The sequence below is a fragment of the Flavobacterium maritimum genome (assembly GCF_040049085.1).
In the GTDB taxonomy this organism is placed as follows: Bacteria; Bacteroidota; Bacteroidia; order Flavobacteriales; family Flavobacteriaceae; genus Flavobacterium; species Flavobacterium maritimum.
Genome location: NZ_JBDLZY010000006.1, coordinates 1 through 57,671 on the forward strand (window position 1 = coordinate 1; position 57,671 = coordinate 57,671).

Here is a 57,671-nt window from a genome sequence, read left to right on the forward strand (position 1 = left end):
AATCCCTTTATTTTATTGGCTTTTTCGACCTTTTTTATATTATGTATTTATATACTTTTGGTTATACCCCTTATACATTGGTGCAACCGGAAAAGGAACACTGGAAGCAAAAGGAGTGATGGGAAGAGTAGATATTATTACTGGTACATTAGGAAAGGCACTTGGTGGAGCGATGGGCGGATATACAACTGCCAAAAAAGAAATTATCGAAATATTGCGTCAGCGCTCCAGACCTTATTTATTTTCCAATTCTTTGGCACCTGCAATTGTAGGGGCTTCAATAAAAGTCTTTGAAATTTTAGAAAGAGATACTGTTTTAAGGGATAAATTAGAATGGAATACTAATTATTTTAAGGAAGGAATGAAAAAAGCAGGTTTTGATATCGTTGACGGGGACTCTGCAATTGTTCCTGTAATGTTATATGATGCTAAATTGTCTCAAATAATGGCGGATGAACTGCTAAAAAAAGGGATTTATGTTATAGGTTTCTTCTTTCCGGTAGTTCCAAAGGATAAAGCAAGGATTAGGGTGCAGTTGTCTGCAGCACACTCCAAAGAGCATATAGATAAGGCAATAGCAGCGTTTTTAGAGGTTGGAAAAACTTTAAAAGTGGTCTAATTTTATTTTTTATCTTTTTTTGTAGGTTTTTTTTAACATTTCATTTTGTATTTAAAAATATTGGTGTTACTTTTGTCTGTAATTAACTAAATTGTAATTAAAAAAAATAAGTATGAAACATCTTAACAAACTTTTAGTTGCTGTGATGATGGTGATGGGTTTAAGTTCTCACGCACAAGACAGTAACAATCCATGGGCTATCTCTTTTGGAGTTAATGCCGTTGACACTAAAACTAGTGCTGGTGGTGGAAACAATTGGCTAGATCAGCATTTTTCTCAATTTTTTGATGCTAAAACCAATTGGAATATTCTTCCTTCTGTGTCTTACATTGGAGTATCTAAACATGTAGGGAGTGGTTTTAGTGTTGGACTTACTGGTTCTGTAAACAAAATAGACAAAGCTGTTTATTTCAGACCAACTGATGCAGGTAACGATTCAAGAGGTTATATCGTAACCAATCCTGGCGATTTGATGTATTATGGTATCGATGCTACTGTGAAATACAGTTTTATGAACTTGATCAAATCAAAAGTTATTGATCCATCTCTATCTTTAGGCGGAGGTTATGTGTTTCTTGGAAAGGACAGTTACGGAACTGTTAATCCTGGTGCAGGTTTGACTTTGTGGTTTACTGAAGCGATCGGTTTTGAATTGGCTACGAAATACAAAACATCATTTGGTGATAGAGAAGATGAAAAAGGAGTAATTGATTCTCCTTCTCATTTTCAACATTCAGCTGGTCTTATCTTCAAATTCGGAGGAAAAGATACAGATGGTGATGGAATTTATGACAAAGACGATGCTTGTCCAGAAGTTGCTGGTTTGAAACAATTCAACGGATGTCCTGATACTGATGGAGACGGAATCGTTGATGCAAGTGACGAATGTCCAGAAGTTGCTGGTTTAGCTGCTTTGAACGGATGTCCTGATACAGACGGTGACGGAATTGCTGATGGTAAAGATGCTTGTCCAGAAGTTGCTGGTTTAGCTGCTTTAAACGGTTGTCCTGATGCTGATGGAGATGGGGTTGCTGATAAAGATGATAAATGTCCTACTGTTGCTGGTCCTAGAGAAAATGGTGGATGTCCTTATTTAGATGCTGATAAAGATGGTGTTTACGATAAAGATGATGAGTGTCCTACTGTAGCTGGTCCTGCTAGCAACAAAGGATGTCCAGAAGTAACTGCTGAGGTTTTACAAGACCTTAAAGTTCAAGCTAGATCAATCTTCTTTAATACTGGTAAATCTTCTTTCAAAGCTGGTGATGCTGCAACTATTTCTAGTTTAGATGCTATTAAGGAAATCCTTAAAAATTATCCAAATGCTAAATTTAGTATTGAAGGACACACTGATAGTACAGGTTCAGCAAAAGTTAACCAAAAACTTTCTGAAGACAGAGCTAACGCTGTTAGAAATGCTTTAATTGAAAAAGGTGTTAATGCTGATAACTTGACTGCTGTAGGTTATGGTCCATCTAAACCAGTAGCGTCTAATAAAACTGCTAAAGGTAGAGCTGAAAACAGAAGAACTGAAATTAAACACGTAGGTTCTAAATACGAAGGTAAATTGTAATTTACATTTCAAATAATTTTAAAAAGCCATTCTTAATTGAATGGCTTTTTTTATATTTATAAAATGACAAATACATCATTTCTAGATTCTATAGCATCGGTTTTAATTAGTGATTATTCTGATCAATTATCAGATACAATAGTCGTTCTGCCAAATAAGCGAGCTAAAGTGTTTTTGGTTGAAGCCCTTAAGAATCAAGTTTCAACTAATGTTTTCTCTCCTGAAATAATTAGCATTGAAGAGTTTGTTCAAGAGATTGCAGGGATTCGTTCTGTTGATCCTATTGAACTGCTTTTTGAGTTTTATGAAGTTTACTTGTCAATAACCGATAAGGCTAACCAACAAACGTTTGAACTTTTTGCAAATTGGGCAAAAACACTTTTGCAGGATTTTAATGAAATTGATCGCTACTTACTGGATCCATCACATGTTCTTTCTTATTTGAAAGATATTGAGGACATCAAAAAGTGGGGTATTGAAGTTGAAAACAAAACGCAATTACTTGAGAATTATATTGATTTTTGGAAGTTATTACCCAATTACTACCAGTCACTCTATACGCATTTATTGAACAAAGGAATAGGGTATCAGGGCTTGATTTATAGAGAAGCCGTAAATAACTTAAACCATTTTTCGAATTCTATTCCGAACAAACAATTTCTATTTGCCGGCTTTAATGCCTTGAATGCTGCAGAAGAAAAAATAATTCAACATTTAATAGCCTCCGATTGTGCTAAAATTTATTGGGATGCGGATCAAACCTTTTTGAATGATCCCTTTCATGATGCAGGATTGTTTATACGCCGTTTTGCAGGAACTTGGAAGCATTACAAATCAAACCCTTTTGAATGGATTGTGAATGATTTTTCACAAACTAAAAACATTCATGTTATCGGTACACCAAAAACTATTGGACAGGCCAAAATTGCCGGAAGTATTATTGAAAATACGATCAACGCTAATCCAAATGGTAGTTTAGATAAGGTTGCTGTCGTTCTTGGGGAAGAAAATCTTTTAGTTCCTCTGCTATATTCCTTGCCTTCGAGTGTGGGTGCCTTGAATATCACAATGGGATATTCGAGCAAGAACAATCCGGCGCAAATTTTAATTGCCAAATTGTTTAAAATGCATACGAATGCATTGTCCAGAAATAGCAAAAGCTATGTGCTGTATTATAAAGATGTATTAGATGTATTAACGCATCCTTTGGTAGAGCCTTATGCTAAAACTGGAAGTCTTGTTCATACGATAAATCAAAATAATTATACATTTATTCCTCATCAGAAATTGGTGGAATTAAATGCAATTCCAAGTGATTTGTTTTTTTTGTTGTTTCAAAAATGGGAAAAGGGCTCTATTGCAGTTTTAGAAACTATTTCTGCATTATTGTTAACTATTAAAAACAATTTAAGTAATGATAGTGAAGAGGAGAAAATCACTAAAGCATTTGTTTTTGCCATTTTTAAAGTAATTAATAAACTAATTAATTATTATTCGCAGCATCAGCATATAGATAAAATAGAGACGCTTTATGCTATTTATAAACAAGTAATTGATTTAGCTGAAGTTTCTTTTGAAGGGGAACCTTTGAGTGGTTTACAGATAATGGGTGTTCTCGAAAGTCGTGTATTGGATTTTGAAACCGTAATTGTTACCTCTATGAATGAAGGAAAATTTCCGGCAGGGAAATCCCAAAATTCATTCATTCCTTATGACGTTAAAAGGGAATTGGGATTGCCCACCTTCAAGGAAAAAGATGCCATTTATACGTATCACTTTTATCATTTGCTGCAACGTGCCACGAATATTTATTTGGTGTATAATACCGAAAGCGAAGGTTTGGATGCGGGGGAAAAAAGCCGTTTCATTACCCAATTGGAAGTTGAAAAACAAAAAAATCATACTTTGACGCATGAGATTTATAATGCCATATTACCGGAAACTGCCTATCAACCGATGGTAATTCCGAAATCTGAAAGTGTGATGTTGCGATTGAAAGAAATTGCCGAAAAAGGTTTTTCACCATCTGCTTTGACCAGTTATATCAGGAATCCGATTCAGTTTTATTTTCAAAAGATTTTGCGCATCAGTGAAGTGGAAGAGGTCGAGGAAAATATCGCCTTGAATACCTTAGGGACCATTATTCATGAAACTTTAAAAGTGTTGTACGAACCATTTATCGGTAAGTTTATTTCTGAAAGCGATATCGAAAATTGTTTCAAACAAATCGATTCTGAGGTGTTGAAGCAATTCAAATTGGTCTATAAAGAAGGAGAAATTAAAAAAGGAAGAAACCTTTTGGCTTTTGAAGTTGCTAAACGAAATGTATCTAACTTTTTAAAAGTAGAATTAGAAAGTATTAAAAATGGTGATGCTATAAAGATTTTGGCCTTGGAAGAAACTTTTGAACGCATTTTAAATCATCCCAACTTACCATTTCCAGTATTGATAAAAGGTAATGTGGATAGAATTGAAGAGCGTAACGGAATCATTCGGATTATCGATTATAAAACAGGAAAAGTTGAGAAAGGAAATGTCAGTTTGAAAACATGGAAGGGTTTGGCAGAAGATATTAAAAGCGATAAAATTATTCAGGTTTTAGCGTATGCTTTCATGTACGAACACCATGCAAAAGAAAAGCCTATCGAAGCTGGAATTATTTCGTTTAAAAACCTAAAAGCAGGTTTTTTATCCTTTAATTTTAAAGAAGAGAAAGAGGTTTTTTCGATTATAAATGGAGAGGTTTTGGGTAATTATTTGGAGCAAATGGTTTTCCTGTTGTGTGAGATTTTAGATGAAACAGTTCCATTTGAAGAGAAAGTATAAATGAATATTTCTTTGAGAAAATTGGCTAATACATTTGAGTTTTTTAAAAGTACTATTGCAATAAATCTGGCGTTTTGCGTACTTCCTTTTTTGTTTGGAGGATTGATAGCTTTCAATTACTCGTTTTTGACTGTAGGGTTATTTGTTAGCTTGGTTGTCAAAGAAATTAATTCTAAAAACGAATATTTATTTTATTTTAATAATCAGATTTCTAAAGGGCAACTTTGGTTGAGTTCTTGGATTATGAGTTTTGTTCTTTTGATAATTGCCAATATATCATTTCACTTTATCTATCGGTTATTTTGAAAAAGCATACTTTAGAAGTAGATAGCGTGCAAAAACGTTTTGATTTTAAATCTATTCTTTCTGATGTGTATTTAAAATGTCAAACGGGGGATATTATTGGTGTTTTAGGAAGGAATGGTTCTGGAAAATCGACGCTTTTAAAAATTATTTTTGGAGTTGTTCGAGCGGATTTTAAATTCGTTAGGATTGATGGTGTTGTAAAATCTAAAACCGAAGATTTGTTCAATGAAATCAGTTATTTGATACAAGATGATTTTATTCCGATGCGTTTTTCTGTAAAAAAGGCTATTTTATTATCGATCGAAAAAGAGGTGATAGATGATTTTTACAATGATGAAATGATTCAATCGATTCGAGATAAAAAAATTGCTCATTTGTCCGGAGGAGAATTACGTTATCTTGAAATTAAATTACTGCTTAGTAATTCTTCTAAATTTGTTTTGTTAGATGAGCCTTATAATGGTTTGTCGCCAATTGTAGTTGACAAGATAAATGCATTAATTGTTGAAAATTCGAAGACTAAAGGTGTAGTTATTACTGATCATAGTTATGAAAATGTAATCAAGATTTCGACGAAATTGCTGCTGATGAAAGAAGGCAAGATGCATCACTTAAATGATAAAAGTGAATTGATCGAGAAAGGATATTTGAGAGCAGGAATGCTCTAAACACTTTTGAAAAAACTCCAAAGTATTTTCGATAGTTCTTCTTGGTTTTCAATATGGCTCATGTGTCCGTCAGGAAAAGAAACGAGCTCAATATCGGTATTCTCTATTTGTTCTTTCGTTTCTTCATAATTTAAGACGGGGTCTTTCTCTCCTAGAATTAACAGTTTCGAATAACTTGTGGTGTGTAATAGAACTTCGCGGTCTTTACGTATTTTCATTCCTTCTAAAGAAGCCACAATGCCCTGAAGAGGTGTCTTCAGTGCTTCTGTTTTTACTTTTTCGATTTCTTCAATTAATTTATCGCGATTGTCTTCGCTGAATAAGTTGGCGATTGACATACGAATGAAATTGGCGTAATTTTGTTTTACTGCAACAATAGCTCTGTCTCTATTTTTTTTTCGTTCCTCGCTATCGGCTCTCGAAGTTGAATTTAGTAGAACCAATCCTTTTATATGTTCAGGAAACAATTCGGCGAAGGCCAAAGCAACATAACCACCCATAGAGTGCCCAACAAAAATAGCTTTTCGGATGCGTAATTTAGACAGTACTTCATGGACAGCATCAGCATTGTCTTCCATAGAATGGATGTAACCCAGGCATTCGGTATCGCCATGACCCAATAAGTCAACGGTAATCACACGATATTTGATGCTCAAATCAGAAACAAATTCCTTCCACATGTTTTTGTTTTCCAAGAAACCGTGAAGTAGTACAATGGCTGTTCCTTTTCCGGTATCGGAATAAGAGATGTTGGTGTTTTTAAAGAGAATTTGTTTCAAAATGGAAATTTAGTATGCAAAAATAACATTTTATTTTTTTAACCATTTAGGAAATATAAGGTCAAATAAGCAATTCAGCAATAGTTTTGTGTTAAAAATAGTATATTTGAGAAAAGCATTTTATAAAGTATGAACAGACTTGTAATTGTAGGGAACGGTTTTGATTTGGCTCATGGATTGCCAACTTCTTATAAAGATTTTATTGGGGATTATTGGGAAAAAGTTTTGAATGAACTTTTGAATAAACATATTTATAGGGATAGTCTTTGCGCCTTAGATATTTCAAGGATTACTAATGATTTTAAGGCTCAAGAAGTGTTACGAAATACTGTTAATGATTTTAAAACATTGAGTTTGTTTATTTCAAATTACCAAAAATATTGTAGCCAAGAATTTACCAATAACTTTTTTTTAATTATTAGTAATCAAATAAATATTGAAAACTGGTTAGATATAGAAAATGAATATTATAAACTTTTAAAAGAATGTGTTAAACAAAACGACAATTTTAGGATAATTAAGTTAAATAAAGAATTTGAGCAAGTTAAGGGTCTTTTAGAGAAATATTTAGTTGAAAAAGTAGAAGAAAAATATTATTTTTCGGAAGATGTAGTGAAAGAATTTATGAATATTTTTAATGTAAGTAGATGTGAGAATTTTGAATTAGATAGATTTTTCATGGAATTATCTAAACAAGCAGAAAAATTTTTAATAAAGGAGCATAAAGAATATTTGAATAAAAATAAGCCGCATAATGGTTATCTTCCTTCGGATGATATTAGTCATAAAGTTGACTTTGATTATCATTTTCTAAGCTTTAATTATACATCCACTGTTTTTAATTATATAAAAGCACTCGATATTAATTTATATAATCTTAATGAAATTCATGGAAGATTAGAAGACGAAAGAAATCTAATAAACTTTGGTTTTGGAGACGAAATGGATAAACATTATCAAGAAATTGAAGAAAAAGATGATAACGAATATTTAAAAAACATCAAGTCTTTTCAATATTTACATACGTCAAATTATAAACGTCTTTTAGATTTAATTGATAGTGATAAATTTCAAGTTTATATCATGGGACATTCTTGTGGTTTGTCAGACAGAACTTTATTAAATACTATTTTTGAGCACGAAAACTGTTGTTCTATCAAAGTATTTTATCATGAAATTCTAAATACAGATGGCGAAGTTGTTAACGATAATTATACAGAAATCACTCAAAATATTTCAAGACATTTTAATAAGAAGAGCTTAATGAGAGAAAAGATAGTAAATAAAACTCTTTGTCAGCCATTGCCACAAGTTAAACTTCCATTGTATAGAGAAAAAACGGCTCCCATTTCTGAAAGCCGTTTATAGTAATTTTTAAGAATATTAAAATCGGTTATCGCCATCAAGAAGATTTCCTAATCCTCCTAATAAGCTGCCTTCGTCACGGCTGTTTCCTCCGGATTTTGGTGCAGAAGCAATGATTCTGTCGGCAAGTCGGCTGAAAGGTAAGGATTGTATATAAACCGTTCCTGGGCCGCGTAGTGTAGCGTAAAATAGTCCTTCTCCTCCAAAGATAGAATTCTTGATGCCGCCAATGAATTCGATGTCATAATCGACCTCTTTAGTAAAGCCTACAATACAACCAGTGTCAACTTTTAGGATTTCGCCTGCGGCCAATTCTTTTTTGGCTAATGTTCCTCCGGTATGTACGAAAGCCATGCCGTCGCCTTCAATTTTTTGCATGATAAAACCTTCGCCTCCAAAAAGTCCACGGCCTAGTTTTCGAGAGAATTCAATACCCACTGAAACGCCTTTGGCAGCACATAGAAAAGAATCTTTTTGACAAATGAATTTGCCTCCAAAATGTGTTAAGTCAATCGGGATGATTTTTCCAGGATAAGGCGATGCAAAAGAAACTTTACTTTTGGTGTTGTTTTGGTTAATGAAGGCTGTCATAAATAGACTTTCTCCGGTGAGGACTCTTTTTCCTGCGTTTAAAAGTTTGCCAAATATTCCAGTTTGTTGTTCGGAACCGTCACCAAAAATAGTTTCCATTTGGATGTTGTTGTCCATCATCATGAAACTTCCGGCTTCTGCAATTACAATTTCTTGTGGATCTAATTCTATTTCTACATATTGCATTTCTTCGCCATAAATGTGATAATCTATTTCGTGTGCTTGCATGATTTCTTTAATTTAAGTTTGCGGATAAGTCGAATGAAAATCCAGAATGTTACAGTTCAATAAAGAGGATGATGTAATTGAAATATGATTGTTGTCGTGTTTCGGGAGGTCGCGCAAGGGATGGTAGTGGAAAGCCCACAGCGCCGCTTTTTTTGCGGGGCGAGGACTTATAACGGACAGCCCGACCCAGACGGAGTTTACGGAGGCAGGGTTGTGCCAAAAAAAAACGGCTACATTGCTGCAAGCCGTTCATTTTTAATAAATCAAATGAATTATTTTGTTTGTAAAAAGGTCTCTATTTCGGTAAAATACTTTTCTTCTGCGTCAAGCCATCCATAATGTTTGCAGTTTTCCAGTAAGACCATTTTTGAATTGGGGAAAGCGTTTAATGCTATTTCTCCAATTTCTTTACTGATGATGTCTTGCTTTCCTTGAATAATTAAGGCGGGCTTTTGAAATGATTTTAGTTTTTCTTTACAGTCAAAATTTATTCTTTGCATGTCCTTCCACAATAGAGAATTTATAGTTGAGTTTCCTTGTGTTAGTCTTTCTGCAATTAATGGAATGAACTTTCTGTTGTAAACATAAGCAGGTGCCAACGCTTTTGCTCTGCCTAATCTTGCGATCTGGGTAGTGTCTCCGCTTTCAATTTTATCAGTCCAATATTTTAGAGAGTCTTTTTCAACAGCACTTAAACTGGCTTCAATTCCATTTACGCCCTTCAATAAACTCAAATCTATTCCACCCGACGAGGATAGAACTAATTTGTTAATGCTGTTTGGGTATATCGTTGCATAATAAGAGGCTAACATACCTCCAAAAGAGTGACCGAGAATTGTCCATTTTTTGATTTTTAAATGTTTTCTTAGTGACTCAATATCATCTGTCATTAATTTCATTGAGACAGTTTCTGCATTTACGGCTTTGAGTGTTGATTTTCCAGTTCCTCTTTGGTCATAAATAATTGTTTGATGTTTTTTGGACAATGTTTTCGCCATGGTTTCAAAGCCATTGCTGTTCATTCCCGGACCACCATTGATGATGAGAATTGGTGAGCCTGAACCAAAAGTTTTAAAGTACGTTTGGCTGGAATCAATATTTTTAGCAAACCCTTCAGTTTGTGCAAATGATTTTCCCAAAAAGGCGAAAAATATAAAGAAAAAAAGTCTTTTCATTTTTTAAACTAAGAATTCATCAAACTTTCTATTTCATCGGCCTCAATAGGGATGTTGCGCATCAAGTTAAATGGTTCACCTGTTTCTTGTACAATCAGGTTATCCTCTAATCTGATTCCGAAACCTTCTGCAGGGATGTAAATTCCAGGTTCCACGGTGAAAACCATGTTGGCTTGCATAGGTTCAGTAAGGATTCCATAATCGTGTGTGTCCAATCCCATGTGATGCGATGTACCGTGCATGAAATATTTTTTATATGCCGGCCATTCTGGGTTTTCGTTTTGGACATCGGCTTTGTCCAAAAGACCTAAACCTAATAATTCGGAAGTCATTATTTTACCAACTTCAAAATGATATTGTTTCCAAAGTGTACCAGGAACCAGCATTTTTGTGGCTTCATTTTTGACACGTAAAACCGCATTATAAACATCTTTTTGTCTGTCGGTGAATTTTCCTGAAACAGGAATCATTCGGGTCATATCGCTGGAATAGTTGGCGTATTCAGCAGCAACGTCTAATAAAACCAAATCACCGGCTTTACATTGTTGGTTGTTTTCGATGTAATGCAAAACATTCGCGTTGTTTCCGGAAGCAATAATTGGAGTGTATGCGAAACCTTTGGAACGATTGCGAATAAATTCGTGAATTAATTCTGCTTCAATTTCGTATTCCGATACATTTGGTTTTACAAAAGATAATAATCTTCTGAATCCTTTTTCGGTGATGTTACACGCATTTTGGATTAAATCCAATTCTTCGCTTTCTTTTACAGAGCGTAGGCGTTGCAATATGGGGTTGCTTTTTGCTACAGCATGCGCCGGATATTTTTCTTTCCACCATTTTACAAAACGGGCTTCACGGGTTTCAGTTTCCACAGTGGCACGATAATGTTCGTTGGTGTTGATGTAAATAGTATCCGAATGCGTCATCATTTCGAATAATATCTTTTCAAAATCCTGCAACCAGTAGACTGTTTTAATGCCAGAAACTTCAAAAGCACGTTCTTTGGTTAGTTTTTCACCTTCCCAAATAGCGATATGTTCACTGGTTTCTTTTAGGAACAACATTTCTCTTTGATGTTCGTAAGGAGCATCTGGAAAAAGTAGTAAGATACTTTCTTCCTGATCGACACCACTTAAATAAAAAATATCACGATGTTGCGCAAAAGGCATTGTGCTATCAGCGCTGATTGGGTAGATATCATTGGAGTTGAAAACCGCAACACTTTTTGGCTTCATTTGAGCCATGAATTTTTCGCGATTTTTTATAAATAAATCCCTGTCTATTTGATGGTATTTCATAACAATTCGGTTTATATTTTTAATTACTCAAAATTAGTAAGTTTAAATCGTTTTTTGTTGTGAATCCGTCAATTTTTAAAATAAAAAAACACAAAGCATTCAAGAGTAAAATTTGTATTTTAATCTTAAACACTTTGTGTAAAAAAAAAGTAAAGCAATTTGTTTAGAACTGGGCTGTTTCAGTTGAATCTTTCATAGCAGTTGTTGAAGATTTCCCAATTGTTACAGTATTTTGTACTGCATCAAAATAGGAAGTTCCTACGAAACCTTGGTGTTTTACGGCTTTAAAACCGTGTTGCTGTAATGCAAATTCTCTTTCCTGTAATTCAGAATAGCCTGCCATTCCTCTTTCTTTGTAGGCTTTTGATAATTCGAACATGCTGGTATTCAATGCGTGGAATCCTGCTAATGTTATAAATTGAAATTTATATCCCATGGCTGCAAGGTCTTCTCTGAAGGTTTCCATTTCAGCTACAGATAATTTTGCCGCCCAGTTGAATGATGGAGAACAGTTGTAGGCCAACATTTTTCCAGGGAATTTTGCGTGAATTCCTTCTGCAAATCTTCTTGCGTGTTCAAGATCCGGATTACTGGTTTCCATCCAAATCAAGTCGGCATAGGGAGCATAGCTCAATCCTCTATCAATTCCTTGCTCCACGCCGCAGTTTACATAGAAGAAACCTTCGCCTGTTTTTTCTCCCGTGATGAATTTTGCATCCCTTGGGTCTATATCGCTGGTTAATAAATTTGCGGCATCAGCATCTGTACGGGCAACTACAATTGTTGGCGTTCCCATTACGTCTGCAGCTAAACGTGCTGCAATTAATTTATTGATTGCTTCCTGTGTTGGTACCAATACTTTTCCTCCTAAGTGGCCACATTTTTTAGCAGAACTTAATTGGTCTTCGAAGTGTACTCCGGCAGCGCCAGATTCAATCATGGATTTCATTAGTTCGAAAGCGTTTAGATTTCCACCAAAACCTGCTTCTGCATCGGCTACAATTGGTACTAAATAATCTTTTTTGTTTTCAGTTCCGTTTACAACTTGGATTTGGTCTGCTCGTAAAAGGGCGTTATTGATACGTTTTACTACCAATGGTACGCTATTGGCGGGATATAAAGATTGATCCGGGTACATTTCTCCAGCAACATTTGCATCGGCGGCAACTTGCCAACCACTTAAATAAATAGCGTCTAATCCTGCTTCAACTTCTTGAATAGCTTGGTTTCCGGTAAGTGCCCCAAGTCCTGCCACAAAATCCTGTGAATTCAATTTGTTCCATAAAGTATTTGCTCCAATTTTAGCAATACTGTGTTCTATTTGGTAAGAACCTTGCAATTTTACTACTTCTTCAGCGGTGTAAGGGCGTTCAATTCCATTCCATCTTGGGTTTGTAATCCAGTCAGTTACCAATTCTTGAATTCTTGTTTCTGTAGTTTTCATAATTTTCTGTTTTTGTGGTTTGTTTTGTGGTTTGTTTTTTAAATGTATTTGTATCCTGGAATAGTCAGAAAGTCGATAAAATTTGGATTTACGACCAATGTATCCAATAGCTGCTCAGCTAATCGGTATTTACCATCTTCGTGTTCTGTGTTTCCAACCAGTTCTCTAATCTTTTCAAATTCTTCCATTGCCAATCGCTCGTAGTATTTTTCGGTTAGCACTTTGCCGTTGTCTAATGTTACTTTGTTTTTGAGCCATTGCCATAATTGGGATCTCGAGATTTCGGCTGTTGCTGCGTCTTCCATCAAATGGTGTAAAGCTGCGGCGCCTTGTCCGTTTAGCCATGAAGCGAGGTATAGAATAGAAATGTTTATGTTTTTTCTAACGCCTTCTTCGGTAATGGTTCCTTTTGGTACTTCGAGTAAATCAGCTTCGGTAACTTTGATATCTTCTCTTTTTACGTAAATTTGATTTTTTGTCTTCATGTATTTGTCGAAAATTTCCAAGGCTATAGGAACTAAATCAGGATGCGCAACCCAGGTTCCGTCATGTCCGTTTTTAGCTTCTCTTTCTTTATCGGCTTTTACTTTGTTGAAAGCAATTGTATTTGCTTCGTCATTATTTTTTATCGGAATTTGGGCCGCCATTCCACCGATTGCATGAATATTTCGTTTGTGACATCTTTGAATAACCAATTGCGAATACGCGCTCATAAACGGAGAGGTCATTGTTACCTGATCTCTGTTGGGAACTATAAAGGCGGGATTATTTCTCAGTTTTTTGATATAAGAAAATATATAATCCCATCTTCCGCAGTTGAGTCCAACGATATGGTCTCTTAATTCGAAAATAATTTCGTCCAATTGAAAACTGGCTGTGATGGTTTCAATTAGTACAGTTGCTTTAAAAGTTCCATTTTGTTCTCCTAAATGTTCCTGAGCAAATTCAAAGACCTCGTTCCACCATCTTGCTTCTAAGTAATGTTCCAGTTTTGGAATATAAAAATAGGGTGCGGTTCCATTTTCTGTTAGTTGTTTGTGATTGTGGAAGGCGTACAGTCCAAAATCCACAAGCGAGCCTGATGTTTCCTGGTTGTTAATCAGTATATGTTTTTCGTTTAAGTGCAAACCTCTGGGACGAACTATTAAAACAGCCGTTTCGTCGTTTAGCGAATAGGTTTTGTTTTTTTTGGTGTCATCTAGAGTGATGGTTTTGTTCACTGCGTCTTTCAGATTTTGTTGTCCGGTCATCAAGTTATCCCAGGTAGGTGAGGTGCTGTCTTCAAAATCCGCCATGAACGTTTTTGCTCCTGAGTTTAATGCGTTGATTACCATTTTTCTATCGACAGGTCCGGTGATTTCTACTCTTCTGTCTAACAGGTCTGTTGGTGTTCTTGCTGCTAACCAGTTGCTTTCTCTGATGCTTTTTGTTTCAGTAGGAAAGCTTGGTAATGCTCCTTGATCAAATAAAAGTTGTTGCTTTTTTCGGTCCTCTAAAAGTTCCAATCTTCTTTCATTAAAATTTTCATGAAGTAAAGACAAAAAAGTCATGGCTTCGTCAGTTAGAATTTCTGGGTAACGCTCAGTTGTTTCTTTTGAAAAACTTAACGGTTTTGTCGGATATAATTCTTCTAAATTCATGTTTTTGTGTGTTTAGTTTAACAATTTTTGAGTTTCGTTGTGGATTTTCAATTATTCAACACTGCAATACTACAAAAAGTTTTTTATAAAACAAGCGAACGTACGCTATAAATGAAAAATATTTTTTTTGTGGATTTTATTTTTTTATTCTTATATTTGAAATCATGAATATAGAGAAGGATTATATCAAGTTAATTTTTGGGCTGAAGCTCAAGCAGGCTAGAACAAATAAGAATTTGTCGTTATTTGGTTTGGCCAAAATCACCGACCTTTCAAAATCGTATTTGAACGAAATTGAAAAAGGAAAAAAATATCCTAAAACGGATAAAATTATTCTTCTTGCTGAAAAATTAGACGTTTCGTATGATCATATGGTCTCTTTGAAGTTGGATAATAATTTGGCCCCCATCGGTGAGATCCTCAGATCTGGAATTTTGAAAGAGATTCCTTTGGATATTTTTGGTATCCAGGAAAATGATTTAATTGATATTATAGCCAATGCACCCGCTAAGGTCAATGCGTTTATAAGTACTATAATCGAAATTGCCCAGCACTATAATTTAACGCGTGAAAGCTTTTTCTTAGCATCATTGCGTTCCTATCAGGAAGCTCACAATAATTATTTTGAAGATTTGGAGGAAAAAGTGTTGCTTTTTTCTGAGGCTTTTCATGTGGATATTAAATCCAAAATTTCCTTAGACGAATTGGGTGCGATTTTGATAGAGGAATATGGATATACTATTAAAGAGATTGTTTTTTCTGAGCAAGAGGAGCTGGGAGATTTAAGATCTATTTTTATTCCTAAGAGTAAAACTTTATTGCTATCGGAAGGTATTGATGATTCGCAAAAAGCATTTATTTTGGCCAAAGAAATTACTTACAATTATCTTGAAATCACGGAGCGTTTGTATACTTTTAGCTGGATAAAATTCGATAATTTTGATCAGGTACTCAATAATTTTTATGCTTCTTATTTTGCGGGAGCGTTGTTATTGCCAAGGCAGTTATTGATTGATGAATTGGATTTGTTCTTGTCGAAAACTGATCCGAAGCCACAAGAAATGATTGAGCTGATGGGTAAGTTTAATGTTTCGCCTGAGTCTTTCTATCAAAGACTGACTAATATTCTGCCAAAGGATTTTCAATTGAAAAATCTGTTTTTTCTTAGATTGTCACATAAGATAGGAACCGATACCTACCAGATAAAAAAAGAATTGCATATCACAAATCAGCAGGAGCCTCATGCTAATGAAATGAATGAGCATTATTGTCGTAGATGGGTTTCGATAAAAACTATAGTAGAATCAATTGCCCAAAATAAATCGCACTTTTTTGATGCTCAAATTTCTCGTTATGAAAATAGTAGTAATGAATATTTAGTGTTTTCATCAGCGACTCCTGATCCGTTTAAAAAAGATTATTTACGAAGTATCTCCGTTGGGATTTTGATTACTCCGGGGATGAAGAAGAAGTTTAAATTTATCGATAACCCGTCATTAAAGAAACAGGTGGTTGGTGTGACTTGTGAAACCTGTGCGGTGAAAAATTGTCAAGAACGTGCTTCGGCTCCAATTCAGTTGGAACAAAAAATACGTAATGAAAATACCGATTCAATTGTGCAGCAATACATGGCTAAGTATAGTTAGTCAGTTATTGATTTTAAAAAAAAATGTATCGAGAACTCTATTACTAAAGTTGTTCTCGATACATTTTGTTTTTAGATGGAAAATAGTTAAATCTAATTAACCCATTTGTAATAACGGGCGCCTATTAAATTTGGAATTTCTGTTTCTATTCTGTCTAATATCCATTCGTTTTTGGGTAGTTGAATGCTTTGTTTTTGCTCTTTCTTGTGGAGTTTTTCGTAGGTTTCAAAACCAATTTCAAAGCTTTTTTCTAAAGTTTCAAATAAATTTACTGAAGCAACTGCTGTTTTCCAGTCAGGCTGTATGGTACCTTCGAAAACTTTAGATTTTGATCCGCTTCCGTAAGCAAGAAAACCAAATTTTTTGCCGGATACTTCGTTTTTGGAATCATAAAAATGCGCTAAAGTCGATAGTAGTCCCATGAAAATAGAGCCGGTGTATAGGTTTCCAATTAATGAAGAGGCGATTTCGGCCGGTTGTAGTTTTTGACTAACAAAAGTTCGGTATTCATCCGATTTGCTTACTTCCTTTAATTTGTTTTGGTAATCAGTTGGCGATTCGTTCCCTGAAATTATTTTTGTGTCAGCATCCAAAGCGTAAATCTCTGAAAGCATACGACGACCTTGGAACGAATAAGGCAAATGCATGATGATGCTTTCCCAGGAATTATAAATGGTTTCAGAAGTGTTTTTAAGTTTTTTGAACGAAAAATAGGCGTCTCTGGTTCTGTCCATGTAACACTGGTTGGAATACTGGCCGTCGAAAACAGGTTGGTCCTTATGGATTTCAATTTCGCTTTCCAGGTTGTCAAACCAATTCTGATTGTTGTCGTTTCCGATTATTTCTTTTTTAGAAAGGGTACGGTAGGGTTTGAAGAAATCAAAAACACCTTTGGTACTAGTTGCCCAATTGTTTTCAAAAGAAATTATTCTTGGATTTGATGTGACTAGCATGGCTAAAGCTCCTGCGCCTTGGGTGTATTCTCCGGTGGAGTTTAAATCGTATTTTGCAAAATCGGTAGTAACAACAATTGCTTTTTTGGTTGGATTTAAAGTTACGAAATCAATGCAGTTTTGTAAAGCATCAACACCACCGATACAAGCAAATGTGAAGTCGACTACATCACACTCGGATAAAGTATTTTCTCCAAATTTTTGTTCCATCAAGGAGACTAAAAAGGATCCGATCGGTTTTGAGTTGTCGATAGCGCTTTCGGTGCCAACATAAATTCGTGCTATTTCATCAAGATTGATTTGGTTTTCGGTAATCAATTTTGTTAGGGCATTGGCGCCAAAAACAACGGTGTCCTGGTGTGTGTCCGGTAAAGTCATTTTAATTAAACCTAAGCCTTTTTCTAATTTTTCGGGCTCTATATTTCTGGCTTTTGCCAAAGTTTTTATGGGTAAGTGTATTTTGGCAACATCAAAAGCGATGGCATCAATTCCGGTTATCATGTTTGTTTTTTTTAACCTGTAAAGTTAAAATTACGTATTGAAACTGCAATTTTTTTATATACACAAAATAGTGTTTTTTTGTATTTTTATGGATTACAAATAAATAATTGCTTAAAATTATTGATTGTATAATTATATTTTAAAAAAGGATAGTAAACTAGCTGATTTAGTAATGTGTGACTCTTGTGTTTTTTTGCTTTTGTTTAACTAATATTCAGGAAATTAATGTTTTAGGTCTTGGTTTTTAAAGATTTGTTTGTTTCTGAGCTTGAACACTTTAAAACCATTATAAATAGTCACGAAATGGTTGTAGTTTCTTTCAAATTGGTTTATTTTTGCGTAACTTTTTTATAAATTTTATACAAATTCTTATGGCAAAATCTACGTTATTAAAGTCTTCCATTGCGAAAAAAGTTGCAATGGCTCTTTCGGGACTTTTTTTGATTATGTTTCTATCATTACATTTTTTTGTTAACTTAATTTCGGTGTTTAGTGCCGATACTTACAATGAAATGTCTCATTTTATGGGTTATAATCCTTTAATCCAGTTTGTAATGCAACCAATATTAGTTGCGGGAGTTATTTTTCACTTCGTTATGGGTTTCGTATTGGAGTTGAAAAATAGAAAAGCTAGGCCTGTTGCTTATGCAAAATTTGATGGCGCTTCAAATTCTTCATGGGCGTCTAGAAACATGATTATTTCCGGTTTGGTAGTGTTGGCCTTTTTAGGCTTACATTTCTTTGATTTTTGGGTTCAAGAAATGAACTACAAGTATATAGCAGTAAATGCTATTGATGAAACAAGATATTTTCATGAAATGGTTGAGAAATTTGAGAATCCAATACGTACAGGGATTTACTCTATTTCTTTTTTATTGTTAGCGGTACATCTTTGGCATGGATTCACATCCTCTTTACAGTCAATTGGATTCGATAATAAAATTGGGAAATCATTGCATAAAATATGCTATGCTTTTGCAATTATAGTTCCTTTTGGATTTATTTTCATCGCGCTATTTCATCATTTTAATCATTAATATCAATCTATAATGAAACTAGATTCTAAAATACCAGAAGGTCACATTTCACAGAAATGGACTGATTATAAAGACCACTTAAAGTTAGTTGCTCCAAACAACCGACCAAAAATAGATATCATTGTTGTCGGAACTGGATTAGCTGGTGCATCTGCAGCAGCATCTTTTGCCGAAATGGGTTATAATGTAAAAGCATTTTGTTATCAAGATTCTCCAAGACGTGCACACTCAATTGCAGCGCAAGGAGGTATCAATGCAGCAAAAAATTATCAAAATGATGGAGATAGTACTTTCCGTCTGTTTTATGATACCATAAAAGGAGGAGATTACAGAGCGCGTGAGGCAAACGTTCACCGTTTAGCCGAAGTTTCAGGTAATATCATTGATCAATGTGTGGCACAAGGAGTTCCTTTTGCACGTGATTATGGTGGATTGTTGGATAACCGTTCTTTTGGAGGTACACAAGTGCAACGTACTTTTTACGCTGCGGGACAAACAGGTCAACAATTGTTGTTGGGTGCTTATTCTGCATTATCCAGACAAATTGGTTTAGGACGTATCGATATGTATAATCGTCACGAAATGTTAGAATTGGTGAAAGTTGATGGGAAAGCTCGTGGAATCATTGCTCGTAACTTGATTACAGGGGAGATCGAAAGACATTCTGCTCATGCTGTAATTATTGCTTCAGGTGGATACGGAAACGTTTACTTTCTTTCTACAAATGCAATGGGATCAAACGTTACTGCTAGTTGGAAAATTCACAAGCAAGGAGCTTTGTTCGCAAATCCTTGTTATGTGCAAATTCACCCAACTTGTATTCCAGTTCACGGTACCAATCAATCTAAATTAACGTTGATGTCAGAGTCATTGAGAAACTCTGGACGTATTTGGGTTCCAAAGAAGAAAGAAGATGCAGAAGCTATTCGTGCTGGTAAAATGAAGCCAACGCAAATTGCAGAAGAAGATAGAGATTACTACTTAGAAAGAAAATATCCAGCATTTGGTAACTTAGTTCCACGTGATGTTGCTTCTAGAGCAGCAAAAGAGGTTTGTGATGCTGGTCACGGAATTGAGGCTAATGATACCAATGAAGGAGTTTATTTGGATTTCTCATCAGAGATTCAAAACAAAGGGAAACAAACGGCTTATGCCAAAGGAAATCATAATCCTTCTCAAGAAGAAATTACTTCATTAGGTAAAAAATGGTTAGAGGAAAAATACGGTAACTTGTTTACTATGTATCAAAAAATCACTGACGAGAATCCTTATGAAACTCCAATGAAAATCTATCCTGCGGTTCACTATACCATGGGTGGTGTTTGGGTGGATTATAACTTACAATCTACAATTCCGGGTTGTTTCGTTGCGGGGGAAGCTAACTTCTCTGATCACGGAGCAAACCGTTTGGGAGCTTCTGCTTTGATGCAAGGTTTGGCTGATGGTTATTTCGTATTGCCTTACACTGTTTCTGATTATTTGGCAGATGATATTCGTACTGGGAAAATTTCTACTGATTTACCAGAATTTATTGAGGCTGAAAAAAATGTAAAAGATTCAATCACTAAATTCTTAACTAATAATGGAACAAAAACGGTGGATCATTTCCACAAACGTTTAGGTTTGATTATGTGGAATAAAGTTGGAATGGGGCGTAATGAGAAAGGGTTGAAAGAAGCCATTGTCGAAATTGCTGCTTTAAAAGAAGAGTTCTATAAAGATGTTTATGTTCCTGGTAGTGCAGATGAAATGAACGCGGAATTAGAAAAAGCACTTCGTGTTGCTGATTTTATTGAATTAGGACAATTAATGGCTATCGATGGATTACAACGTAAAGAATCTTGTGGAGGTCACTTCCGTGAAGAATATCAAGATGCTGAAGGAGAAACGTTGCGTGATGATGAAAACTTCAAATTTGTGGGTGCTTGGGAATACAAAGGAGACGACATCAACAAAGAAGAACTTCATAAAGAAGAATTGAAATACGAGTTTATTAAAATAGCCGCAAGAAATTACAAATAAAAATGAGACAAAAATTAGTGAAGCTATTAATAGTTAGCGTTTATTTATTCTCTTTTTTTGCAAATGCGCAAGATGCTAATCAAGAATTAAAAAAACCTAAAGAAGGAAAATCTTTAGTTTATTTTGTAAGATCCAATAGTACTGGTTTTGCGTTGAATTTCAGAGTTTATGATAAAGATAAATTTTTAGGTCAATTGGTCTATAAAGAATATGTAGTATACGAATGTGAGCCAGGACAGCATTTATTTTGGGCTGCTTCTGAGAACAGAGATTTTGTAGAAGCAGAGTTAGAGCCAAACAAAACATACGTTATTGATGTTCAGGGACAAATGGGAGCTTTCATAGTTGGAGTTTCAGTAGTTCCATTGAAACCAAATAACAAACAAGCTCAAAAAGATTTGTATAAAATTGTCAAAAATGAAAAGATGATAGTGTATAATCCTGAGGTTATAAATTCTGTTGATAAACAAGAAAATATTATGAAAGGACTAGAAAAATATAACGAGTTAAAAGAAAAAAAATCTAATAAAATTGAAGTTCTTTCAAAAGATATGAATTTTGAGAATGCGAATAAAATTTAATAGCAGCAAATAAAAAAATAAAAATTATGAGCGCAGCAAAAAATATCAATATAACCCTTAATATTTGGCGTCAAAAAAACTCCAAAGAAAAAGGGAAAATGGAAACATACAAACTAAATGATGTTTCTACAGCCAGTTCATTTCTGGAAATGTTAGACCAGTTGAACGAGCAATTAGTAAGTGAAAGAAAAGAGCCAATCGCATTCGACCATGATTGTCGTGAAGGAATTTGCGGAATGTGTTCTTTGTATATCAATGGACGTGCTCATGGACCAGATACTGGAATCACTACTTGTCAATTGCACATGAGAATGTTCAATGATGGTGATACGATTGTTGTTGAGCCATGGAGAAGTGCCGCTTTTCCAGTGATTAAAGATTTAGTTGTGGACAGAACAGCTTTTGATAGAATTCAACAAGCAGGAGGATTCGTTTCGGTGAATACTTCTGGAAATACTATCGATGCCAATACTATTCCAGTTCCTAAAGGCGATGCTGATAAGGCATTTGAAGCAGCTGCTTGTATCGGTTGCGGTGCTTGTGTGGCAACTTGTAAAAATGGTTCTGCTATGTTATTTGTTGGAGCTAAAGTTTCGCAATATGCCTTATTGCCGCAAGGGAAAGTGGAAGCTACCAATCGTGTGTTGAACATGGTTCGTCAAATGGACGAAGAAGGTTTTGGTAACTGTACTAACACAGGTGCTTGTGAAGTAGAATGTCCGAAAGGAATTTCTTTAGAAAACATCGCTCGTATGAACAGAGAATTTTTATCAGCAAGTTTGAAATAATATTTCAAAATAGTTTATATCAAAAGCGTCCCGAGAAATTGGGACGTTTTTTGTTTACAGAATAGCCATAAAATGTGTAATTTTAAATTATGAAAGTAGCTTTAATCCAATCGTCAATTATGTGGGAAAACCCAAAATTGAATCGAAAATATTTCGAGGAAGCAATTAATGGGATTGTTGGAAGGGTAGATTTAGTTGTGCTTCCGGAAATGTTTACTACAGGATTTACAATGAATCCAGAACAGCTTGCAGAGACGATGCAAGGCGAAACAATTGTTTGGTTGCAAACCTTGGCAAAAGTCCAAAAATGTGCCATTACAGGAAGTCTGATTGTAGAAGAAGATGGAGGTTTTTATAATAGATTACTTTTTGTTTTTCCTTCTGGGGAAATGCAGTATTATGATAAAAAACATTTGTTTACCCTTGCTGGAGAAGATAGGATATATAGTAGAGGTAGTCAAAAAATCATAATTGAGTATTTAGGATGGAAAATATGTCCGTTGGTATGTTATGACCTACGTTTTCCGGTTTTTTCACGAAACACAGAAGATTATGATTTGCTTTTGTATGTTGCGAGTTGGCCAAAACCGCGTATCAATGCCTGGGATGTTTTGATCAGGGCACGAGCGGTTGAAAACATGTGCTATGTTATCGGTGTGAATAGAAATGGCTTTGATAATAACAATTTGGAATACGTCGGTCATTCACAAGCAGTCGATTTTCTTGGGAATTATGTTCTTGAGCCGCAAGAAGCAGAAGATGTTTTTATTGTGGAATTGAGTAAGGAAAAGATGATTGAAGCTAGAAAGAAACTTGGTTTTCTTAACGATCGAGACTCTTTTGTATTAAAGGATTTATAGTTTATTGTTGCTCTTCTTTTTTTCTGTTTTCTTTTTTGGTTTTGGTTCCGGCATATACGGCAGACTCAGGTCAAACGGTTGTTCCACATCCCAATTGGCACGAACATCTATTTCTTTAGAAAAATAAATTACCTCTTCGGAATATCTTTTTTCTAAATAACTTCCTGGGTCATACATTTTGTTTTTGTTGTCATCATAGATAGCGCGCAGTGAAAAAACCGCAGGCTCGAGTAAATTAAAAGTAATAACAGGATTGTTTTCGCTGTACTCAGAAGTGATAACATCTCCTTTTGCATTGGTCAATTCTATAATCATGGGGAATCGTTTTGCGTTTTGTAAAGTAACAGTAAGATTTCCGTAATCAGATGGGTTTTTAGTACCTAAGCTGTAAACTAAAGTATCGTTAGATTTTTCGTAAAAATCAGTTAAGGCTCCTGGTAACAGTGTAAAAGTGTATTTTTCTGAAGCTTCTTTTTGGAAATCAAAATACAATAGTTGATTAAAATCATCATATTCCGTTTTAAATGGTACGGAAACAGAGTCTTTATTTGTCAGTTTTATTTTTGAATTATCAAAAGTTACTAATGGGGTTGCTGATTCTAAAGTGAATCGATCCCTGAAATTTAGGATTCCTTTTTGAACTGCGGTAATGTTCAAGGTGTCTTTTTTCTGATCTTTTATTTTAACGACATAATTGCTTTCGTATTTATCTCTGGTTACAGTCAAACTTAACGAATCTGCTTTTATTGGTTTATACCAAATTTGTAAAGAGTCTTTTTTGGGTAATTGGGTAACTATAGCGGGTAAAGTTTCGCTATTGTTTTTCAAGCTTACTTTTGGTAATGCATTGGGTAAGTTTGCTTTTCCTTCATAACCCATTACTAATCTGTTTCCAGATGCCTGGCTTGGTTTGTATGTTTTAAACGGAAGTGTTTCTTTGAATAATTCTAATTCAAAAACAGTATCATTCGGGATAGAGATAAATTGTTTTATAAATCCAATTTTGTCGTTTTTAGGATTAAATTTATTGTTGTTATTGTAGTCTTTCATCGCCACTAGAAGATATTTTCCTGCTTTTAAATTCTCCAATCGAAATGTTTTTAGACTGTCCAATGTGTTTGTGATATATCGAGGTGTTTCATTGTAAACCACAGAATCTTTGAAGGTGTTGTTTACTTCGTAAAGCATGACCGAAACAAATGATTCTACCTCTTTGTTGTAAGCGTCTTTCACTCGCCCCCCGATAGCCAGTGAGTCGATATAGTCTCCCGTTGAAAATATATATTTAAATTGATTGTATGGATTGCCCTCATTATTGTCGGCTATACTTTGCCCGAAATTAAAGCTGTAGGTTGTATTGGGTTGAAGCGTGTCATTTATTTTTATGGTAATAAATTTGCTGGAAGTTGTAGGCAGAATGAGAGGCTCATTTTTCATTGGCGGTGAAATGATGAGCTGCTTTTTCAGGTCTTTTAATTTAATGAATTCGTCAAAAGTCAGTTTAATTTCATTTCCTTTAAAGTTGGTGCTGAAATTCTTTGGGAAGCTTGCTTTTAGAACTGGGGCAATCGTGTCTTTCAATCCTCCTGTTATGCTTCCTCTTTTTGCGCAACCAATGACAACTAGAAGTAGAAGTGCGATACTATATTTAAAATTGTTTTTCAACATAACAGATCAAAAATTAGGTTCCACAAAATAACAATTATATTTACTGTTATCGAAACTTTTTATCGAAATATTATGGTGTAGGTAGGGATTCTCTTTTTGGATATTTGGGTTAGACGGATTTCACTACGTGAGATGTTTCAAGGATGATTCTAGTTAAGGCGGGAGTTTCGAAAAATGACATTTTTGCTTTTAATTTATTTTTTTGTAATCCATGATCTATTTGTTTTCGAATGTGCAATTTTAAATCTAATTTTATGCGATGATTAATGAGAAATGAATTTGACTTCTTGTTTAATAAATGATTTAAATGATGAAAAAAATAGAACATATTGGAATTGCGGTTAAGGATTTAGAGATTTCGAATTTGCTGTTTGAAAAACTGTTGGGTGCTCCGGCGTATAAATTTGAAGATGTGGAAAGTGAAGGGGTGACAACATCTTTTTTTAATAATGGTCCAAATAAGATTGAACTTTTGGCAGCGACTAACCCAGAAAGTCCTATTGCTAAATTTATTGAGAAAAAGGGAGAAGGAATTCATCATATTGCCTTTGATGTTGAAGACATCGTGTCGGAGATTACGCGTTTAAAAAACGAAGGATTTGTTGTTTTGAATGAGGTTCCTAAAAAAGGAGCTGATAATAAATGGGTAGCTTTTTTACATCCAAAAAGCACTAATGGAGTTTTGATTGAATTGTGTCAGGAAATAAAATAATTTATTTAAGAGAAATAGTTTGAATAGCATCTTAATAATCAGACGGTTTCTTTTTTTGATTTGTAAATAATGCAACTATATGAAAATCTAGTTCAAAAATATTTGTAGCTAATAAAAAATAGTAGTAATATTGCAAACTCTAAACCGGTCCTATAGCTCAGTTGGTTAGAGCACCTGACTCATAATCAGGTGGTCCCTGGTTCGAGCCCAGGTGGGACCACAACAACCTCTCAAAGTTATTTATTTTGAGAGGTTTTTTTTATTAGCAATAAAAACGTAGCGTTTGGTTAATAAAAACTTATTTTTATGAAGAGGTGTCTTGGTTGTCATAATAAACTGTTCTAATTTTGACAATAGATTGTATATATCTGCGTTGTGTTTTTAAAAATAATTTTTTTTAAACAATTGATTTAGTACTTTTGAGAAATATGAAAATTGTTTCAAATAAAATTAGTGTCTTAATTGCTTTCCTGTTGGGAGTAGTGTTTGATATGGCTGCAGCTCCGCCGCCGCCAAAGCCTACTGCGATGAGTGATCCGTCTCTGGCTGGGCCGCCGGGATGGCCGATAGATGAAAATATTTTCTTTTTGTTAATCGTGGCATTACTGCTGGGTATTTATGTTATTTATAAAAATAAACTAAAAACAAAAGCTCCAATTTAAATTGGAGCTTTTGTTTTATGAAAATGACTGTTGTCTATTTATTACTGTATAGTCTTGAAACGTATTTCCCTATTACGTCAAATTCGAGATTTATTTTAGTGCCTACTTCAAAGTTTTTGAAATTGGTATGTTCGTGAGTATAGGGTATAATTGCGACGCTAAATTCATTTTTCTTCGAATCTACAACTGTTAAGCTTACTCCGTTTACTGTAATGGATCCTTTTTCAATAGTAATGTTGCTGAGGGATGGGTCGTATTCAAAAGTGTACTGCCAGCTTCCGTTGGTTTCTTTAATGGAGGTGCAGGTTCCAGTTTGGTCAACATGTCCTTGTACGATGTGTCCATCCAGTCGGTCTCCTAATTTCATGGCTCTTTCCAGATTAATGCTGTCTCCGGTTTTCCAATTAGAAATGTTTGTTTTTTTTATTGTTTCTCCGATTGCTGTGACGGTGTAAAGACTGTTTTTGATGTCGACCACTGTTAAACAAATGCCGTTATGTGCTACGCTTTGGTCGATTTGTAGTTCATTTGTTATATTAGAATCTATCGTAATGTGAATATTGTCTTTGTCTTTTTTTATTTCTTGGACGGTGCCAAGGGTTTCTATTATTCCTGTAAACATTTCTTGTTTTATTTTACTAAATTTGTACCTCAAAATTAGTAATAAATAACGTGAGGTCATGATGAAAAAAGCAGAAAATATAATAGTTGGAATTTCTATAGGAGATTTAAACGGTATTGGAAGCGAAGTTATTCTAAAAACATTTGAAGATTCGCGAATGTTAGAGCTTTGTACGCCTGTTATTTTTGCTAATGTAAAAATAGTTTCTTTCGTGAAAAGAAATTTTGAGTCAACTGCTCCAGTTCATGGGATTGATCGATTGGATCAAATTGTTTTAGGGAAGATTAATGTGCTGAATGTTTGGAGAGAAGGGATTGATTTGAATTTTGGTGAGAACGATGATAAAGTGGGAGCTTATGCGATTAAGTCATTTGTTGCGGCAACTAAAGCTTTGAAAGAAGGATTGATTGATGTATTGGTGACCGCGCCAATAAATAAATATAATATCCAGTCCGAATCATTTAAATTTCCGGGTCATACGGATTATTTAGAGCAAGAATTGGAAGGGAATGCCCTTATGTTGATGGTTCAAGATTCGCTTAGGGTTGGGTTGTTGACCGATCATATTCCATTGAGTGAAGTGGCATCGCATCTTACCGAAGAGTTGATCGTGAAAAAAATTGAAACGGTTAAACAATCATTAATTCAGGATTTTAGTATTAACAAACCGCGAATTGCAGTTTTGGGATTAAATCCGCATTGTGGTGATGGTGGTGTGATTGGAGGAGAGGAAGATGCAATACTGAGGCCGACTTTGAGAAAAATATTTGATAAAGGAACACTTGTTTTTGGTCCTTTTGCTGCTGATGGGTTTTTTGGGAGCAATCAATATGAGAATTATGATGCCGTAATTGCTACTTATCATGATCAGGGATTAATTCCTTTTAAGACTTTATCGTTTGGTAAGGGAGTAAATTATACTGCAGGTTTGAGTAAGATTAGAACATCGCCGGACCATGGTACCGCTTATGACATCGCCGGAAAGGGTGTGGCGGATTATAATTCGTTTAAAGAGGCGGTTTATTTGGCTATTGATATTTATAATTCCCGAAATCAGTATCTGGAAATTAGTCAAAAACCCCTAAAAACAAAAGAAAAACAGCTATAAACAAAAAAAGCGGAATAACATTATTAGATTTATAATAATTTTATATCTTTGCACTCCCGAAGTTTAGGGCAAATTGTTGTTGAAATGAATAAGACGAAAGATTATTTAATTCCTTTTATAGGATTAAAGCTAGGAAAACATCATTTTGAATATCAAATAAGTAACAAGTTCTTTGAGATCTTTGATTATCATGAATTTCAAAATTCAGATATCAAAGTAAATTTAGTTTTAGAGAAAAAAAGCACCATGTTGGAGTTGAGTTTCAAACATAAAGGGACTGTAAATGTTCCTTGTGATCTCACCGGCGAAGATTTTGATTTACCTATAAAGGGTAAAATGAATTTAATTGTTCGTTTTGGAGAAACTTTTAATAATGACAATGAAGAATTACTTATTTTGCCTCATGGTGAATTTGAAATTGATGTCGCGCAATATGTTTATGAAATGATTGTGTTGTCGGTGCCTCTTAGACGAGTTCATCCAGGTGTAAAAGACGGAAGTTTAAAAACAGAAGCCTTGATAAAATTGAATGAATTAGCTGTAAAGGAACAGAAAGAAGAAAATAAGAAAGAAGAAAATATTGACCCGCGTTGGGACAAATTAAAGCAACTATTAACGGATAAATAATATAGTAAAATGGCACATCCTAAGAGAAAAATCTCGAAAACAAGAAGAGATAAGAGAAGAACACATTATAAAGCTACTGTAGCTCAAATCGCTACTTGTCCAATTACTGGAGAGGCACATTTATACCACAGAGCTTACTGGCATGAAGGTAAAATGTACTACAGAGGACAAGTTGTTATAGATAAATCTGTAGCTGTTGCTTAATACATTTTTGTAAATAATATGAGAACTCTCACTATGTGAGAGTTTTTTTTGTTGTTTGTAATTTTCGTTAAATAAGGAGTTCTAAAACAATAGGTTTGGAATTTTTTTTGTAATTTTCAAGTCTTTTAAAAATTTTTCAAATGCTTGCATTTGATAGAAATAATCGGATACAATGAATACAATTACAGCCGCAATTACCGCTGTTGGAGCTTATGTTCCGGACTTTGTTCTTTCTAACAAAGTTCTTGAAACCATGGTAGATACCAATGACGAATGGATTACCACTCGTACAGGAATAAAAGAAAGAAGAATTCTTAAAGATGATAGTAAAGGAACTTCATTCCTGGCTATAAAAGCCGCACAAGATTTATTGGCTAAAGCAAATATTGATCCTTTAGAGATTGATTTGTTAATAATGGCAACTGCAACACCGGATATGCCAGTTGCATCAACGGGAGTATATGTGGCTACTGAAATTGGAGCAACAAATGCTTTTGCTTATGATTTACAAGCTGCGTGTTCCAGTTTTTTATACGGAATGTCTACTGCAGCAGCTTACATTCAATCAGGAAGATATAAAAAAGTACTACTTATAGGAGCCGATAAAATGTCTTCTATCGTAGATTATACTGACAGATCTACTTGTATCATCTTTGGTGATGGTGCGGGTGCAGTTTTGTTTGAGCCTAATTATGAAGGATTAGGATTGCAAGATGAATATTTACGTAGCGATGGAATTGGTCGTGATTTTCTTAAAATTCCTGCCGGAGGTTCTTTGGTTCCTACCTCATTAGAAACCGTTAACAATAATATGCATAATATTATTCAAGACGGAAAAACGGTTTTTAAATATGCAGTAACGAATATGGCTGATGCAAGTGAGCTTGTGGTGAAAAGAAATAATCTGACCAACGAAGATGTTGATTGGTTGGTTCCACATCAGGCAAATAAACGAATTATTGATGCAACGGCCAGTAGAATGAATTTAGATGATTCAAAAGTATTGATGAATATTGAAAAATATGGAAATACTACTTCTGCAACCTTGCCATTAGTTCTATATGATTTCGAGCATTTGTTCAAAAAAGGAGACAATATTATATTGGCCGCTTTTGGTGGAGGATTCACTTGGGGATCTATCTATCTGAAATGGGCTTACGATAAACAATAAATTTAAACTAAAAACAAGTATTATGGATTTAAAAGAAATTCAAAACCTAATCAAATTTGTGGCAAATTCTGGAGTTGCCGAAGTTAAATTAGAGATGGACGATGTTAAAATCACCATTAGAACAACTTTGGAAGGCAATGTTACAGAGACCACGTATGTACAACAAATGCCATCTCAACCTGTTCTTCATCAGGCAGTAGCTCCGCAACAAATTGCTCCGGTTGCTGCAAGTCCTGAAACTCCAGCCGTTGAAGATTCAAAATACATCACTATAAAATCTCCAATCATTGGAACTTTCTATAGAAAACCATCTCCAGACAAGCCTGTTTTTGTTGAAGTTGGGAATACCATTTCTAAAGGAGATGTTCTTTGTGTTATTGAGGCTATGAAATTATTTAACGAAATTGAATCTGAAGTGTCAGGTAAAATCGTGAAAATATTAGTAGATGATATGTCTCCAGTTGAATTTGATCAGCCTTTATTTTTAGTTGATCCATCATAAGAAATTTTGAATGATGAATTTTGTATGATGAATTTTTATTGTCATTCAATAAATTTAAAATTTATAATTTATAATTTAAAATTTCGAAAAGATGTTTAAAAAAATACTAATTGCAAATAGGGGAGAAATTGCGCTTCGCGTAATTAGAACTTGCAAGGAAATGGGAATTAAAACAGTAGCTGTTTATTCTACTGCCGATGCAGAAAGTCTTCATGTTAAGTTTGCTGATGAAGCGGTTTGTATAGGACCACCTCCAAGTAACTTATCCTATTTGAAAATGTCAAATATTATTGCTGCTGCAGAAATTACCAATGCAGATGCAATTCACCCTGGTTATGGATTCCTTTCTGAGAACGCTAAGTTCTCGAAAATATGCCAAGAACACGGGATTAAATTTATTGGTGCTTCCCCTGAAATGATTGACAGAATGGGAGATAAAGCTTCTGCTAAAGCGACCATGATTGCTGCTGGTGTTCCTTGTGTTCCCGGTTCTGTTGGAATTTTAGAATCTTATGAGCAAGCGGCAGAATTAGCAAACCAATTCGGATATCCTGTAATGCTTAAAGCTACTGCCGGAGGTGGTGGAAAAGGGATGCGTGCTGTTTGGAAAGAAGAAGATTTGTTGAAAGCATGGGAAAGTGCTCGTCAGGAATCAGCTGCAGCTTTCGGAAATGACGGAATGTATCTTGAGAAATTAATCGAAGAGCCACGTCATATCGAAATCCAAGTTGTTGGAGATTCTTATGGAAAAGCATGTCATCTTTCTGAAAGAGACTGCTCTGTACAACGTCGTCATCAAAAATTGACTGAAGAAACTCCTTCTCCTTTTATGACAGATGAATTACGTACTAAGATGGGTGAGGCTGCTGTAAAAGCTGCTGAGTACATCAAGTACGAAGGTGCCGGAACCGTAGAGTTTTTGGTTGATAAACACCGTAATTTCTACTTCATGGAAATGAATACACGTATTCAGGTAGAGCACCCGATTACAGAACAAGTAATTGATTACGATTTGATTCGTGAGCAAATTATGGTTGCTGCGGGAATTCCAATTTCGGGTAAAAATTATTTACCACAATTACACGCTATAGAATGTCGTATCAATGCAGAAGATCCTTACAATGATTTTCGTCCGTCTCCAGGTAAAATCACTACGCTACACATGCCTGGTGGTCACGGAGTTCGTTTAGATACGCATGTGTATTCTGGATATACTATTCCGCCTAATTATGATTCTATGATTGCCAAGTTGATTACAACTGCCCAATCTCGTGAGGAAGCAATTAGTAAAATGAGAAGAGCTTTGGATGAGTTTGTTATTGAAGGTGTGAAAACAACTATTCCTTTTCACAGACAATTAATGGATGATCCTCGTTATATAGCTGGAGATTATACTACAGCCTTTATGGATACTTTTAAAATGAATGATCCTGAATAAAACAAGCGATTAAATATAAAAAAACCTCACTGAAAAGTGAGGTTTTTTTATGCAAACTATTTTGCTGTTATAAGGTTTCTTTTAGCCATTTGAAAAATTCTTTTTGCCAAACTTGTGCGTTTTGTGGTTTTAAAACCCAGTGATTTTCTTCTGGGAAGTATAAAAATCTGCTTTTTATTCCTCGCAATTGTGCGGCATGGAAAGCTTCTTGTCCTTGGCCAATGGCAACTCGAAAATCTTTTCCACCTTGTATGATCAATATTGGAGTGTTCCATTTTTCAACATGGTTTATCGGATTGAAAGTTGTGTACGTTTTTTGCGCTACAGCATTATCTTTTTCCCAATAAGCGCCACCAAAATCCCAGTTGGTAAAGAAAAGTTCTTCAGTTGTGCCATACATGCTTTGCGTATTGAAAACTCCGTCATGAGAGATAAATGTTTTGAATCGGTTGTTGTGGATTCCAGCTAAATAAAACACAGAATAGCCGCCATAACTGGCTCCGACGCAACCCAGTCTGCTTTTGTCAACATAACTTTCTTTGGCTACATCATCAATAGCGGATAAATAGTCATCCATTACCTGTCCACCCCAATCTTTACTGATTTGCTCGTTCCATTCTACACCATGGCCTTGCATACCGCGACGGTTTGGAGCGACTACTATATAACCATTGGCAGCCATTAACTGAAAATTCCAACGGAAAGAATAATATTGCGTCAAAGCACTTTGTGGGCCTCCTTGGCAGTATAACAGCGTTGGGTATTTTTTAGAAGCATCGAAATTAGGAGGGAGAATAACCCAAACCAACATTTTTTTACCATCGGTTGTGGTTACATATCTTCTTTCGGTTTTGCTCAAGGCTAATGAATCGTAGGTTGCAGTATTTACATTTGACAACTGTTTCCAAGTGTTATTCTTTAAATCGTAAGCGAAAATTTCCGAAGCATGATTCATGTCGGCTCTCGTAACAATAATAGTATTGCCTGAAAAACCAACTAAATCATTGATGTCGAAATCTCCTTTTGTGATTTGGCGTACAGTAATGGCAATTCTTGTTAATCCTGGAAAATTGACTTCAAATAATTGTTTTGTCCCATCGATTGGAGCAAGAAAATATACTTTTTTACCGTCCTGACTCCATATAAAATGATCTACTGTTCCGTCCCAATTGGCAGTAAGATTCATTTTTATTCCTTTAAAACTAACAATAATGTCTTTTTTGTCGGCTTCATAGCCGTCTCGTTTCATTTGTTGCCATGTTAAATTTCCGGTCGGAGAAAATTTTGGTTCTGTATCATAACCCAGATTTTCTTCGGTTCTGTTGGTAGTTTTTCCGGTTTCGAGATTGTATTCGTAAATATTGGTATTGGTAGAAACGGCATATTGGGTGCCAGCTTTTTTCTTGCAGACGTAAAGAATGCTTTTGCTATCTGGGGACCAAATATAGTCCTCATCTCCGCCAAAAGGTTTCTGCGGGCTATCGAAATTTTCTCCTTTCAAAATATCAATACCTATAGCACCTTCTTTGTTCTCTTTGTAAAAAACATGATTGAACTTTCCTTCGTTCCAAGTATCCCAATGACGGTAATCTAAGCCGTTATAGATTTGGACATCCGATTTTTGTAATTCAGGATAAAAATCTTTCCCATGAACTGGGTCGATTTTTACTTCTTCGTTGTAAACGACATATTTCTGGTCTGGTGAAATATTCTTGTTTGTCAACACTTCTTTGGTGTCTTTTATTTCGGTCGGATTTCCTCCATTTATGGGTAAAATATAGAATTTAGAATCCGATTTATTTTCTTCTACAGATGGAGTTGTTAGTTTGTAGACTACATTTTTTCCATCTTTAGAAATTCCCAGGGGAGTTACTCTTCCTAATTTCCAAAGTAATTCGGGTGTCATTACGTTTTGTGCCATAGCATTTAAGCTGATCAGTGTTAGGGTTAAAAACAGTGTTCTTTTCATGAAAATAATTAATTTTTAATGGCTCAAAATTAGCTATTTTAATTCCATTTTTGTTGATTTTAACTTTAGTTTAGCCCAGATGGGAACGGCATCCTTTTTCTTTTTTCTTTAAAAAGAAAAAGATATAGTGTACAGCTGGAAATAGCTCCAAAAAATATTATTTTTATAAAAAAATATTCAGATGCAACTCAGTTATTGGGAATTAAAAAATTGGTTTACAAATATAGATTACGCAATTGTTGGTAGTGGAATTGTGGGTTTACACGCCGCATTACGGTTGCGTGAAAAATTTCCTGACAGTAAAATTTTAGTTTTAGAAAAAGGAATGTTGCCACAGGGTGCAAGTACGAAAAATGCCGGATTTGCCTGTTTTGGAAGTATTTCGGAGATTATAGATGATTTAAAATCCCATTCAGAAGAAGAAGTGGTAAGTCTTGTTCAGAAACGTTGGCAAGGTTTGCAATTGTTGCGGAAAAGATTGGGTGATACGGCAATAGATTTCAGGCCTCATGGTGGATATGAATTGTTTTTAAAATCGGATGAAAGTTGTTACGCCGAATGTGTCCATCAGTTGCCATTTATAAATGAGATTTTGAAGCCTCTTTTTAAAGCTGATGTTTTTGCAAAAGAAGTAGATCGTTTTGATTTTAAAGGGATTCAGGAGTATTTGATTTTCAATCCGTTTGAGGCACAAATAGATACTGGAAATATGATGCAGGCTTTATTAAAAGAAGCTATTGCCGAGAATATATTGATTTTAAATCAGCAAACGGTCACTTCCTATTCAGATACTGAAAATGGGGTTGAAGTGGCACTGGGAGAGTTTAGCTTTGTTGCCAAAAAATTATTGTTCGCCACAAATGGTTTTGCCAATGCGCTTACCAATGGGGGTGTAAAGCCGGCAAGGGCACAAGTCTTGATAACGGAACCGATTGCCAATTTGGACATTAAAGGGACTTTTCATCTCGATAGAGGTTATTATTATTTTAGAAATATTGGAGATAGAATCTTATTGGGAGGGGGGCGAAATCTAGATTTTGATGTAGAGACAACCACTGAATTTGGGCAGACAGAAATTGTGCAAAAAAAATTGGAACAATTGCTAAAAGAAGTAATTTTGCCCAATCATGATTATCAAATTGCCCATCGTTGGAGCGGTATTATGGGAATAGGAAACAGTAAAAAGCCGATTGTTTCGCAATTATCAGATAATGTGTATTGTGGCGTAAGGTTAGGAGGAATGGGTGTGGCGATCGGAAGTTTAATAGGTCAAGAATTAGCAGATATAGTAATGTAATGGCAACAAAAATAACCCCAAAAAAAAAGCAAAATAAAGCAAAACAACCTACAAAAAAAGGAGATGATTCTTTTATGAGTAAAGTAAAACGATTTCTATTCAAGGCCCTGTTGTGGTTTTTTGGTCTTTCTATTTTTTTTGTAGTGCTTTTTAAATTTGTGCCGGTTCCATTCACTCCGTTAATGGTTATTCGTGCCATTGAGAATAAAATGGATGGTAAGGAAGTTTATTTTGACCATGATTGGGAACCCATTGAGAATATCTCCATGAATTTACAAAAAGCGGTCATTGCCAGTGAAGATGGAACTTTCTTGACGCATCATGGCTTTGATTTTAATGCCTTGCAGAAAGCATATAAAAACAACGAAAGAGGCAGAAAAATAAAAGGAGGAAGCACGATTTCGCAACAAACAGCTAAGAATGTATTTCTTTGGCAGGGCAGAAGCTATTTCAGGAAAGGACTGGAAGCTTATTTCACTGTTTTGATTGAAATAATATGGGGGAAAGAACGAATTATGGAAGTGTATTTAAATAGTATCGAAATGGGAGATGGTGTTTACGGAGCACAAGCAGCTACGCAATACTGGTATAGAAAAGATGCTTCCAGCTTGACAATGAAGCAAGCGGCCGGAATTGCAGCGATATTGCCTAATCCTCGTAAATATAAAGCGACAGGTTCTTCTTCGTATATCAATAACAGAAAAGCCAAAATTGTCCGCGTGATGAGGCATATTGGAAAAATCGATTATAAGTAAGATTTGAAAAGGTTTTGCATCAGGAAATACTTGCGTGGTAATGCAATGGTTTTAATCGGAAACCTTCGATTTTGAAAATAAAAAAACCGTAATTACTTAAATATAAGTGATTACGGTTTTAAAAAAGTGGAGAAGATGGGGCTCGAACCCACGACCTCTTGACTGCCAGTCAAGCACTCTAGCCAACTGAGCTACATCCCCGATTCGGCAGCAAATATAATATAATTAAAGGTTATAAAACAAATTTCCAAAAAAACAAATTCACTTATTCAAAAAAAAGAATAAACAAGCACTAATAGTTTTAACTTTACATTAAAATTGGTTCTATGGTATCACAAAATGTAAGCGGGTCAGTACTTATTTCTATCGAAAATAAAATTGCGACTTTAGAATTCGGGCATCCGGCCAGTAATTCTTTTCCAAAAGAATTGTTAGATCGTTTTGCCAATGAAATCGATAAGTTAAGTACGAATCCAGAAGTTTCGATACTACTGATTAAAAGTCAAGGTACCGGGGTTTTTTGTGCTGGAGCTTCATTTGATGAACTTTTGGCCGTTTCTAGTAAAGCTGAAGGAACAGCGTTCTTTTCTGGTTTTGCAAATCTTATTAATGCGATGCGAAAATGTCCCAAATTGATAGTGGGTCGTATTCATGGAAAAGCAATTGGTGGTGGGGTAGGTATTGCTGCTGCCTGCGATTATGTTCTGGCGACACAACAAGCCTCAATTAAATTATCAGAGCTGGCCATAGGGATTGGTCCCTTTGTAATTGAACCTGCTGTTTCCAGAAAAATTGGAAAAACGGCTCTAGCAGAAATGACCTTGGCTGCACATGAGTGGAAAACGGCCGGCTGGGCGAAAGATAAAGGATTGTTTGCCAATATTTTTGAAACAACTGAAGAACTTGATGCTGCTGTGGTTGGTTTTTGTTCGCAATTAGCCAGTTACAACCCGGATGCTTTAATCGAAATGAAGAAAGTACTTTGGGAAGGAACAGACCATTGGGAAACCTTATTAACAGAACGCGCGGCTATTTCCGGAAGATTGGTATTGTCCGATTTCACCAAAAGCGCATTGAATCAATTTAAAAAATAATTAGAATGAGAATCTTATCTTTAATTCAACAGGTAAATATAGAAGAAAAGCTGCAAAATGCTACTGATCCAGCCTATCAAACAGGTGTCATTATAGGTTCATTTATTCCATTTGTCATTTTAGTTGGGGTCGCATATTGGATGTATAGCAGAGCCAAAAAAAGAGAGGATAACCTTTAATTATTTTGTAAATTTGCAACCAAAATATAAGTTCGATGAGCAATATCAGAATTACAAAGCAATTTAGTTTCGAGACTGGACATGCCTTATACGGGTATGACGGAAAATGTAAAAATGTTCACGGACATAGTTATAAATTATCAGTGACCGTAATTGGGACTCCAATTGAGAATCGTAATGATGTGAAATTTGGGATGGTTATTGATTTTACAGATTTGAAAAAAATCGTAAAGGAAGAAATTGTAGACCAATTTGATCATGCTACCGTTTTTAATGAAACCACCCCTCATATAGAATTGGCAAACGAATTAAAAAATCGTGGACATCACGTTATTTTAGTCGATTATCAGCCGACAAGTGAAAATATGGTGATTGATTTTTCCAAAAGAATTATGGGAAGATTACCTGAAGGGATTAAACTTTTTTCTCTAAAATTACAAGAAACTGAATCTTCTTTTGCAGAATGGTTTGCAAGTGATAATTTGAAATCCATACTTTAATTTCATGCAATTACCAAACAATAAAAAAATATACTTTGCTTCCGATCAGCATTTTGGTGCACCAACTCCCGAATTAAGTTTTCCTAGAGAATTAAAATTTGTAGCCTGGCTCGATCAAGTCAAAGAAGATGCCGAAGCCATTTTTTTATTGGGAGATTTATTTGATTTTTGGTTCGAATACAAAACAGTAGTGCCAAAAGGTTTTGTGCGTGTTTTAGGTAAATTGGCTGAGATCAGTGATAGCGGAATTCCAGTCTATTTTTTTGTTGGAAACCATGATTTGTGGATGAATGACTATTTTCAGAACGAATTAAATATTCCTGTTTTTCACGACAATAAAGAGTTTACTTTTGGTGGTAAAACTTTTCTAATCGGACATGGTGACGGAAAAGGTCCTGGTGATATGGGATACAAACGCATGAAAAAAGTTTTCACGAATCCGTTCTCAAAATGGCTTTTCAGATGGGTACATCCGGATATTGGCGTTAGATTGGCTCAATACCTTTCGGTTAAAAATAAACTGATTTCGGGTGATGAAGATGTTAAGTTTCTTGGCGAAGAAAATGAATGGCTTATTTTGTATTCTAAAAGAAAATTAGAAACCAAACATTATAATTACCTTGTTTTTGGACACCGTCATTTGCCTATGAAAGTATCTGTCGGTGAAGATGCAGAATATGTGAATCTTGGTGATTGGATAACGTATTTTACCTATGGTGTTTTTGATGGAGAAAATTTTGAGATAAAAAAGTACTGCCCCTAATTCAGTCCCTCTCCAAATAAATAAGCATCAAGATTTATTTTGAACAAAGTGCCTTCAATCAGGTCTTTAATGGCGTGTAATTCTTCCATGGAAACGGCCAAGTCAATTTGAATGCAAGGTGTTCTCAGTAAAAACTTGTGACATTGATTTTTTAGTTCGCATTCTTCACAGCAGCTGTTTTGTTGATAGCTGTCTTCAATGCAATTCTTGAATTGTTGAAGTTCCTGCATGTTAAAGTAAAATCCCGTTTCTCTAAAAATTAACTGAACTTTGTCTGTGGCGATGCTATTTTCTTTTCTCCAGTAAAAAGAAGTGCCGAAATCATTATTATAAATTTGTTTTATTTCTTTCATGAAGAATCTGTTTGATACAAATATAAATATTATTTATAATTATTCTAAATAAAAAACACAATTGGAGCAAAAAAAATCGGTAAGAGATTCTAAGATCAGTTACCGACTGTTTAGTTGAAACTTTTTTACTGAAGAAAGTGAAGAAAATACTAACTATACCTGATTTCGGTGTTCATCCAAATCTTTTTGTAAATCTAGTTTTCGGAAAGTTGGCGATTTTATTCCTGTAATTAATACGGTGATCAACGTCATGCTTCCGCCAAAAACCACCGCGGATACTGTTCCCATTAGTTTTGCTGTTAAGCCGCTTTCAAAGGCTCCTAATTCATTAGAAGAACCCACAAATATTGAATTGACTGCCGCAACCCTACCTCGCATATGATCGGGTGTTTTAAGTTGTAAGATGGTTTGACGGATCACTACAGAAATGCCGTCAAAAACACCACTGAAAAATAAAGCAACTGCTGATACCCAAAAAATGGTAGAAAGTCCAAATACAATGATGCAAATTCCAAAGGCAAAGATGGCTGACAAGAGTTTCATTCCTGCATTTTTATTGAGGGGGACATAAGCTGAGATGAACATGGTCAAAAAAGCACCAACAGCCGGAGCGGCTCTCAATACTCCAAAACCTTCCGGACCTACTTTTAAGATGTCTTGTGCAAATATGGGTAATAAGGCCACAGCTCCTCCAAAAAGTACAGCAATCATGTCTAATGACAGGGCACCTAAAATAGTTTTGTTCTGGAAAACAAATTTTACACCTTCTTTCAAACTTTCCATAATAGGCTCGCCTATTTTAGGGTTTAAGATTGGTTTGGCTGCTATTTGGGATAGGGCAATCAGAGCAAAAAGGGAGCAGCCCAAAACCAAACACATAGACCAATGAACGCCAATCCAATTGATTGAAAAACCCGCAATTGCAGGCCCCAAGACCGAGCCGATTTGCCAAACAGAACTGCTCCAAGTGGCGGCATTAGGATATGCTTTTTTAGGAACTATTAGGGATAAAAGAGAGAATATGGTCGGACCGAGAAATGCCCTTACTAATCCGCCCAGAAATACCAGAAAATAAATAGAGTATAAAATGGTTTGCGTTGAAAAGTCGCTTACAACCGGTGGCCATGTCAGTAAAAATAAGCCAAGACTGATTACTGAAAACCCTAAGATACATTTTAACAGTAGTCCTTTCTTTTCGTTTTGATCTACAATATGTCCTGCAAATAAAGCCATTGATATTGCAGGGATTATTTCCATTAGTCCTATGATTCCTAAGGAAAGCGGATTTTTAGTCAAACTATAGACTTCCCATTCGATAACAATAAACTGCATGGACCAGGCAAAAACCATCGCAAAACGCAGCAATAGAAAAATATTAAATTCTTTATATCGTAAGGCTTCGTAGGGATCGTTCTTTTTCATAGTGTCGGTAATCAATTATTGTATGTCTTTTAATCGTAATTGTAAGCTTGTTTTGCCGTTCCATTCATTTTCGTCAATACAGTAGGCTATTTGAAACGGCTTTTGATTCGTTGTCAAATCATGTTTGTTTCCTAAGCCAAATCCTATTGCAGCAATGCCTTCAGTTCCGGGGCTTCTGGATTGTTTGAGAAAAAGCTTTAAATGCTCATCTTCCTGTCCCATAGGTTTTCCATAGCCCGTGTCTTTTACGTTTTTGGTCAAGAAAATAGGAGTCATATTTTGCGGTCCAAAAGGTTCGAACTGTTTTAAAATTCGGGAAAGTTTTGGGGTGATATTTATAAAATCAATCTCGGCATCAATTGCAATTTCCGGAACTAACATGTCGGGATGAATAGTTTCCTGTACTACTTTTTCGAAAGCGTTTTTGAAGTTTTGATAATTTTCTTCCTTTAAAGTCATTCCTGCCGCATACATGTGTCCGCCAAATTGTTCCAAATGTTCCGAACAGGCTTCTAGTGCATTATAGACATCGAAACCTTTTACAGAACGCGCCGAGGCAGCATATTTATCACCGCTTTTGGTGAAAACCAAGGTAGGACGGTAATAGGTTTCTATCAATCGAGAAGCAACAATTCCGATTACCCCTTTATGCCAATCTTCTTGAAAAACCACAGAAGTAAAACGCTCTTTTTCCTGATTTTCTTCAATCTGTAAAAGTGCTTCTTTGGTGATTAATTTGTCCAAATCTTTTCGCTCCGAATTATAGGCTTCAATTTCTGAAGCGAATTGTTGCGCCTGTTCAAAATCAAATTCGGTTAATAATTCTACAGCATGATTTCCGTGTTTGATGCGGCCTGCAGCGTTAATTCTCGGTGCGATGATAAAAACAACATCGGTGATATCTAAGGTTTGCTTTTTTATTTGGTGAATTAAAGCTTTTATTCCCGGTCTCGGTTCAGCATTGATAACCTGTAATCCAAAATAGGCCAAAACTCTATTTTCACCTGTCATGGGAACGATATCGGCAGCAATTGCGGTGGCAACCAAATCCAAATACGGAATTAAATCATCGATTGTTTGATTCCTGTTTTTGCCCAAGGCCTGAATTAGTTTAAAACCAATGCCACAACCGCATAATTCATCATAAGGGTAGGAGCAATCGTTTCTTTTTGGATCGAGGACTGCAACCGCATCCGGTAAAAAGTCACCCGGTCTGTGGTGGTCACAAATAATAAAATCAATATTTCGTTCTTTGGCGTAGGCCACATGATCGATTGATTTGATACCACAATCCAGGGCAATAATTAAGCTGAAGCCATTGTCGTCCGCGAAGTCGATCCCTTTGAAAGAAACACCATATCCTTCGGCATAACGATCCGGAATGTAAGTCGCAACATTAGGATAGTAGGTTCTGAGATAGGAGGAAACTAAAGAAACGGCAGTTGTTCCGTCAACATCGTAATCGCCAAAAACCAAAATATTTTCGTGGTTTTCAATTGCATTTTCGATACGCTCTACTGCTTTCTCCATATCTTTCATCAGATACGGATCGTGTAAATCATTTAAAGTTGGACGAAAAAATCGTTTGGCATCGTCAAAAGTTTCAATACCTCTCTGTACCAAAAGCGTAGCCACAAAATCTTCCACATTTAGGGCTTGCGCCAATTGTTTAACTTTTTCTTCGGAAGGTTTTGGTTTGATAGTCCAACGCATATTGGTTTGGGATTATAGGATTTTGTCAGGTTGGACGCGGTCTTGACCTAATAATTAGCTTGACAGCGCTCCACTTGACAATTAACAGTAATTATATTTTATTTCAATTCTAAAGCTTCGCCTTCAAACTGGATTCCGCTCCAACCTGTTTTTATAAAATTACGAATATTTTGGTGGTCGGTACCTTCAGGATTTTTTAAGACATCATCAAAATAATAAGCACCAAAACAAGCTAATGTTTCAGCCTGTGATAGGTTCTGTAATTTTGCGAAAGCAAATAATTTGCAAGATCCGGAATTCTCTCCGGCTGCATTTAGTTGCAATCCGTTTTGGAATGTCGTTGGCGTGAAGGTATAATTTGCTTCAATTGTGGCAATAGTATCGGCGAAAGTGATTGCTTCAGGGGTTTGTTTTAGTTTTTCTAAAAAGGATGGTATTGTATTCATATTTTATTTGGATTCTTCTTCTTCTGAAAATTTACTTTTTTTAGGTTCTTTAGTTGGGATTTTTCCTCCCACAACCACTACGATTTCGCCTCTTGGAGCTGTTTTTTCGAAATGAGTCAATACTTCCCGAACGGTACCGCGAACATTTTCTTCATGCATTTTGGATAATTCCCTGGAAACAGAAACTGCTCGGTCTTCGCCAAAATACGTTATAAATTCAGCTAAAGTCTTTACGAGTTTATGGGGTGAAACGTACAAAATCATGGTGCGGGTTTCTTCGGCTAAAGCCAAATAACGGGTTTGTCTTCCTTTTTTATCAGGTAAAAATCCTTCGAAAACAAATTTGTCATTGGGTAAGCCGCTATTCACTAATGCTGGGACGAAGGCTGTTGCACCAGGAAGACATTCTACTTCAATTCCGTTCTCTATACAGGCACGTGTGATTAAAAATCCGGGATCTGAAATAGCAGGTGTTCCCGCATCCGAAATTAAGGCGATATTTTCCCCGGCTTTGAGTCGGGAAATTAAGTTTTCGACTGTTTTATGTTCGTTGTGCATATGATGGCTGTGCATATGCGTGCCAATTTCAAAATGCTTTAACAATTTTCCACTCGTTCGGGTATCTTCGGCAAGAATCAAGTCGACTTCTTTGAGAATGCGAATGGCACGAAAAGTCATATCTTCGAGATTGCCAATAGGCGTAGGAACGATATATAATTTTGACATAACTATCGGAATTCTATTTTGTTTAAGTGGTTGTTGGGAAAATTAAAGTTGGGTTAAAGGAATTTCTTTTCAATGATGTCCATAAAACGTTGTACATACTCTTCTTTTCCTTCCCAATTATTGTAATCTGGTTTAACCATGTTTTCTAAAAATTCTTTGGTTTCCTCAAAACTGTCAAATGTGATCAATTGATTAAAAACACGATTGTAATCTTCAGTGCTGTTTCCGAAAAGTTGTTTTGTAAAAGCAATTCGGTCATTCAAATCGATATTGATTCCTTTTGCTAATTTATCATTTAGGGAAACAATTTTTGGTTCAGTTACTTTTGGAATGACTTCTTCAACAGGTTCTATTTTTTTCTCTTCAAAATCAATAGCAATTGCCGTTGGAATGTTTTCTACCGGATGTACTTTTACAAATTGTGCTTCGGTATAATTTCCGCCTAATAGATCCTCAAAAGAAATTTGAACCACATCCGGTTTTTTGAGTTCTTCTGTTTCAGCTACTTCTTCTAATTCGAATGCCGGTTTAAAAGAAAGTTCTTCCGGTTCTGAAGTTGCGTCAGTTTGAATTTCTTCGTTTGTAACAGTTTCTTCTACTTCTTCTACTTCTTCTACTTCTGGTGCTTGTTCTGCTTCTTCTACTTCGTTCAAAGGAGCATCGATAATTTCTTCAACTGGAATTTCTTCTTCTGCAGGATTTTCGATGATTTCTTTAATTAGTACTCCTGTTGCCGGGGTACTTTTAACGGTTTCAAAAGCCTGCTCAATCTGTTTTTCAATTTCAGACAGACCAATTGTAGGTTTTATATCGCCAAAATGTTCGTCAACAAATCGTAAGACAGAAAGTTTTTCATATAATTTCTGTGTTTCCAAATATAATTGATTGATGTCAGATTTGTTTTTTAGCTGTAATATTCTGTGGGCAATGCTGATTAAATCGGCTTCCAATCGTTTTTTCATATCATTTGAAATTATAGTGAATTAGGGGTGTTTTTATTCTAAATAGCTTCTTTGTTTTTATTTAACCAAAGGAAGAAGTAACCTTTAATAAAAAATTTCTACTTTTGAAAAACGTAAAAGTATAAAATTTTTATGTTGGATTATTACGGTTACAAAGTAATAAAAACTATTCATTTTTAAAGTTGAAAAATACAAAATGTTTCTCGAAAATACAGTAAATCATAAAGAACAATTTGGTTGGATTGAAGTCATTTGCGGCTCAATGTTTTCGGGTAAAACCGAAGAACTTATTCGCCGACTCAAACGAGCCCAATTTGCCAAGCAAAAAGTGGAGATTTTTAAACCAGCTATTGATATACGCTATCATGATGAAATGGTTGTTTCTCATGATGCGAACGAAATACGTTCTACGCCCGTTCCTGCCGCTGCCAATATTGCTATTTTGGCACAAGGTTGCGATGTGATTGGGATTGATGAGGCGCAGTTTTTTGATGATGAAATTGTCAGGGTTTGCAATGATTTGGCCAATCAGGGTATTCGGGTAATTGTTGCAGGACTGGATATGGATTTTAAAGGCAATCCTTTTGGACCCATGCCAGCATTGATGGCTACGGCAGAATATGTGACCAAAGTACATGCAGTTTGTACCCGAACGGGAAATCTGGCTAATTATAGTTTTAGAAAAACAGATAGTGATAAACTCGTTATGTTAGGTGAAACCGAAGAATATGAACCTTTGAGTCGTGCAGCTTATTATCATGCTATGCGGAAGGATGAGGAGAAGAAAGATCAGGAAAAGAAATAAAAAAAAGGGAAATTTGTTTAAAGCAAATTTCCCTTTTTTTTGTGTATTTTAATTCAGTTTTACATTTTCTTCCGCATTCTGGCCACGGGAATATCCAATTGTTCTCTGTATTTTGCAATAGTTCTTCGCGCAATTGGATAGCCTTTTTCTTTGAGGATTTCGGCTAACTGATCATCAGGAAGCGGTTTGCGTTTGTCTTCTTCTTCGATGGTGTTTTTTAGAATTTTCTTGATTTCCAATGTTGAAACTTCTTCTCCCTGATCATTGATCATCGCTTCCGAGAAGAATTCTTTTATTAATTTGGTACCATAAGGTGTTTCCACATATTTACTGTTGGCCACACGGGAAATAGTCGAAATGTCGAGACCTACCATATCGGCAATGTCTTTCAAAATCATTGGTTTCAACTTAGTTTCGTCACCATCCAAAAAGTATTCTTTTTGATAATGCATGATCGCATTCATAGTCACATAAAGTGTTTCCTGACGCTGACGGATGGCATCAATAAACCATTTGGCCGAATCCAGTTTTTGTTTGATAAACTGTACCGCATCTTTTTGTTGCGCCGATTTATCTTTCGATTCTTTATAGGTCTGCATCATTTCCTGATAATCTTTAGAGACATGCAGGGAAGGAGCATTTCTTCCGTTTAGGGTTAATTCCAGTTCCCCGTCCACAATTCTGATTGCGAAATCGGGAACCACATTTTCGGTTACCTTATTGTTTCCGGTAAAAGAGCCTCCTGGCTTTGGATTTAGTTTTTCTATTTCGTTGATGGCTTTTTTTAGTTGCTCATTCGAAACACTATATTTTTGTAATAGTTTGTCGTAATGTTTTTTGGTAAAGGCATCGAACTGGTTTTCTATAATATCAGTTGCCAGTGCCACATATTCCGTTGGAGTTTTGTGTTTTAATTGTAACAACAAACATTCCTGTAAGTCTCGCGCACCTACACCTGATGGTTCCAGTTCGTGAATAACCTGCAACATTCTCTCTACCGTTTTTTCATCGGTATAGATCCCTTGGGTAAAGGCCATATCATCCACCATATCAGGGATGCTTCTGCGAATGTAGCCCATGTCGTCGATACTTCCCACCAAAAATTCGGCAATTTCACGGTCGTCCTCACTCAAGATGAAAGTGTTCAGCTGATTAATCAGGTCCTGATGAAAACTGATAGGGGCAGCAAAAGGAGTTTCGCGTTCCTCATCATCATCACTGTAATTATTAGCCTGTGTTTTATAATCTGGGGTGTCGTCGTTGCTTAAGTATTCGTCTATGTTAATGTCTTCGGCATCAATTCTCTCTGATTCCGCTTCATCATAGTCATCGTAATCTTCGCCTTCGAATTCATCTTTTTCGTACTCATCTTCTTCTTTTCCTGCTTCAAGAGCGGGGTTTTCGTTCATTTCTTCCAATAAACGTTGTTCGAAAGCTTGCGTAGGCAATTGAATTAACTTCATCAACTGGATTTGTTGTGGAGATAATTTCTGTGATAATTTTAAATTTAAAAATTGCTTTAGCATGTTAGTTTATTTGGTTATTCGTTCATTTGGTTATTTGTAATCGAATTCACAAATAACCAAATCCACAAATTAACTTTTATTAAAATTCAGCATTTCCAGGAGTTCTTGGGAAAGGAATTACGTCTCTAATGTTTGTCATTCCTGTTACAAACAATACCAAACGTTCAAATCCTAAACCGAAACCTGCATGCGTTGCAGAACCAAATCTTCGGGTGTCTAAATACCATGATAATTCTTCTTCGTCGATTTCCAAGGCTTTCATTTTTTTGATCAAAACGTCGTAACGCTCTTCTCTTTCAGAACCTCCTACGATTTCTCCAATTCCAGGGAAAAGGATATCCATGGCACGAACTGTTTTTCCGTCTTCGTTCAAACGCATGTAAAACGCTTTAATGTTTGCCGGGTAATCGAACAAAATTACCGGACATTTAAAGTGTTTTTCCACTAAATAACGTTCGTGTTCTGATTGTAAATCAGCTCCCCACTCGTCAATGATATAACTGAATTTTTTCTTTTTGTTCGGTGTACAGTTTCTCAAAATTTCGATTGCTTCAGTATAAGAAACACGTTTGAAATTGTTTTCCAAAACAAAATTTAATTTTTCTAACAAAGCCATTTCGCTACGTTCAGCCTGTGGTTTTGATTTTTCTTCTTCCAATAGTCGTCCTTCCAGGAATTTCAAATCTTCCGGACATTTATCCAAAACATATTTGATTACATATTGAATGAAATCTTCAGCCAAATCCATATTGTCATCCAAATCATTGAAAGCCACTTCCGGCTCAATCATCCAGAATTCAGCCAAGTGACGGGAAGTATTGGAGTTCTCTGCTCTAAAAGTTGGTCCAAAGGTATAAATCTGGCCCAAAGCCATAGCGAAAGTTTCCCCCTCTAATTGTCCCGAAACGGTTAAGTTGGTTTCTTTTCCGAAAAAATCTTTTTTATAATCAACTTTTCCGTCTTCGGTTCTTGGTGTGTTGTCAAAAGGCAAAGCGGTTACTTTAAACATTTCTCCCGCGCCTTCTGCATCAGAACCGGTGATGATTGGCGTATTTACATACACAAATCCTTTTTCTTGAAAATATTGGTGTACTGCAAATGACAATACCGAACGAACACGCATAATAGCGCCAAAAGCATTGGTACGCACTCTTAAATGAGCGTTTTCACGCAAGAATTCCAAGGAATGTTTCTTAGGCTGCATTGGGAATTTCTCAGCATCAGAGTCGCCCAGAATTTCTAATTTAGAAACCTGGATTTCATATTTCTGTCCGGCACCTTTACTTTCTACCAAACTTCCTGTTACTGAAACCGCAGCTCCAGTAGTAATTCTTTTCAAAGTCTCCTCTGGAGTATTTTCAAAATCGACTACACACTGTATGTTATTAATGGTTGACCCATCGTTCAAAGCAATAAATTGATTGTTTCTAAAAGTTCTCACCCATCCTTTTGCATTTACTTCATGAAGCGTCGTTGTGCTGTTTAGTAAGTCTTTAACTTTTGTGTGTTTCATTTTAAATATAATTGATATTGAAAAATAGTTTTTTTATCGAACTGCAAATATAAATGATTTGTTTGGAAAAGTCATTGTGAGAAATGGTCTAATCAGGAGCTATTTCCCGCTATCCGCTATATCTTTTACTTTTTAAAGAAAAAAGTAAAAGGATGCCGCTACTATCAGGGCTAGGCGAATCGGGATATTTTGTGTTTCGGTTGTTGAATGGGCACTTTTTACTGTGCTTTATAAAGTCTTTTACTGCAAGGTTTAATAAAAACCTTGCAGGATAAAAACCGAAATGATTAAAAATTTGATGTTTACAATGATTCCCTATTCTTGATAGCAGTGTATTTTATTTGTTTTTTCGTTCTAACAAGGCATCAAGTTCTTCGTCCGAATGTTCCAATATGTCTATCGTAGGTTCGATGAATTCCTGTTGATTAGCCAATGTTTTGTTTAATGTCAGTACTAACGAAGGCAGTAAAACAAGATTGGATAACATACCAAAACATAATGTAATAGAAACTAAACCTCCAAGTGCAACAGTTCCTCCAAAACTCGAAAGCATAAATACGGAGAAGCCAAAGAATAAAACAATAGAGGTGTAGAACATACTGATGCCCGAATCTTCAAATGTTGCAAAAACGGATTTTTTTATTTTCCAGTTGTTTCTTGCCAGCTCTAATCGGTATTGAGCAAGGAAGCGCAGGGTGTCATCGACAGACATTCCGAATGCGATACCAAAAACCAATAATGTAGAAGGTTTTAAAGGAATTCCCAAAAAGCCCATCAGACCTGCGGTCATCAATAATGGTAATAAATTAGGAATGATAGATACCAATACCATTTTGAAGGATCGGAACATGATTGCTACCAGACCACCAGTTAATGCAAAAGCAAAAAGCAAGGAAGACAGTAAGTTGTCAAGCAGGTATTTTGTTCCTTTTTGGAAGACCGATGCCTTACCGGTAATGATTACTTCATATCTTGGTGCAGGGAAAATTTTATTGACTTTTCTTCGAATTTGTGTTTCGATATCCTGCATTTTTTCGCCGTTTTCATCTTTGATAAATGCCGTCATTCGGGCGATGCTTCCATCATCGGTGATGTAACTTCTCAGCTGATTGTCTTCTGATTTTTTGAGCGAATTTTTAATGTATGGAATTAAGAATGTTTCTTCCTGTGAAGAAGGTAATTCGTAAAATTCAGGATTTCCGTTGTAGTAGGCTTGTTTGAAACTTTTGGCTATATTAACAATTGACAGCGGTTTAGAAAGTTCCGGAATATCAATGATTGTTTCCTCTAATTCTTCCATTCTTCTCAGATTGGTAAGTTTCATTGCACCATTTTTCTTTTTGGTGTTGATCATTATTTCGAGTGGCATTACCCCATCGAATTCTTTTTCAAAGAAACGGATGTCATCAAAAAAATCGGTTTTTTTTGGCATGTCTTCTATCAGACTTCCTGAAATTTTAATTTCATAGATGCCTATAATTCCAAAAACCAAGAAAACTACCGAGGTTACGTATACAGCAAAACGTTTGTATTTTACAGTATTGATAATCCATTTGAAAAAATGAGTTAGCGACTCGCGTTCCAAATGGTTAAGGTGTCTTGGTATGGGAGGAGGGAAATAACTGAAAAGTATTGGGATAATCAATAAACTCAGTAGATAAATAGTAAGAATATTGATGGTTGTAACCACTCCGAATTCTTTAAGCAGTACATTATTAGTTATAATAAATGTTGCAAAACCCACAGCCGTGGTAAGGTTGGTCATCAGAGTAGCAGTTCCCGTTTTGGTAATCACTCGCTGCAACGCTTTGGCTTTGTTGGCATGTTTGTAGTATTCCTGATGGTATTTGTTGATGAAGAAAATGCAGTTCGGAATGCCTATTACAATTACCAATGTAGGTACTAATGCAGTAAGCACTGTTATTTCATAACCCATTGCACCCATAATTCCGAAAGACCACATTACTCCAATAATCACAATAATCAATGAAGTTAGCGTTGCTCTGAACGATCGGAAGAAGTAAAAGAAAATAAGTGAGGTGATCAATAAAGCGGCTCCTATAAACAGACCAATTTCATCTGTAATAGTTTTTGCATTAAGTGTTCGGATGTAAGGCATGCCTGAGACGTGAGGTTTAATGCCTGTCTCCGCATAAAATTTATCTATTTCAGGAATAAATTTATGAAGAATATAATCTTTTCGAGCTTTGCTATTAACAATCTTTTTATCCAAATAAATGGCCGAACGAACCGCTCCTGTTTTTTTATTAAAAAGTAAGCCTTCATAAAACGGAAGATTTTTGAAAAAATCCGATTTTAGTTGGGTTAAGTAAGCTGGGTCATTTGCTTTTTCAGCATTTACAAAAGGTTTTAATTCAAAAGTCTGAAGAGAATCATTTTTGACTAATTGTTGAAGATTGTCTACAGAAATTACCAGACTTACTTCTTTGTCGCTTTTGATTTTTTCCATAAGTGTACTCCAAGCCTTGAATACTTTTGGAGTAAATAACTTTGGGTCTTTGGTTGCTATTACAATCAAATTTCCTTCTTCGCCGAAGTTTTTAAGAAAATGATTGTAGTCGACATTTACCTTATCATCTGCCGGGATAAGATTGGCTTCAGTTTGGGAAAACTTTACATTTTTCCACTGTAAAGCAAACAAAATTGTTACTAATACAATTCCACATAAAATAACTATTCTATTTCTCAGGATTATACGGGCAATTAATTCCCAGAATCCGATACTAAACCACTTGATCATAATGAGTTTTTAAACGGGGCAAAGGTATGTAAAGCGTAATGATTTTTTTGCTTTTTAAGGTTTAGATTTCCTTCTTTTTGACTTAAAATTTAGTTAAGATTAAATTTGAGTTACTATTTTTAATCCTATTATAATTGCTATATTTGGTTTTCTCATCTTTGTAGTATTTTAAGAGGATAAAGAGGACATGAATCAGGTATGAAGAATTATAAAAACACGGCATTTTATATTGGTGTAACAGGCGGTTTCACTGCTTTAATTTATTGGATTATTAAAAAAGGGAAATACTTGGAGACAGGTAAAACCATTGCAAAACCCGCAATCGAAAAGGGTTCTTGGAATGATTTTTTAGCATCCATGCAACACAATTTCCAGGATCCTTTAGCAATTCTTTTAGCACAAATTGTCACAATAATATTGGTCGCCCGTTTTTTTGGCTGGGTTTTTAAAAAAATAGGACAACCTTCTGTAATAGGTGAAATTATTGCAGGTATAGTTCTTGGTCCGTCTTTGTTGGGAATGTATTTTCCCGAATTTTCTTCTGTTTTGTTTCCTGTAGAGTCCTTAGGGAATTTAAAATTTTTAAGTCAGATTGGGTTAATTCTTTTCATGTTTGTCATTGGGATGGAACTTGATCTGAAAGTGTTGAAAAACAAAGCAAACGAAGCTGTTGTTATCAGTCATGCCAGTATTGTTATTCCATTTGCTCTCGGTATTGGTCTAGCCTATTTTGTTTATAATCAATTTGCCCCCGAAGGGGTGAAATTTCTCTCTTTCAGTTTGTTTATGGGAATTGCCATGAGCATTACCGCTTTCCCTGTTTTGGCAAGGATTGTTCAGGAAAGAGGAATTCATAAAACCAGATTAGGTGCAATTGTAATTACCTGTGCCGCTGCAGATGATATTACGGCCTGGTGTTTATTGGCTGTAGTGATTGCTATCGTAAAGGCGGGAACTTTTGTTAGTTCCTTGTATATAATTGGGTTGGCTTTGGTTTATGTCGTTGTCATGCTCTTTATGGTAAAACCGTTTCTGAAAAGAATTGGAGATTTATACGGTTCTAAAGATACTCTTGTCAAACCCGTTGTAGCAATCTTTTTTCTTACGCTTATTCTTTCCTCTTATGCTACTGAAGTAATTGGTATTCACGCTCTTTTCGGGGCTTTTATGACTGGCGCTATCATGCCGGATGTTCCTAAATTCAGAACAATATTTATAGAAAAAGTAGAAGATGTTTCGCTTATTCTTTTACTGCCTTTGTTTTTTGTTTTCACCGGTTTGAAAACAGAAATCGGATTGATTAACGACCCTTATTTATGGCGAGTAACTGGTTTTATTATTTTGGTTGCCGTTGTTGGGAAGTTTTTGGGAAGCGCTTTGGCCGCAAAATTTGTTGGACAGAATTGGCGCGACAGTTTGACCATAGGTGCTTTGATGAATACGAGAGGGCTGATGGAATTGATCGTTTTAAATATTGGTTTAGAGCTTAAAGTTTTAACTCCGGAAGTTTTTACCATGATGGTTATTATGGCGTTGGTCACTACTTTTATGACGGGGCCTGCTTTGGATTTGATCAATTATGTTTTTAAAACTAAGGATGTAATTGATTCGGAAATTGTTCCAAATCACAATAAATATAGAATTCTGATCTCGTTTGGAAATAATGAAAAAGGAAAGTCACTATTGCGTCTGGCAAACAGTTTAGTAAAAAAGAAAAAAGATGCTGCCAGTGTAACGGTGATGCATTTGTCGTTGAGTGATGAAATGCATCCTTTTAATATGGAAGACAAAGAGAAAAGCTGTTTTATTCCAATTATGGAAGAATCCCATCATTTGAAACAGGAAATTACTACTATTTTTAAAGCAACAATTGATATAGAAACGGAGATTGCCGAAATTGCCAATGACGGAGATTATGATTTACTGTTGGTAGGTTTGGGTAAATCAATCTTTGAGGGGACAATTTTAGGGAAGGTAATCGGATTTACCACAAGAATTATTAATCCCGATCGTTTAATTGATAAATTTACCGGCAAGGAAGGTTTGTTTGAGAATTCGCCTTTTGACGAAAGAACCAGACAGATTATTTCTAAAACCAAAATGCCTCTGGGGATTTTGATTGATAAAGAATTGCAAGCGGTTAATGAGGTTTTCATGCCTATTTTTAGTTCGGAAGATGCCTTTTTAATTGATTATGTTCAGAAATTAATTTTTAACAACAATTCCAAAGTAATGGTTTTGGATGCCAATGGTCATATTAATACTAATTTTGTTATCAAAAGCGCCATTACTTCATTAGAACAGAAGTATCCTAAAAACATTACCATAATGAAGGATAGGATTGTTAAAAAGGAGTTTTTGTTGAACCAGGATTTAATGATTATTAGTCTCGAAAGTTGGAAATCCTTAGTAGATTCAAGAAGTATTTGGTTGAGTAGAGTTCCTTCGGTGCTGATTTTAAAACAATAATATGAATTGGATTTTATTGATTATCGGTGGTCTTTTCGAAGTCGGTTTTGCCACTTGTTTAGGGAAAGCCAAAGAAAGTTCCGGTTCAACTGCAACTTTTTGGTTGGTCGGATTTTTAATTTGTTTGGCTATTAGTATGTTGTTGCTTTATAAAGCGACGCAAACATTGCCTATCGGTACGGCTTATGCTGTTTGGACAGGAATTGGCGCAGTAGGTACTGTTTTAGTTGGTATTTTTGTTTTTAAAGAACCCGCTGATTTCTGGAGGATTTTCTTTATTACGACTTTGATAACATCTATTATAGGATTGAAATTCGTGTCGAGTCATTAAATACAAAAAAATGAATTTACTTTTTTGAAGTATTTTTGGATCAAACCCTTACTGTTTATAATTTAGTTCTATTGTCATTTTGAGTGTTCCCGACGCTTCGGCAGAGAACGATTATTGCATCTCGACTATGCTCGATGTGACATAAAATATTGACTAATACGATTAAATCAAAATATGAATAAAATTCAAGATAACAATGTTGTGATTTATGTGTTTCTAACGATTATTCTGTTGCTGGTAATCGTGCTTTGCTATCTTGTTTATCTGTTAATTCAATCGGGGAAAGCTAAAAAAAATGTTGAGGAAAAATTTTATTTACTTGAGATGAAAGTAAATGATCTGCAGTTGGAGACTTTGGAGTCCAAACTCAATCCGCACCTTTTTAAAAATATACTAAATTCAATTCAGTCACATGCTTACCAAACTTATTTTGCGTTAGACAAATTGGCAAATGTGTTGGATTATATTTTATATGAAAGCCAAAAAAAGTTTGTTACTCCAAAAGAAGAAATTGAGTTTGCGCTGAATTTAATCGAAATCAATAAGATAAAAGTCAGTCCGCTTTTTGAATTAAAAGTAAAAACTAAAATCAACGAAGGTGAAATGCTCTATGAACAACGGCTCTTAGCACCTTTGATTTCAATAGACTTAATCGAAAACGCTTTTAAGCATGCCGATCTGCAAAGTGCAGATGCTTTTATCTCTGTTTTGTTCGAATTCAAAGACAATTGCTTCTTTTTGACGGTTTCGAACAAAATATCCGATAAAAAGGCATTAAAAAAAGAGCGCAGCGGGATTGGTGCAAATACATTGGAACAACGTTTGAAAATTATATATAAAAATCAGTTCAAACTGGATAAATTTGTCGAAAATGACATTTATATTGCACACTTAAAAATCAATCTTCTTGAATACAAAACTCAAATGCTTACTGCTGGACGATGAATTGCCGGGATTGACTTATCTGAAGATGCTTTGTGAACAAATTCCGGATTTGGAAATCGTTAAAGTATTTAATAGCCCACAAAAATTACTGGAGGAAATTACGAATCTTGATTTTGATTTGTGTATTTCGGATATTGAAATGCCAGGAATTGATGGTTTGAGTTTGGCCAATTTACTTCAAAACAAAATGGTTATTTTTACTACGGCATACAAAGATTATGCAGCCGAAGCATTTGATATTGATGCTGTCGATTATATTACCAAACCGGTTACAAGAGAGCGGTTGCAAAAAGCAGTTACCAAAGCCTTGGAACGATTCAATAAGTCGGCGATTACCAAAAAATTTATTCACTTGAATACTGATAAAGGAAAGGCATTATTGTATTTTGATCAGATTCAGTACATCAAAACAGCCCCAACCGACAGTAGGGACAAAGAAGTCTTTCTTGTTGATGGAAGTGCTATGATTTTAAAAAATATTAATTTTGATACGCTTTTAAGCCAGCTTCCTGCGGCTGATTTTTGTAGAGTGACTAAGAAGGAAATCATTGCAATAGCTGCAGTGAAATTTTTTAACCATAATGAAATTACAATCAATCATCAGGAAAAGAATGGAAAATTCACCACATTACTTTTGAGCGAAACCTATCGTTCGGATTTTTTACTAAAGGTCAAAATTTGATTTATTACAAAGTTTTCCAATCTTGTTACATCCGACGGAAATTAACTGTTTGTTCTCTTTATTTCTCAATAATCACTTGCCATATTTGCACTATAAATTAAATGATAATTTAAAAAAGTTGTATGAGAAGTATTAAAAATTCGTTTTTTTATTTGATAATTATAGGCGGCTCTTCTGTCTTGATGTATTGGATTATCCTAAAGGGGAAATTGCTGCAACAAGGGCGTAATATTGTTTCTCATCAGATAGAAAACGGTCATTGGAATGATTTTGTAATGTCGATGAATCATAATTTGCAACATCCCTTAACCATTCTTTTGGCGCAAATCATCACTATTATTTTCGTAGCTCGGTTTTTTGGATGGGTTTGCAGAAGAATTGGACAACCAACAGTGATTGGAGAGATGATCGCGGGTATTGTTTTAGGTCCTTCTTTAATTGGGATGTATTTTCCCGAATTTTCGGAAACATTATTCCCAAAAGATTCGTTAGGCAACTTGCAGTTTTTGAGTCAGATTGGGTTAATCCTTTTTATGTTTGTGATTGGGATGGAGTTGGATTTAAAAGTGCTTAAGAATAAAGCGCATGATGCTGTTGTTATTAGCCATGCCAGTATTATTATTCCGTTTACTTTAGGTTTGGGGCTTGCTTATTTTATTTACCACTCTTTTGCTCCACCAGGGATTGAATTTCTTTCTTTTGGATTGTTCTTGGGAATTGCGATGAGTATTACGGCATTTCCGGTTTTGGCTGGGATTGTCAGGGAACGCGGAATTCATAAAACTAAATTAGGGGCGATTGTAATTACCTGTGCCGCTGCAGATGATATTACGGCCTGGTGTATTTTGGCGGCAGTAATCGCGATTGTGAAAGCTGGTTCATTTACCAGTTCTCTATACGTTATTGCATTGGCAGTAATTTATGTAATAGTAATGCTAAAAGTGGTTAGGCCATTTCTAAAAAGGGTTGGTGATTTAAATGCAACGCGAGAAAGTCTGAACAAACCGGTAGTGGCTATTTTCTTTTTGACATTATTACTGTCCTCTTATGCGTCTGAGCTGATAGGGATTCACGCATTGTTTGGAGCTTTTTTGGCTGGGGCAATCATGCCTGAAAATAATAAATTCCGCACTATTTTTATTGAAAAAGTTGAAGACGTTTCAGTGGTAATTTTACTTCCTTTGTTTTTTGTTTTTACGGGTTTAAGGACCCAAATAGGATTAATTGATGATCCTCATTTGTGGAAAATTACTGGCTTGATTATTTTGGTTGCCGTGGTCGGAAAGTTTTTTGGCAGTGCAATAGCAGCTAAGTTCGTAGGTCATAGCTGGAAAGATAGTTTGTCTATTGGGACATTAATGAATACGAGGGGATTGATGGAATTGGTAGTGCTGAATATAGGTTATGATTTGGGCGTGTTGTCAAGTGAAATTTTCACCATGATGGTTATTATGGCATTGACTACCACCTTTATGACCGGACCGGCTTTGGATTTGATTAATTATATTTTTAAAGGCAAAAGCAGTATTGTCCCAGAAGAAATAAGCAATAAAAGCAAATACAAAGTTCTGATTTCTTTTGCCTCTCCCGAAAAAGGGAAAACATTGTTGAAAGTAGCCAATAGTTTTGTTAAAAAACAAAGTGGGAACACGGTCGTCACTGCTATGCACTTGTCGTTAACTTCAGAGTTGCATTCCTTTGATGTGAAAGATTATGAACGAGAAATGTTTTCGCCTGTTGTTTCTGAATCAGAAAATTTAAATCAAAAAATTGTCACTCTTTTCAAAGCTTCTAATGATATTGACTCAGATATAGTCGACACAGCCAATCATGGGGATTATGATCTGTTATTAGTTGGTTTGGGACAATCTATTTTTGATGGTACATTATTGGGAAAAGTACTTGGTTTTACAACTAGGATTATTAATCCGGATCGTTTGATTGATAAATTTACTGGGAAAGAAGGCTTGTTTGAAAATTCTCCTTTCGATGAAAGAACAAGACAAATTCTTGCTAAAAGTAAAATGTCGGTTGGGATTCTTGTGGATAAGGAATTAGATGACATTAATCGGGTTTTCATGCCTCTTTTTAGTGATGAGGATGCCTTTCTGATTCAATTTGCCCAAAAGCTAATTCGGAATAATGGCTCTCAAATTACAGTTTTGGATGCTGCTGGACAGGTAAAAAACAATAGGGAAATTCAAGAAGGTATTCGTTCCATAGAGCAAATAGCGCCCAATCATATCATGATGATGAATGAAAGGACTATTAAAAAGGAGTTTTTAGAACAGCAGGATTTGATGATAGTCAGTTTAGACAGTTGGAAAAAACTAATCGATACCCAAAGTATTTGGCTCAACAACACGCCTTCTGTATTGATTATCAAACCGTAATTATATAAAATAGAGTCCTGCTTTCTTAGAGTTTGCAGGACTCTTTTAAAGTCCTAAATTAAGTATAAAGCTGATTTTTATGGCTATGTTATCTTCGAATTTGGGCAGTTGGTTGGGGCCGTAACGGTAAAAACCACCCAACCCTAATCCGTTAAAAATCTGATTGAGTTCGATTCCCGATTCAAAAAATCCTTTGTTCAGCGTTTTGTATTCTATGCCAACATGTTGTTCGGGCTTGTCCATATCTCCCCAGGCCATTCTGCTAACCAATACCAGAGAAGGTTTTATCTTTTTGAAAATAGTGACTCTGCTAAAGCCGTGTTTAAATTGGAAATAGGCGTATTTACTTGAGAAAAACTCATTAAAAAACATGGTTTCAAAACTGTTTTTACCGGCAAAAGTGATTCTCTGGATGACAGTTTCTTTGTTAAGATTGTTAGGAGCGGTATT

Annotated in this window: 51 protein-coding genes and 2 tRNA genes (1 of these 53 running past the window's edge); 32 read left to right on the forward strand and 21 right to left on the reverse strand. The window is 35.4% G+C overall.

What is annotated here, in order from left to right; translation table 11 throughout:
* The 4 genes from ABEB23_RS13280 to ABEB23_RS13295 form a co-directional block, all read left to right on the forward strand.
* A partial coding sequence (locus ABEB23_RS13280; RefSeq protein ID WP_348813095.1) for an aminotransferase class I/II-fold pyridoxal phosphate-dependent enzyme occupies positions 1-619 on the forward strand: 619 nt, incomplete at its 5' end.
* 112 nt (positions 620-731) lie between these two features.
* Entirely contained in the window at positions 732-2,192 is a 1,461-nt protein-coding gene (locus tag ABEB23_RS13285) for an OmpA family protein (RefSeq protein ID WP_348813096.1), read from the forward strand.
* A 63-nt stretch (positions 2,193-2,255) separates the two neighbouring features.
* The gene (locus ABEB23_RS13290; protein WP_348813097.1) at positions 2,256-5,018 is read left to right on the forward strand and encodes a PD-(D/E)XK nuclease family protein; all 2,763 of its coding nucleotides are present in this window, start codon (positions 2,256-2,258) and stop codon (positions 5,016-5,018) included.
* 302 nt (positions 5,019-5,320) lie between these two features.
* Positions 5,321-5,992 carry an ATP-binding cassette domain-containing protein gene (locus tag ABEB23_RS13295; protein ID WP_348813098.1) on the forward strand — a complete coding sequence of 224 codons (672 nt, stop codon included), beginning with the start codon at positions 5,321-5,323 and terminating at the stop codon, positions 5,990-5,992.
* Here ABEB23_RS13295 and ABEB23_RS13300 read toward each other — a convergent pair.
* On the reverse strand, positions 5,989-6,771 hold the full coding sequence (locus tag ABEB23_RS13300; RefSeq protein WP_348813099.1) for an alpha/beta fold hydrolase: 783 nt from the start codon (positions 6,769-6,771) through the stop codon (positions 5,989-5,991). The genes ABEB23_RS13295 and ABEB23_RS13300 overlap by 4 nt on opposite strands.
* Before the next feature lie 129 nt (positions 6,772-6,900).
* On the opposite strand from ABEB23_RS13300, the gene ABEB23_RS13305 reads away from it, so the two are divergent.
* Entirely contained in the window at positions 6,901-8,139 is a 1,239-nt protein-coding gene (locus ABEB23_RS13305) for an AbiH family protein (RefSeq protein WP_348813100.1), read from the forward strand.
* Between the two features lie 15 nt (positions 8,140-8,154).
* Here ABEB23_RS13305 and ABEB23_RS13310 read toward each other — a convergent pair whose 3' ends face one another.
* From ABEB23_RS13310 to aceB, 5 genes are all read right to left on the reverse strand, one after another.
* Positions 8,155-8,955, reverse strand: coding sequence for a TIGR00266 family protein (locus tag ABEB23_RS13310; RefSeq protein WP_348813101.1), 801 nt, complete (start codon positions 8,953-8,955; stop codon positions 8,155-8,157).
* A 272-nt stretch (positions 8,956-9,227) separates the two neighbouring features.
* Positions 9,228-10,130 carry an alpha/beta fold hydrolase gene (locus ABEB23_RS13315; RefSeq protein WP_348813102.1) on the reverse strand — a complete coding sequence of 301 codons (903 nt, stop codon included), beginning with the start codon at positions 10,128-10,130 and terminating at the stop codon, positions 9,228-9,230.
* A gap of 8 nt (positions 10,131-10,138) precedes the next feature.
* Complete coding sequence (locus ABEB23_RS13320; RefSeq protein ID WP_348813103.1) at positions 10,139-11,431, reverse strand: aminopeptidase P family protein; 1,293 nt, start codon at positions 11,429-11,431, stop codon at positions 10,139-10,141.
* Between the two features lie 163 nt (positions 11,432-11,594).
* Positions 11,595-12,875 carry an isocitrate lyase gene (gene aceA, locus ABEB23_RS13325; RefSeq protein ID WP_348813104.1) on the reverse strand — a complete coding sequence of 427 codons (1,281 nt, stop codon included), beginning with the start codon at positions 12,873-12,875 and terminating at the stop codon, positions 11,595-11,597.
* A gap of 38 nt (positions 12,876-12,913) precedes the next feature.
* Positions 12,914-14,515 carry a malate synthase A gene (gene aceB, locus ABEB23_RS13330; protein WP_348813105.1) on the reverse strand — a complete coding sequence of 534 codons (1,602 nt, stop codon included), beginning with the start codon at positions 14,513-14,515 and terminating at the stop codon, positions 12,914-12,916.
* A 164-nt stretch (positions 14,516-14,679) separates the two neighbouring features.
* Here aceB and ABEB23_RS13335 point away from each other — a divergent pair, with 164 nt between their 5' ends.
* Positions 14,680-16,161, forward strand: a complete 1,482-nt coding sequence (locus ABEB23_RS13335) for a helix-turn-helix domain-containing protein (protein ID WP_348813106.1) — start codon at positions 14,680-14,682, stop codon at positions 16,159-16,161.
* Positions 16,162-16,253: 92 nt separating this feature from the next.
* Here ABEB23_RS13335 and ABEB23_RS13340 read toward each other — a convergent pair whose 3' ends face one another.
* Positions 16,254-17,615, reverse strand: coding sequence for a hydroxymethylglutaryl-CoA synthase family protein (locus ABEB23_RS13340; protein WP_348813107.1), 1,362 nt, complete (start codon positions 17,613-17,615; stop codon positions 16,254-16,256).
* Positions 17,616-17,986: 371 nt separating this feature from the next.
* On the opposite strand from ABEB23_RS13340, the gene ABEB23_RS13345 reads away from it, so the two are divergent.
* The 5 genes from ABEB23_RS13345 (at position 17,987) to ABEB23_RS13365 (ending at position 22,903) form a co-directional block, all read left to right on the forward strand.
* On the forward strand, positions 17,987-18,652 hold the full coding sequence (locus ABEB23_RS13345; protein ID WP_348813108.1) for a succinate dehydrogenase cytochrome b subunit: 666 nt from the start codon (positions 17,987-17,989) through the stop codon (positions 18,650-18,652).
* A 12-nt stretch (positions 18,653-18,664) separates the two neighbouring features.
* Positions 18,665-20,674 carry a fumarate reductase/succinate dehydrogenase flavoprotein subunit gene (locus tag ABEB23_RS13350; RefSeq protein WP_348813109.1) on the forward strand — a complete coding sequence of 670 codons (2,010 nt, stop codon included), beginning with the start codon at positions 18,665-18,667 and terminating at the stop codon, positions 20,672-20,674.
* Between the two features lie 2 nt (positions 20,675-20,676).
* A complete protein-coding gene (locus tag ABEB23_RS13355; protein ID WP_348813110.1) occupies positions 20,677-21,255 on the forward strand; it encodes a hypothetical protein in 579 nt (192 codons plus the stop codon).
* A gap of 26 nt (positions 21,256-21,281) precedes the next feature.
* Positions 21,282-22,043, forward strand: a complete 762-nt coding sequence (locus tag ABEB23_RS13360; protein ID WP_348813111.1) for a succinate dehydrogenase/fumarate reductase iron-sulfur subunit — start codon at positions 21,282-21,284, stop codon at positions 22,041-22,043.
* Between the two features lie 89 nt (positions 22,044-22,132).
* Positions 22,133-22,903, forward strand: a complete 771-nt coding sequence (locus ABEB23_RS13365; RefSeq protein ID WP_348813112.1) for a nitrilase family protein — start codon at positions 22,133-22,135, stop codon at positions 22,901-22,903.
* Here ABEB23_RS13365 and ABEB23_RS13370 read toward each other — a convergent pair.
* A complete protein-coding gene (locus ABEB23_RS13370; protein ID WP_348813113.1) occupies positions 22,898-24,571 on the reverse strand; it encodes an Ig-like domain-containing domain in 1,674 nt (557 codons plus the stop codon). The two genes, ABEB23_RS13365 and ABEB23_RS13370, sit on opposite strands and share 6 nt — an antisense overlap.
* Positions 24,572-24,881: 310 nt before the next feature.
* On the opposite strand from ABEB23_RS13370, the gene mce reads away from it, so the two are divergent.
* The 3 genes from mce to ABEB23_RS13385 all read left to right on the forward strand — a co-directional run bounded on the left by mce (position 24,882) and on the right by ABEB23_RS13385 (position 25,945).
* Positions 24,882-25,283, forward strand: a complete 402-nt coding sequence (mce, locus tag ABEB23_RS13375; protein ID WP_348813467.1) for a methylmalonyl-CoA epimerase — start codon at positions 24,882-24,884, stop codon at positions 25,281-25,283.
* A 146-nt stretch (positions 25,284-25,429) separates the two neighbouring features.
* Positions 25,430-25,503: transfer RNA gene (locus tag ABEB23_RS13380), tRNA-Ile, on the forward strand.
* A 208-nt stretch (positions 25,504-25,711) separates the two neighbouring features.
* Positions 25,712-25,945, forward strand: a complete 234-nt coding sequence (locus tag ABEB23_RS13385; protein ID WP_348813114.1) for a hypothetical protein — start codon at positions 25,712-25,714, stop codon at positions 25,943-25,945.
* 34 nt (positions 25,946-25,979) lie between these two features.
* Here the strand turns inward: ABEB23_RS13385 and ABEB23_RS13390 are convergent, their stop codons facing one another.
* Positions 25,980-26,567: a riboflavin synthase gene (locus ABEB23_RS13390; RefSeq protein WP_348813115.1), complete on the reverse strand. Its 588-nt coding sequence runs from the start codon at positions 26,565-26,567 to the stop codon at positions 25,980-25,982.
* Positions 26,568-26,625: 58 nt separating this feature from the next.
* Here ABEB23_RS13390 and pdxA point away from each other — a divergent pair, with 58 nt between their 5' ends.
* From pdxA to accC, 6 genes are all read left to right on the forward strand, one after another.
* Positions 26,626-27,675, forward strand: a complete 1,050-nt coding sequence (gene pdxA, locus ABEB23_RS13395) for a 4-hydroxythreonine-4-phosphate dehydrogenase PdxA (RefSeq protein ID WP_348813116.1) — start codon at positions 26,626-26,628, stop codon at positions 27,673-27,675.
* 84 nt (positions 27,676-27,759) lie between these two features.
* Positions 27,760-28,302 carry a YceD family protein gene (locus ABEB23_RS13400; RefSeq protein WP_348813117.1) on the forward strand — a complete coding sequence of 181 codons (543 nt, stop codon included), beginning with the start codon at positions 27,760-27,762 and terminating at the stop codon, positions 28,300-28,302.
* A gap of 9 nt (positions 28,303-28,311) precedes the next feature.
* Positions 28,312-28,506, forward strand: coding sequence for a 50S ribosomal protein L32 (rpmF, locus tag ABEB23_RS13405; RefSeq protein WP_007137315.1), 195 nt, complete (start codon positions 28,312-28,314; stop codon positions 28,504-28,506).
* Between the two features lie 172 nt (positions 28,507-28,678).
* Entirely contained in the window at positions 28,679-29,677 is a 999-nt protein-coding gene (locus tag ABEB23_RS13410; RefSeq protein ID WP_348813118.1) for a beta-ketoacyl-ACP synthase III, read from the forward strand.
* A gap of 22 nt (positions 29,678-29,699) precedes the next feature.
* Positions 29,700-30,179, forward strand: coding sequence for an acetyl-CoA carboxylase biotin carboxyl carrier protein (gene accB / locus ABEB23_RS13415; protein ID WP_348813119.1), 480 nt, complete (start codon positions 29,700-29,702; stop codon positions 30,177-30,179).
* A gap of 91 nt (positions 30,180-30,270) precedes the next feature.
* Positions 30,271-31,617 (forward strand): acetyl-CoA carboxylase biotin carboxylase subunit, encoded by a 1,347-nt coding sequence (accC, locus tag ABEB23_RS13420; RefSeq protein ID WP_348813120.1) that lies wholly within the window; start codon positions 30,271-30,273, stop codon positions 31,615-31,617.
* Between the two features lie 67 nt (positions 31,618-31,684).
* On the opposite strand, the gene ABEB23_RS13425 is transcribed toward accC, so the two are convergent.
* Positions 31,685-33,586, reverse strand: coding sequence for a S9 family peptidase (locus ABEB23_RS13425; protein ID WP_348813121.1), 1,902 nt, complete (start codon positions 33,584-33,586; stop codon positions 31,685-31,687).
* A gap of 181 nt (positions 33,587-33,767) precedes the next feature.
* Between ABEB23_RS13425 and ABEB23_RS13430 the strand changes: the two genes are divergently transcribed.
* Together ABEB23_RS13430 and mtgA are read left to right on the forward strand one after the other, a co-directional pair.
* Entirely contained in the window at positions 33,768-34,883 is a 1,116-nt protein-coding gene (locus ABEB23_RS13430) for an NAD(P)/FAD-dependent oxidoreductase (protein ID WP_348813122.1), read from the forward strand.
* Positions 34,883-35,638: a monofunctional biosynthetic peptidoglycan transglycosylase gene (gene mtgA / locus ABEB23_RS13435; protein WP_348813123.1), complete on the forward strand. Its 756-nt coding sequence runs from the start codon at positions 34,883-34,885 to the stop codon at positions 35,636-35,638. The genes ABEB23_RS13430 and mtgA overlap by 1 nt, the downstream gene beginning before the upstream one ends.
* A 127-nt stretch (positions 35,639-35,765) precedes the next feature.
* On the opposite strand, the gene ABEB23_RS13440 is transcribed toward mtgA, so the two are convergent.
* Positions 35,766-35,839: transfer RNA gene (locus ABEB23_RS13440), tRNA-Ala, on the reverse strand.
* Between the two features lie 125 nt (positions 35,840-35,964).
* On the opposite strand from ABEB23_RS13440, the gene ABEB23_RS13445 reads away from it, so the two are divergent.
* The 4 genes from ABEB23_RS13445 to ABEB23_RS13460 are packed head-to-tail and all read left to right on the forward strand — an operon-like array spanning position 35,965 to position 38,174.
* Positions 35,965-36,732, forward strand: coding sequence for an enoyl-CoA hydratase/isomerase family protein (locus ABEB23_RS13445; RefSeq protein ID WP_348813124.1), 768 nt, complete (start codon positions 35,965-35,967; stop codon positions 36,730-36,732).
* 5 nt (positions 36,733-36,737) lie between these two features.
* Positions 36,738-36,911, forward strand: coding sequence for a hypothetical protein (locus ABEB23_RS13450; protein ID WP_348813125.1), 174 nt, complete (start codon positions 36,738-36,740; stop codon positions 36,909-36,911).
* 35 nt (positions 36,912-36,946) lie between these two features.
* Complete coding sequence (locus ABEB23_RS13455) at positions 36,947-37,411, forward strand: 6-pyruvoyl trahydropterin synthase family protein (RefSeq protein ID WP_348813126.1); 465 nt, start codon at positions 36,947-36,949, stop codon at positions 37,409-37,411.
* A gap of 4 nt (positions 37,412-37,415) precedes the next feature.
* Complete coding sequence (locus ABEB23_RS13460) at positions 37,416-38,174, forward strand: UDP-2,3-diacylglucosamine diphosphatase (protein ID WP_348813127.1); 759 nt, start codon at positions 37,416-37,418, stop codon at positions 38,172-38,174.
* On the opposite strand, the gene ABEB23_RS13465 is transcribed toward ABEB23_RS13460, so the two are convergent.
* The 6 genes from ABEB23_RS13465 to ABEB23_RS13490 all read right to left on the reverse strand — a co-directional run bounded on the left by ABEB23_RS13465 (position 38,171) and on the right by ABEB23_RS13490 (position 43,796).
* The gene (locus tag ABEB23_RS13465; protein WP_348813128.1) at positions 38,171-38,527 is read right to left on the reverse strand and encodes a hypothetical protein; all 357 of its coding nucleotides are present in this window, start codon (positions 38,525-38,527) and stop codon (positions 38,171-38,173) included. The two genes, ABEB23_RS13460 and ABEB23_RS13465, sit on opposite strands and share 4 nt — an antisense overlap.
* A 153-nt stretch (positions 38,528-38,680) precedes the next feature.
* Positions 38,681-39,949, reverse strand: a complete 1,269-nt coding sequence (locus tag ABEB23_RS13470; RefSeq protein ID WP_348813129.1) for an MFS transporter — start codon at positions 39,947-39,949, stop codon at positions 38,681-38,683.
* 15 nt (positions 39,950-39,964) lie between these two features.
* On the reverse strand, positions 39,965-41,662 hold the full coding sequence (gene recJ, locus ABEB23_RS13475) for a single-stranded-DNA-specific exonuclease RecJ (RefSeq protein WP_348813130.1): 1,698 nt from the start codon (positions 41,660-41,662) through the stop codon (positions 39,965-39,967).
* Between the two features lie 98 nt (positions 41,663-41,760).
* Positions 41,761-42,108 carry a HopJ type III effector protein gene (locus tag ABEB23_RS13480; RefSeq protein WP_348813131.1) on the reverse strand — a complete coding sequence of 116 codons (348 nt, stop codon included), beginning with the start codon at positions 42,106-42,108 and terminating at the stop codon, positions 41,761-41,763.
* 3 nt (positions 42,109-42,111) lie between these two features.
* Complete coding sequence (gene rsmI / locus ABEB23_RS13485; RefSeq protein WP_348813132.1) at positions 42,112-42,834, reverse strand: 16S rRNA (cytidine(1402)-2'-O)-methyltransferase; 723 nt, start codon at positions 42,832-42,834, stop codon at positions 42,112-42,114.
* A gap of 53 nt (positions 42,835-42,887) precedes the next feature.
* Positions 42,888-43,796 (reverse strand): DUF8457 domain-containing protein, encoded by a 909-nt coding sequence (locus ABEB23_RS13490; RefSeq protein ID WP_348813133.1) that lies wholly within the window; start codon positions 43,794-43,796, stop codon positions 42,888-42,890.
* Between the two features lie 196 nt (positions 43,797-43,992).
* Between ABEB23_RS13490 and ABEB23_RS13495 the strand changes: the two genes are divergently transcribed.
* Positions 43,993-44,601 (forward strand): thymidine kinase, encoded by a 609-nt coding sequence (locus ABEB23_RS13495; RefSeq protein ID WP_348813134.1) that lies wholly within the window; start codon positions 43,993-43,995, stop codon positions 44,599-44,601.
* A 59-nt stretch (positions 44,602-44,660) separates the two neighbouring features.
* On the opposite strand, the gene rpoN is transcribed toward ABEB23_RS13495, so the two are convergent.
* From rpoN to ABEB23_RS13510, 3 genes are all read right to left on the reverse strand, one after another.
* Positions 44,661-46,127, reverse strand: coding sequence for an RNA polymerase factor sigma-54 (gene rpoN / locus ABEB23_RS13500; protein ID WP_348813135.1), 1,467 nt, complete (start codon positions 46,125-46,127; stop codon positions 44,661-44,663).
* 79 nt (positions 46,128-46,206) lie between these two features.
* A complete protein-coding gene (gene asnS / locus ABEB23_RS13505) occupies positions 46,207-47,640 on the reverse strand; it encodes an asparagine--tRNA ligase (RefSeq protein WP_348813136.1) in 1,434 nt (477 codons plus the stop codon).
* Positions 47,641-47,977: 337 nt separating this feature from the next.
* Positions 47,978-50,401 carry an efflux RND transporter permease subunit gene (locus ABEB23_RS13510; RefSeq protein WP_348813137.1) on the reverse strand — a complete coding sequence of 808 codons (2,424 nt, stop codon included), beginning with the start codon at positions 50,399-50,401 and terminating at the stop codon, positions 47,978-47,980.
* A 198-nt stretch (positions 50,402-50,599) separates the two neighbouring features.
* Here ABEB23_RS13510 and ABEB23_RS13515 point away from each other — a divergent pair, with 198 nt between their 5' ends.
* From ABEB23_RS13515 to ABEB23_RS13535, 5 genes are all read left to right on the forward strand, one after another.
* The gene (locus tag ABEB23_RS13515) at positions 50,600-52,870 is read left to right on the forward strand and encodes a cation:proton antiporter domain-containing protein (protein WP_348813138.1); all 2,271 of its coding nucleotides are present in this window, start codon (positions 50,600-50,602) and stop codon (positions 52,868-52,870) included.
* A 1-nt stretch (position 52,871) separates the two neighbouring features.
* Positions 52,872-53,201: a DMT family transporter gene (locus ABEB23_RS13520; RefSeq protein ID WP_348813139.1), complete on the forward strand. Its 330-nt coding sequence runs from the start codon at positions 52,872-52,874 to the stop codon at positions 53,199-53,201.
* 174 nt (positions 53,202-53,375) lie between these two features.
* Positions 53,376-54,146 (forward strand): sensor histidine kinase, encoded by a 771-nt coding sequence (locus ABEB23_RS13525; protein ID WP_348813140.1) that lies wholly within the window; start codon positions 53,376-53,378, stop codon positions 54,144-54,146.
* Positions 54,109-54,828: a LytR/AlgR family response regulator transcription factor gene (locus tag ABEB23_RS13530; RefSeq protein ID WP_348813141.1), complete on the forward strand. Its 720-nt coding sequence runs from the start codon at positions 54,109-54,111 to the stop codon at positions 54,826-54,828. Before ABEB23_RS13525 ends, ABEB23_RS13530 begins: the two co-directional genes overlap by 38 nt.
* 122 nt (positions 54,829-54,950) lie before the next feature.
* Entirely contained in the window at positions 54,951-57,221 is a 2,271-nt protein-coding gene (locus ABEB23_RS13535; protein ID WP_348813142.1) for a cation:proton antiporter, read from the forward strand.
* A gap of 45 nt (positions 57,222-57,266) precedes the next feature.
* Here the strand turns inward: ABEB23_RS13535 and ABEB23_RS13540 are convergent, their stop codons facing one another.
* Positions 57,267-57,671, reverse strand: partial view of a DUF5686 family protein gene (locus ABEB23_RS13540; protein ID WP_348813143.1) — the final stretch only. Its footprint extends 2,094 nt past the window's final position; 405 of the gene's 2,499 nt are visible here — the last part of the coding sequence; its start codon lies off the right edge, out of view — the gene reads right to left on this strand; the stop codon is at positions 57,267-57,269.

Bases quoted from the DNA above. Each gene is read 5' to 3' on its own strand.
- asnS (WP_348813136.1), bottom strand. From the start codon at position 47,640: ATGAAACACACAAAAGTTAAAGACTTACTAAACAGCACAACGACGCTT.
- ABEB23_RS13355 (WP_348813110.1), top strand. From the start codon at position 20,677: ATGAGACAAAAATTAGTGAAGCTATTAATAGTTAGCGTTTATTTATTC.
- ABEB23_RS13290 (WP_348813097.1), top strand. From the start codon at position 2,256: ATGACAAATACATCATTTCTAGATTCTATAGCATCGGTTTTAATTAGT.
- rpoN (WP_348813135.1), bottom strand. From the start codon at position 46,127: ATGCTAAAGCAATTTTTAAATTTAAAATTATCACAGAAATTATCTCCA.
- ABEB23_RS13510 (WP_348813137.1), bottom strand. From the start codon at position 50,401: ATGATCAAGTGGTTTAGTATCGGATTCTGGGAATTAATTGCCCGTATA.
- aceA (WP_348813104.1), bottom strand. From the start codon at position 12,875: ATGAAAACTACAGAAACAAGAATTCAAGAATTGGTAACTGACTGGATT.
- ABEB23_RS13370 (WP_348813113.1), bottom strand. From the start codon at position 24,571: ATGTTGAAAAACAATTTTAAATATAGTATCGCACTTCTACTTCTAGTT.
- ABEB23_RS13410 (WP_348813118.1), top strand. From the start codon at position 28,679: ATGAATACAATTACAGCCGCAATTACCGCTGTTGGAGCTTATGTTCCG.
- ABEB23_RS13460 (WP_348813127.1), top strand. From the start codon at position 37,416: ATGCAATTACCAAACAATAAAAAAATATACTTTGCTTCCGATCAGCAT.
- rpmF (WP_007137315.1), top strand. From the start codon at position 28,312: ATGGCACATCCTAAGAGAAAAATCTCGAAAACAAGAAGAGATAAGAGA.
- ABEB23_RS13350 (WP_348813109.1), top strand. From the start codon at position 18,665: ATGAAACTAGATTCTAAAATACCAGAAGGTCACATTTCACAGAAATGG.
- ABEB23_RS13305 (WP_348813100.1), top strand. From the start codon at position 6,901: ATGAACAGACTTGTAATTGTAGGGAACGGTTTTGATTTGGCTCATGGA.
- ABEB23_RS13365 (WP_348813112.1), top strand. From the start codon at position 22,133: ATGAAAGTAGCTTTAATCCAATCGTCAATTATGTGGGAAAACCCAAAA.
- ABEB23_RS13310 (WP_348813101.1), bottom strand. From the start codon at position 8,955: ATGCAAGCACACGAAATAGATTATCACATTTATGGCGAAGAAATGCAA.
- ABEB23_RS13285 (WP_348813096.1), top strand. From the start codon at position 732: ATGAAACATCTTAACAAACTTTTAGTTGCTGTGATGATGGTGATGGGT.
- ABEB23_RS13335 (WP_348813106.1), top strand. From the start codon at position 14,680: ATGAATATAGAGAAGGATTATATCAAGTTAATTTTTGGGCTGAAGCTC.
- ABEB23_RS13315 (WP_348813102.1), bottom strand. From the start codon at position 10,130: ATGAAAAGACTTTTTTTCTTTATATTTTTCGCCTTTTTGGGAAAATCA.
- ABEB23_RS13425 (WP_348813121.1), bottom strand. From the start codon at position 33,586: ATGAAAAGAACACTGTTTTTAACCCTAACACTGATCAGCTTAAATGCT.
- pdxA (WP_348813116.1), top strand. From the start codon at position 26,626: ATGATGAAAAAAGCAGAAAATATAATAGTTGGAATTTCTATAGGAGAT.
- accB (WP_348813119.1), top strand. From the start codon at position 29,700: ATGGATTTAAAAGAAATTCAAAACCTAATCAAATTTGTGGCAAATTCT.
- ABEB23_RS13360 (WP_348813111.1), top strand. From the start codon at position 21,282: ATGAGCGCAGCAAAAAATATCAATATAACCCTTAATATTTGGCGTCAA.
- ABEB23_RS13515 (WP_348813138.1), top strand. From the start codon at position 50,600: ATGAAGAATTATAAAAACACGGCATTTTATATTGGTGTAACAGGCGGT.
- aceB (WP_348813105.1), bottom strand. From the start codon at position 14,515: ATGAATTTAGAAGAATTATATCCGACAAAACCGTTAAGTTTTTCAAAA.
- ABEB23_RS13390 (WP_348813115.1), bottom strand. From the start codon at position 26,567: ATGTTTACAGGAATAATAGAAACCCTTGGCACCGTCCAAGAAATAAAA.
- ABEB23_RS13340 (WP_348813107.1), bottom strand. From the start codon at position 17,615: ATGATAACCGGAATTGATGCCATCGCTTTTGATGTTGCCAAAATACAC.
- ABEB23_RS13520 (WP_348813139.1), top strand. From the start codon at position 52,872: ATGAATTGGATTTTATTGATTATCGGTGGTCTTTTCGAAGTCGGTTTT.
- ABEB23_RS13400 (WP_348813117.1), top strand. From the start codon at position 27,760: ATGAATAAGACGAAAGATTATTTAATTCCTTTTATAGGATTAAAGCTA.
- ABEB23_RS13470 (WP_348813129.1), bottom strand. From the start codon at position 39,949: ATGAAAAAGAACGATCCCTACGAAGCCTTACGATATAAAGAATTTAAT.
- ABEB23_RS13430 (WP_348813122.1), top strand. From the start codon at position 33,768: ATGCAACTCAGTTATTGGGAATTAAAAAATTGGTTTACAAATATAGAT.
- ABEB23_RS13455 (WP_348813126.1), top strand. From the start codon at position 36,947: ATGAGCAATATCAGAATTACAAAGCAATTTAGTTTCGAGACTGGACAT.
- ABEB23_RS13490 (WP_348813133.1), bottom strand. From the start codon at position 43,796: ATGAAAAAACGATTGGAAGCCGATTTAATCAGCATTGCCCACAGAATA.
- ABEB23_RS13465 (WP_348813128.1), bottom strand. From the start codon at position 38,527: ATGAAAGAAATAAAACAAATTTATAATAATGATTTCGGCACTTCTTTT.
- ABEB23_RS13320 (WP_348813103.1), bottom strand. From the start codon at position 11,431: ATGAAATACCATCAAATAGACAGGGATTTATTTATAAAAAATCGCGAA.
- ABEB23_RS13535 (WP_348813142.1), top strand. From the start codon at position 54,951: ATGAGAAGTATTAAAAATTCGTTTTTTTATTTGATAATTATAGGCGGC.
- mtgA (WP_348813123.1), top strand. From the start codon at position 34,883: ATGGCAACAAAAATAACCCCAAAAAAAAAGCAAAATAAAGCAAAACAA.
- ABEB23_RS13495 (WP_348813134.1), top strand. From the start codon at position 43,993: ATGTTTCTCGAAAATACAGTAAATCATAAAGAACAATTTGGTTGGATT.
- recJ (WP_348813130.1), bottom strand. From the start codon at position 41,662: ATGCGTTGGACTATCAAACCAAAACCTTCCGAAGAAAAAGTTAAACAA.
- ABEB23_RS13525 (WP_348813140.1), top strand. From the start codon at position 53,376: ATGAATAAAATTCAAGATAACAATGTTGTGATTTATGTGTTTCTAACG.
- rsmI (WP_348813132.1), bottom strand. From the start codon at position 42,834: ATGTCAAAATTATATATCGTTCCTACGCCTATTGGCAATCTCGAAGAT.
- ABEB23_RS13345 (WP_348813108.1), top strand. From the start codon at position 17,987: ATGGCAAAATCTACGTTATTAAAGTCTTCCATTGCGAAAAAAGTTGCA.
- accC (WP_348813120.1), top strand. From the start codon at position 30,271: ATGTTTAAAAAAATACTAATTGCAAATAGGGGAGAAATTGCGCTTCGC.
- ABEB23_RS13445 (WP_348813124.1), top strand. From the start codon at position 35,965: ATGGTATCACAAAATGTAAGCGGGTCAGTACTTATTTCTATCGAAAAT.
- ABEB23_RS13450 (WP_348813125.1), top strand. From the start codon at position 36,738: ATGAGAATCTTATCTTTAATTCAACAGGTAAATATAGAAGAAAAGCTG.
- ABEB23_RS13385 (WP_348813114.1), top strand. From the start codon at position 25,712: ATGAAAATTGTTTCAAATAAAATTAGTGTCTTAATTGCTTTCCTGTTG.
- ABEB23_RS13480 (WP_348813131.1), bottom strand. From the start codon at position 42,108: ATGAATACAATACCATCCTTTTTAGAAAAACTAAAACAAACCCCTGAA.
- mce (WP_348813467.1), top strand. From the start codon at position 24,882: ATGAAAAAAATAGAACATATTGGAATTGCGGTTAAGGATTTAGAGATT.